Below are 57,671 nucleotides of genomic sequence, written 5' to 3'. Positions count from 1 at the left end.
GACGACCTCCTCGCGGCCGGCGACTCCCTCAAGACCCTCGGGGTGTTCCCCGCGGGCGCCGGCTCGTACGCCGCGCTCGACGGCGCGCTCGACCCGGACCACGTCCCGGTCGGCTCCGTGTCGGCCTCGGCGCCCGACGACGAGCGCGCCCGGGGCCTGCTGTGGTGAGCGTCGCCGGGCCGGCGGAGCGGATCAGCGTCGGCGTCGTCGGTCTCGGCCTGATCGGCGGCTCGGTCGCCCGGTCGCTCGTGGCGCGGGGCGTCGCGGTGGTCGCGACGGACCCGTCGCCCGCGACGCGCGCGGACGCCTCCGCGATCGGCATCGCGGTGGCCGACGACGTCGCCGCGCTGGCGACCCAGCGCCCGGACGTCGTCGTCCTCGCCGCGCCGCTGCGGGCCATGCGGTCCGTCGCAGGCGAGATGGCCGTCGCGCTGGGCGAGGACCCGGGCTGGGACCCGACCGTGACCGACGTCGGCAGCGTCAAGGGTGCGGTGCGGCGCGCCGTCGAGTCCGCAGGCCTCGGCGACCGGTACGTGGGTGCGCACCCCATGGCGGGCACGGAGCGCTCCGGGTTCGAGGCGTCGACCGAGCGGCTCCTGGCGGGCGCCCGCTGGATCGTCACCGTCGAGCCGGGTGCGGCGACCGACGCCACCGACCCCGCCCGCCTCGAGCAGGTGCTGCGCCTGGTCACCGGCCCGCTCGGCGGCACCGCCGTCGTGCTGACCGACGACGTGCACGACGAGGCCGCCGCACTGATCTCCCACGTGCCGCACGTGCTGGCGACCGAGCTGCTGTCCCTCGTCGCGGGCGCGCCCGTGCGGGACGTGGCGCTCGGCCTGGCGGCCGGCTCGTTCCGCGACGGTACGCGGGTAGCCCTGAGCGACCCGCGCCGCACCGAGGCCATGGTCACCGAGAACGCGACCTGGGTGGCGCCCGCGCTACGCCTCGCGGCGCGTGACCTGGAGGCGCTCGCGGACGCGCTCGAGTCGAACGCGCCGGTGCACGACTTCTTCGACCGCCCGGCCGTCGTGCGGGAGACGTGGCGTCCCCCCGCCCCGGCAGGGACCGGGCCGCCTGCGTCGGACGTGCCCTCGTCGGACCGTCCCACGGCGATCGACGTGGGCGGCGGGCCGGTGCAAGCGGGCGCGCGACCGGCGTCGGCCGGGACCGTTCCTCTCGACGGGGACTGGCCGGCCATGCTGCTGGCGCGCTGCGCCAAGGGTGATGTCGTGGTCGCGGTGCGCGACGGCGAGGTCGTGCTGCGCTGATCGGCGGCTCCGGGGCGGATACGCTGCGCCCATGACTGACGCGGGGTTCAACAAGGACGTTGACGTGATCGTGGTGGGGGCCGGGCTCTCCGGCCTCGTGACGGCGACCGAGCTGACCGCTGCCGGGCACCACGTGCTCCTCCTCGACCAGGAGCCGGCCGCCTCGCTCGGCGGGCAGGCCTGGTGGTCGTTCGGCGGGCTGTTCCTGGTGGGCTCGCCGGAGCAGCGGCGTGTCGGCGTCCACGACGACGCCGAGCTCGCCTTCGCCGACTGGCTCGGCTCCGCGCAGTTCACCGAGGGGGCCGAATGGGGCGAAGGGCCGGACCGTCACGGATACGCGTGGGCGAAGGGCTTCGTCGAGTTCGCCGCGGGCGACCTGCGGCCCTGGCTCCACGCCAAGGGGGTGCGCTGGTTCCCCCTGGTGCAGTGGGCGGAGCGGGGCGGCTACCCCGCGGGCGGGCACGGCAACACGGTGCCCCGCTTCCACGTCACGTGGGGCACGGGCCCGGCGGTGCTGGAGCCCTTCGTCCGCGCCGCGCGCGAGGCCGTGAGGTCGGGCCTGCTGGAGCTGCGGTTCCGCCACCGGGTCACGTCGTTCACGGTGACCGACGGCCGCGTGACCGGGGTCCGCGCCGAGGTCCTCGACGCCGACGGCGCTGAGCGCGGCGTCCCCAGCAGCCGCGCCGTGACGAGCGAGGTGGAGATCGCGGCGCAGGCCGTGGTGGTGGCGTCGGGCGGCATCGGCGCCAACCGTGACCTGGCCCGCGCCCGGTGGAACCCCGGGTCGGGCGAGCTCCCGGCCCGCATGCTGTCCGGCGTGCCCGACTCGACCGACGGGCTGCTCCTCGGGATCGCCGCCGAGGCCGGTGCCGCGCTCGTCCACGAGGACCGCATGTGGCACTACCCGGAAGGCATCGCGAACCACTCGCCCGTCTGGACGGACCATGGCATCCGCATCCTGCCCGGCCCGTCGTCCCTGTGGCTCGACGCCGACGGCGGCCGCCTCCCCGCGCCCCTCTACCCGGGCTTCGACGCGCTCGGCGCGCTGCAGCACGTCACCGCGCGGGGCGACGACCACTCCTGGTTCGTCCTGAACAAGACGATCATGGAGAAGGAGTTCGCCCTGTCGGGCTCGGAGCAGAACCCCGACCTCACCGGCAAGAGCGTGCCGAAGCTGATCGAGCGCGTCCGCGGCAAGGCCGTGCCCGTCGCCCTGTTCGCCGAGCGGTCGCCCGAGTTCGTGTGGGGTTCCTCGGCCGGCGAGCTCGCCGCAGGGATGAACGCCCTCACGGACGCGACGCCGGGGTCCCGCGGCCACGTCGACCCGGCGGCCCTCGCCCGGCTGATCGCGCTCCGCGACGCGCAGGTGCTCTCCGGCCTCGGCAAGGACCCGCAGGTGGTGGCGACGGCGGCGGCGCGGAACTTCTGGGTGGACCGCCGCATCCGCGTCGCGCCCCCGCGCGCCCTGACGGACCCGAAGGACGGCCCCATGCTCGCCGTCCGGCTCTCGGTGCTCACGCGCAAGACGCTGGGCGGCCTGTGGTGCGATCCGGCAGGCCGTGTGCTCCGGGCCGACGGCGAGGTGCTCGACGGTCTCTGGGCCGTCGGCGAGGCCGCCGGGTTCGGCGGCGGAGGCGCCCACGGGAACCGCGCCCTGGAGGGCACGTTCCTCGGCGGCTGCCTCTTCACGGGGCGGGTGACGGGGCGCGCGCTCGCCGGTTCCCTCTGACCCGCGAGGCGACCGTCAGGCCGGGGGAGCGAGGAGGACCTGGACGCTCAGCGCCTCCAGCTTCACCGAGCACGCGCCGCCCGGGCCGCCCGGGCCGACCGCACCGCGGTCGCCGTCGTCCCGCGTGGGGTGGTCCCAGGAGGAGTCCCAGACGAGCTCCCAGCGCGCCGAACCGGGTCGCGGCGGCGCGAGCACGACGTCGGCGTCGGACAGGCCGCCGTTGAGGACGAGGAGCACGTCGCAGTCGTGCGCGCGAGGCCCGGGGCGCAGCATCTGCAGCACCCGCGTGCCGGGCACGGTCCACGCGGCGACGTCCATCGGCTCACCGGAGGCCTGGTACCAGAGCAGGTCCGGGTCCGGCTCGCCGGGCCGGGGCGAGCCGAGGAAGAACGAGTCGGCGCGCAGTGCCGGGTGCTGCTGGCGCAGGCGGGCGAGGAACCGGGCCGTGTCCAGCAGGTCCTGCCTGGCCGGGTCCAGGTCCCAGTCCACCCAGGACGTCTCGTTGTCCTGCACGTAGGCGTTGTTGTTGCCGTGCTGGGTGCGCCCCAGCTCGTCGCCCGCCGTCATCATCGGCGTGCCGGCCGCGAGCAGCAGCGTGGCGAGCAGGTTGCGCTGCGACCGCAGGCGCGGCGGCACGATCGCCGTCCAGTGCTCGGACGTCGCGTCGTCGCCGGAGGGCGCGTGGCCCTCCAGGCCGTGGTTCCACGACAGGTTGTTGTCCGTCCCGTCGCGGTTGTCCTCGCCGTTGGCGGCGTTGTGCTTGTGGTCGTACGCGACGAGGTCGGCGAGCGTGAAGCCGTCGTGCGCGGTGACGTAGTTGACGGACGCGACCGGCCCGCGCACGAGCGGCGGGTCGCTCGGCCCGAACATGTCCGCCGAGCCGGCCAGGCGCGTCGCGAGCTCGCGCAGTCCGCGCATCTCCCGCCCGTGCGACCCCTCGCGGGCCGCGGCGAGCCAGAACCCGCGCGCGGCGTCGCGGAACCGGTCGTTCCACTCCGCCATGGGCGGCGGGAACCCACCAGTCTGCCAGCCGCCCGGCCCCACGTCCCACGGCTCGGCGACCAGCTTGAGCCCGGACAGCACCGGGTCCGTCTGCAGCGCGACGAGGAACGGGTGGTCCGGGTCGAAGCCGACCGTGCCGCGGGCGAGCGTGACCGCGAGGTCGAACCGGAAGCCGTCCACGCCCACGACCTGCGCCCAGTAGCGCAGCGAGTCCAGCGCGAGCTGGATGACCCGCGGGCGGCGGAAGTCCAGGGAGTTGCCGGTGCCGGTCACGTCCGCGAGGGCGGCGGGGGAGGCGCCGTCGTGCAGGTAGTACACCGGGTTGTCGAGACCACGGAAGGCGACGTGCAGGCTGTCGTCGCCGCCCTCGAACGTGTGGTTGTAGACGACGTCCAGCAGCACCTCGATGCCCGCCTTGTGCAGCAGGTGCACCATGCCGCGCAGCTCGTCGAGCACCGCCTCCGGGCCTGCGGCCTGCGCCGCCTTCGTCGCGTACGCGGCGTGCGGCGCGAAGAAGCCGAGCGTGTTGTAGCCCCAGTAGTTCTCCTGGCCCTGGGACACGAGCCGTGGCTCCGAGGCGCTCGCGTGGATCGGCAGAAGCTCGAGCGTCGTGACGCCCAGGCTCTTGAGGTGGTCGATGACGACCGGGTGCGCCGCGCCGGCGTACGTGCCGCGCAGCTCCTCGGGCACGTCCGGGTGCTGCATCGTGAGGCCTCGCACGTGCGCCTCGTAGATGACGGTGTCGGCCCACGGCACACGGGGCCGCGTCCCGGGCTCCGGCGGCGGCATGGGCGGCATCACGACGGCGTGCGGGACGGACGCGAGCGAGTCGCGGTCGTCCGCCGGGCCGTACGGGTCGGCGAGCCACCAGCCGGGGCTGTCGGCGCGCTCCTGCGCCACCGCGCCGACCACGGCCGGCCCGTGCGACAGCTCGCCCACCAGGCCGCGCGCGTACGGGTCGACCAGCAGCTTCGCCGGGTTGTGCCGCAGCCCGGCTCGCGGGTCCCACGGTCCGTAGACGCGGAAGCCGTACCGCTGCCCCGGCCCCACGTTCGGCACGTGCGCGTGCCACACCCCGTAGGTGGGGCCGTCGAGCGGGACGCGGCGCTCGCGGTAGCGGGCGAGGTCGGCGGGTGCCAGCGCCGGGTCCACCACGTCGATCAGGCACAGGTCGACGGCTGTTGCGTGGCTCGCGAGGACCGCCACGTCCACGCCGCCGCCGGGTGCGACGTGCACGCCCAGCGGGGGCACATGGCTGCGCCGCACGTTGGGACGGGTCAGCGGCCGCACGATCGGCCGGGGCGCGGGGTCGCCGGGGGCCCGCTGCGCACTCGCCTCACGTCGGGTGTCCTTGACCATGGCTCAATGGTGGCAGGTCCGGCCGGATGCTCCGAGCCCTCCTGAGGGTGGTTCGTGACGAATACGTGACGCCGATCGGGTCCCTTCGTGGAAACGTTGCCACGCCCAGGGACCCGGAATGGACGAAGCGTGCACTCTGGACAGCCGGCCGATGCGGGGGCCATCATGGTCGCGGTTCCGTGAATCCTTTCAAAGCCCGACGAGGGGCCGGGGCCGCGCACCACCACCGCTCAAGGACGAGATCACGAGGTGACCTGTGCAGCATCCCCTCGGGGCTCCCAGCCCCCTGCCCCCCAGACGAGCAAGCGCTTTCCGAGTGGCCGCCGGCAGAGCCGCGCGCGCCGTCGCGGCGGTCCTCGCGGCGGGTTCGCTCGCCGTGCCGGCCGGCGCCGCCGCTGCCGCGACGACACCGACGACATCGGCGCCCACGGCAACCGGCACGACCACGGCAACCGCCACGACCGCGGCCGCCGCCGTGCTCCCGGCCGCCGTCGCGCCGCTGACCTGGAGCTTCGACCTCGGCCCCGGCGCCGTGGCCGACGGGTTCACCGGGGTCCTCGACAGCTTCCGCTACTCCGCCGAGGCCGGTTACGGGATCGTGCCGGTGGACGGGATCTCGCCGATCTCGCGCAACCGCGGCACCACCGACCCGCTCACCGACGACTTCGTCCTGGCGACGGCGTGGGGCTTCGCGCTCGACGTCCCGGCCGGGACGTACGACGTGCGCGTCTGGTCGGGCGACAAGCTGGCCGGCACGAGCACCACGAGCACCACGATCGCCCTCGAGGGCACCACGGCCGGGACCATCCAGTCCCGCCAGGCCGTCACCGACGCGACGTACCGCACCGCGGTGACCGACGGGCAGCTCACCGTCGGCGTCACGGGCGTCGGCGCGGGCGGCTACGTCAACGGCATCGTCGTCACGCAGGTCCTGGAGGAGGAGCCCGAGGAGCCCGTCGGTTCCATGCCGGCGCCGCAGGCCCTGCGGACCGCCCACGTGGCGCCCGGCTCGGTCACGATGCGGTGGAACGAGGTCGCCGGCGCGAGCGGGTACGTCCTGAGCCGCGCCGAGTCCGTGACGGGCCCGTTCACCGAGGTCGCGCGCACGGCCGGCGACGTGTTCGCCACTGACGCGGCGGACACCGCCGTCGTGCACCACTACCGCGTGCAGGCGCTCGGCGCGGACGGCGCGGGCGCGCCGTCGGCGGCCGCCGTGGCCACGCTCGAGGGCGTCGCGGAGCCCACGCTGCCCGACGGCGGCGTGCTCGCCTTCGACCTCGGCTCCGGGGCGGTGGCCGGCGGCACCACCGGGATCGGCGCGACCACCGCGTACTCCGCCGCGAACCGCTACGGCTGGGTGAACACCGCCCAGGTCGCCGCGACGGACCGCGGCGGCGACGACGCGCTGCGCTCCGACTTCGTGACGGTGGGCGACACCGAGCTCGTCGTCGACCTCCCGGACGGCGACTACACGGTGAGCATCGTGGCGGGCGACCTCGCCGGCTCGACCGACATCGCGATCACCGCCGAGCAGATGGCCAAGGTGGCGCAGACCGCGCGGGGTGCGGGCGAGTTCCTCGAGATGTCGTTCGACATCGCGCTCGTGGACGGCCAGCTCAACCTCGACTTCGGCGGCACGGCCGCGAAGCTCGCCGCGCTGACGATCGCCCAGCGCTCCCCGCGCGCCCCGGGCACGCAGCCCACCATGTGGGTCACGGGCGACTCGACGGTCCAGACGTACACCGCGGACTGGGTGCCGCAGGCAGGCTGGGGCCAGATGATCGGCCGGTTCCTGTCCGACGACGTGACGGTCGAGAACAAGGCCATCGGCGGGCGCTCCTCGAAGAACTTCATCAGCCAGGGCCGCCTCGACGAGGTGCTGCGCCAGATCCGGCCGGGTGACTACCTGTTCGTCCAGTTCGGCCACAACGACAACTCGTACGGCGTGGACGACCGCTTCGCGGCTCCCGCCGACTACCGCAACTACCTGCGTACCTACGTGGACGGGGCCGTCCAGCGCGGCGCCACGCCCGTGATCGTCACGCCGGTGTCGCGGCGCAGCTTCAACGCGGAGACCGGGCTCTTCAACGTCTCGTTCCCGCAGTACGTGCAGCAGGCGAGCGAGCTGGCGGCGGAGACGGGGACGCCGCTGGTGGACCTCTCCGCCTCCAGCCGCGCCTACCTGGACGAGATCGGCCCCGAGGCCGCCAAGTCGGTGTTCCTGCACGTCCCGGCGGGCGTCTACCCGGGCCGGCCCAACGGCACCGTCGACGACACCCACTTCCAGGAGTACGGCGCCATCCAGATGGCCCGGCTCGTCGCGCAGGACGTGGCGCAGCTCGACGTCCCGCTCGCCGGGAAGGTCGTGCAGGCACAGCCCCCCGCCCAGGTGCCCGCCAAGCCGGCCGGCGTCGTGGCCGGCAGCATCTCGAGCTCGAGCGTCCAGCTCTCCTGGACCGCGGTCGAGGGCGCGGACATCTACAAGATCTTCCGCAAGGCGTCCGACGCCGGTGACGACGCCTGGCAGCTCGCCACGACGTCGACCCTGCCGCAGGCGGCGGTGAACGGTCTCGACGAGGGGGGCTCGTACGACCTGCGGGTGGTGGCGGTCAACGGCCGGGGCGACTCCGCGCCGTCGGACACCCTCCGCATCACGACGCGGTCCGCGATCTTCAAGTTCGACGTGCAGATCGCGGGCGCACCGGTGCTGCCGGGCTACACGGAGGCCAACGAGCGCTCGGTGTACTCGCCGGAGATCGGCTGGGGCTGGCTCGACCCGACGGGCCTGGGCGGTCGCGACCGGGGGATCGCCTTCGACCCGGCGCCGAACGCGCTCGAGCGGGACTTCCTGCTGCCGAGCCCGAGCCACACCTTCGCGATCGACGTCCCGGACGGCACCTACGCCGTCACGACCTACAACGGCGACTGGATCGGCACCTCGCGCTCGAACGTGCAGATCGAGGGTCGCGACTTCGGCTCCTCCAACGCCGGCCGGGGCTCGGTGAGCAAGAAGGTCAGCCAGCCGGTGGAGGTCACCGACGGTCAGATCAGCCTCGTCATGACCGGCACGTCGTCGCGTCTCAACGGCATCGAGGTCACCGCGCTGCTGCTCGCGCCGTCGGCCCTGAGCCTCGCGGGCCTCGGGATCGACGGCGCGGCGGCCCGGGTGGATCTCGCCTGGACGGGCACCGACGACGCCGTCGGCTACCGCGTCTACCGTCAGGCCGACGGCCAGCCCGTGCCCGTGGCGCTGGGGGACACCGTGGAGCCCTCGTTCACCGACGCCTCGGCGGACGTGGGCCAGGAGTACCGGTACCACGTGGTGGCGCTCGACCCGTCGGGCCTGGAGTCGGTCCCGACCGACGTCCTGACCGTCACCACCATCGACCCGTCCGTCCCCGTCACGACCGCACCGGCCGACCTCGCCGTCGGCGAGGTGGGCAAGAACCTCGTGCCGCTCACCTGGGACGCCGTGGAGGGCGCGCTGTTCTACCAGGTCTACCGGGCGGAGTCGGCCGACGGCCCGTTCCTCTACCTGGGCCGCGCGGCCGAGCCGCGCTACGACGACACCGACGTCCTGACGACGGTGCCGTACTTCTACCAGGTCACCGCGATCAACGCGGGCGGCGCCTCCGCGCGCTCGGCGGTGGCCGAGTCCCCGGCGCCGACCCGGCTGGTCCGCCAGGCCGAGCGGATGGACCGCTCGGCGGTCGCGGTCGCCCTGGACGACGGCGTCTACGTGGGCTGGCGCCTGCTCGGCCTCGACCCGGAGGAGATCGGCTTCCACGTCTACCGCGACGGCACCCGGATCACGGACGAGCCGGTCACCGGCAGCACCGACCTGGTGGACCCGTCCGGCACGACGTCCTCGACGTATCGCGTGAGCACGGTCCTCGACGGCATCGAGCGGTGGGCCACCGCCGACTTCGAGCCGTGGGACTCCCAGACGCTCGACGTGGCGCTGGACAAGCCGGCGGACGCCTACGGGCGCGACGGCCAGCCGTACACGTACCGGGCCAACGACGCGTCGGTGGGCGACCTCGACGGCGACGGCCGGTACGAGATCGTGCTCAAGTGGGACCCGTCCAACTCGAAGGACAACTCGCAGGCCGGCTACACGGGCAACGTGTACGTCGACGCCTACGAGCTGGACGGCACCCGGCTGTGGCGCCTCGACCTGGGCCGCAACATCCGTGCGGGCGCGCACTACACCCAGTTCCAGGTCTACGACCTGGACGGTGACGGCGACGCCGAGGTGACGATGAAGACCGGGGACGGCACCGTGGACGGCGCAGGCACGGTGATCGGGGACGCCCGCGCGGACCACCGGAACTCGTCGGGCTACGTCCTGACGGGGCCGGAGTACCTCACGGTCTTCGACGGGCGGTCGGGCGTCGCGCTCGACACCGTCGACTACATGCCGGTGCGCGGCGACGTCGGCGCCTGGGGCGACACCTACGGCAACCGCGTGGACCGGTTCCTCGCGGGCGTGGCCTACCTCGACGGCGAGCACCCCAGCGTGATCTTCAGCCGTGGCTACTACACGCGCACGGTGATCGCGGCGTACGACTTCGACGGCACGGACCTGACCAGCCGGTGGGTGTTCGACACCGACAAGGCCGGGAGCCAGTACCGCGGCCAGGGCAACCACGGCTTCGAGACGGCCGACGTGGACGGTGACCAGAAGGACGAGATCGTCTTCGGCTCGCTGACGATCGACGACGACGGGACGGTCGCCTACAACACCGGCCTCGGCCACGGCGACGCGCTCCATGTGACCGACCTCGACCCGGCGCGCCCGGGCCTCGAGGTGTTCGCGGCGCACGAGGACATGGGCTCGTCGGGCAATCTGGGCGCCACGTTCCGGGACGCCAGGACCGGTGAGGTCCTGTGGTCGATCCCGGCCACGAAGGACACGGGCCGCGCCGCCGCGGGCGACATCGACGCCCGGTACCCCGGCGCGGAGGGCTGGGCCGTGGGCGGCGACGCCGCCTGGAACTCCCGGGTGGGCGAGATCCACGCGGCGTCGGGCGAGCTGATCGGCTCCGTCATCCCGGCGGCAAACTTCCTCACCTGGTGGGACGGCGACCTCGTGCGGGAGATCGGCGACCACGACTACGACGCGACCACGGGCACGGGCGTGCCCACCATCGCGAAGTGGGACGGGGCGTCGGGCACGGCGACCGAGCTCTACCGGGCCACGGGCACGCTGTCGAACAACAGCACGAAGGGCACGCCGTCGCTCCAGGCCGACCTGTTCGGCGACTGGCGCGAGGAGCTCGTCACCCGTACGGACGACTCGACCGCGCTGCGGATCGCGACCACGGTGATCCCTGCCGAGCACCGCCTGCGCACGCTCATGTCCGACCCGGTGTACCGGCTCGGGGTGGCGTGGCAGAACACCGGCTACAACCAGCCGCCGCACACGTCCTACTTCCTGGGCGACGGCATGGCCACCCCGGTGGCCCCGCGGCTCGCGCTCACCACGCCCGAGACACCGGGCGAGCGGGTGCCCGGGCCGGCCACGGCGGCGCCCGGCCGGATGGTGCTCCGCAGCGACAACTGGGACGGCGACGGCACCTACACGGTCAAGGCCGACCTGTGGTGGGGCCAGAACGGACACACCGTGACGCTGCTGGAGGACGGCGCGCCCGTAGCGACCCGCGACCTGGTCGACGTCACGCCGCGGGCCCAGCACGCGTCCTTCGTGGTCTCCGGCAAGGTGAACGGCACGTACGAGTACACGGTGGTGCTCACCAACCAGCACGGGTCCACCACGAGCAAGGTGCTCACCGTGAAGGTGAAGAGAGCGGTCACGTCACAGCTCGCACCGAGCTGACACTCGTTGAGTGCGGGGTTTCTGTCGGGCCCGGGCGTCCCCGACCCAACAGAAACCCCGCACTCAACGGTGCGCCAGGACCTGACACGACCGAGTGACGGACGTCCCATCAGGCCCCGTCCCCGGGCGCAGGTAGGGTTTTCGCATGCGCATCGTCGTGACCGTGAAGTACGTCCCCGACATCAACACCGAGCGGGGCTTCGAGGATTGTCGCGTCGTGCGCTCTCCCGCCGAGGGCACGCTCAACGAGCTGGACGAGAACGCGCTCGAGGCCGCGCTCCAGCTCGTCGAGGCCGCGGGCCAGGGCGAGGTGGTCGCGCTGACGGTCGCCGCCCCGGACGGGGACGTCGCGCTCCGCAAGGCCTTCCAGATGGGCGTCACCCGCGGCGTGCGGGTGTCCGACGACGCCCTGGCCGGCTCCGACTACTTCGGCACCGCCGCGGCGCTCGCCGCCGCGGTGCGGAAGCTGGAGGAGGAGTCCCCCGTGGACCTCGTGATCACGGGCATGGCCGCGCTGGACGGGCTCGGCTCCGTGGTGCCGGTCCTCCTCGCGGCGGAGCTCGGCCGCCCGGCGCTGCACCTCGCGAAGAAGCTCGCGGTCTCCGGCGGCACGGTCACGGTCGTCCGCGAGGCGGACGACGTGACGGAGGAGCTGTCCGCGCCGCTGCCCGCCGTCGTCTCCGTGACGGACACCGCGAACCGGCCGCGCTTCCCCAACTTCAAGCTCATCATGGCGGCGCGGACGCGCGAGATCGAGGCGTGGACGGCCGCCGACCTCGGCCTCGACCCGGCGACCGTCGGGGCCGCCGGTGCCCGCACGCAGACGGTGTCCGCCGCCCCCCGCCCGCCGCGCCCCGAGACGCAGCTCGTCACCGACAAGGGTGACGGCGGCGTCGCCCTGGCCGAGTTCCTGCTCCGCAACGACCTTGTCTGAAACAACCTCGCCCGAGAGGCCGCGCACCATGACCAACCGCACGATCCTGGTCCTCCTGGACCCCGCGACAGAGGTCCGCACCGGCGTCCTGGAGCTGCTCACCATCGCCCGCGGGCTCGGTCGCGTCGAGGCCGTGTCGCTCGAGTCGCCCACCGTGGAGGCCCTGGCGCAGCTCGGGGCGTACGGCGTCGGGACCGTCCGCCAGGCCGAGCTCCCGCCCGCGCTGCACGGCGACGAGCGGCACCTGCCGGCCGTCGTCGCGGCGGCGCTCGCGGCGGCGGTGCGCCGCGCGGACGCTGACGTGGTGCTCCTGCCGACGTCGTTCGCCAACAAGGAGGCCGCGGCCCTCGCCGCCCACCACCTCGGCGCCGGCCTGATCATCGATGCCGCGGCCGTGAGCGAGGACGACGACCGCCGCGTCGTCGGCTCCAAGCGGGTGTTCGCCGGGTCGTGGGACACGGCCTGCGCGGTGACCACCGACGTCGCCGTGATCACCGTGCGTGCCAACGCCGTCGTCCCCGCCGCCGCCGAGGCGGCCGTGGAGCCGGTGGTCGAGGGGTTTGCGGTCCAGGTCCCCGAGCTGCCGGTCACGCTCGTCTCGCGGACGGTCAAGCCCCGCACCAGCGGGCGGCCGTCGCTGGAGGAGGCCGCGGTCGTCGTGGCCGGCGGCCGGGGGACCGGGGGCGACTTCGGCCCGGTCGAGGACCTCGCCGACGCGCTCGGCGCCGCGGTCGGCGCGTCCCGCGACGCGGTGTTCGAGGGCTGGTGGGACGCGTACATCGGCCAGACGGGCGTCACGATCGCGCCGCGCGTCTACATCGGCGCAGGCATCTCGGGCGCGCCCCACCACCGCGGCGGCATGCAGGCCGCGCAGGTGATCGTCGCCGTCAACAGCGACCCCGAGGCGCCGATCTTCGAGATCTGCGACTTCGCCGTCGTGGGCGACCTCGCCGACGTGCTGCCGCAGGCCGCGGCCGAGATCCGCAAGCACAAGGGCTGAGCCCGTGCTGCGCACCCCCGTTCGGCACCTCGTCATCGGTTCGGCACCTCGTGCTGCCGAACCGATGACGTTGTGCCGCACCCAGGTGCGCGCATGAGCAGCCCGGGACCTCTGGTTCCGGCGCGGGGCCCGCTCTCGCCGGACGAGCGGCGTCGTGCCTCGCGCCACCTCCTGCTCGACGGGTTCGGGCCGGCCGCGCAGGAGCGCCTCGCCGGCGCCCGCGTCCTCGTCGTCGGCGCCGGCGGCCTGGGGTCCGCCGTGCTGCCGTACCTCGCCGCCGCGGGCGTGGGCGTCCTGGGCGTGCTGGACGACGACGTCGTGGACGCCTCGAACCTGCAGCGCCAGGTGCTGCACGGGACGGCCGACGTCGGCCGGGCCAAGACCGCCTCCGCCGCCGACGCGCTGCGGGCGCTGCGCCCCGCGCTCGAGGTCGTCGAGCACCGCGAGCGGCTCGACGCCGGAAACGCGCTCCGCCTGCTCGCCGGGTACGACGTCGTCGTCGACGGCTCCGACACGTTCGCCACCCGCTACGCCGTGTCCGACGCCGCGGCCGCGCTGGGCCTGCCGGTCGTGTGGGGCACGGTGCTGGGCTGGGACGGGCAGGTCGCGGTGTGGTGGTCGGCCGCGCCGGGCGGGCGGGCGATCACCTACCCGGACGTGTTCGGGCCGCAGCCGCCCGAGGGGGAGTCCTGCGACACGGTCGGGGTGCTGGGCCCCGCGTGCGGGGTGGTCGGTGCGACCATGGCCGTCGAGGTCGTCAAGCTGCTGACCGGCACGGGCGACGTCGCCCTGGGGCGGCTCCTCGTCTACGACGCCCGGACGTCGGCCTGGGACACGATCGAGCTCGCCGAGGTAGAACCGCACGAAGAAGAACGTGCCGAGGCCGTGCCTGCCGAGGTAGGACGCCCGGAGGGCGACCTGGTGCACGCGGGCGACCCGTCCGGCGTCGGACAGGAGCTGGTGCTCGACGTCGGGCTGCGCCCCGCGGGCGTGCCCGGAGCCGTCCACGTGCGGCTCGAGGACCTGGCGGCGGGCCTGCTGCCGGCCGAGCTGCTGGCGCACCCGGCGGGCGCGCCCGTGGTCGTGGTCTGCGAGATGGGCCTGCGCTCCCGCGGCGCCGCCGCGCTGCTCGCGGCCGAGGGCTGGAGCCACGTCACCAGCCGCGCGCTCCGCGAGGCGTGACGACCGCTCCGGCGCGCGACCTCGTGTGTGACAGCGATCACGTCCTGGTCATCTGGTGTTCACCTGGACGTACCGGGCCTTTCGTCACGAGGTCATCGCTCGCTCCTAGCGTCGGCAGCGTCCGACCCCCCAGGCAGAACCGGAGTCCTCCGATGACGATCGCCCCAGATCCGCGCCCGCTGCTCGAGCTGGCGCCGTATGCGCGCGGCAAGCGCAGCCCGGTGACGTGCCGCCTCAAGTGTGCCGACGCGTGCTCGCATCCGGCCTCCAACCAGTCCGCCAACGAATACTTCCGTGACGTGGCGAGCGCCGCCCTGTCCCGCCGGGCGATGCTGGGCGGCATCGGCGCCGCCACGGCCGCCGTGGTGATCGGCTCGCAGGTGGCCGGCGCGCCGTCCGCCGCCGCGTCCGCCGCCGCGCCGCTCGGCGCCGCCTGGCCAGGCGAGTCGAAGGGCCTCGCGTTCGGCCCGATCGCGTCGCAGCCGGCCGTGACCGACGCGCTCGTGGTGCCCGAGGGCTACTCCTGGAGCCCGATCATCCGCTGGGGCGACCCGATCCTCCCGGGCGGCCGCGCGTTCGACCCGCGCACCCAGTCGCCGGAGCAGCAGGCGCTCCAGTTCGGCTACAACGTGGACTACCTGGACATCCTCCCGGCCGACCCGGCGCACTGCCAGGCCCGCGGCTGGCAGTCCGGCAGGGGTCCGGGCCGCGGCACGCGGGGCATCCTCGTGAGCAACCACGAGTACACCAACCCGGGCATCATGTTCGACGTGTCCTACGACGCGCCGACGAAGCGCGCGATCGAGCGCGCCGCCCACGGCATGTCCGTGGTCGAGGTCCGCCGCGAGGGCAAGGGCAAGCCGTGGTCGTACTCGCGGATCAGCCCGCTGAACCGCCGCCTGCACCTGGGCACCGAGTTCGTGATCGACGGCCCGGCAGCCGGGTCGTACCTGCTGCAGACCGTCGCGGACCCGACCGGCACGCGCGTCCTCGGCACGCTCAACAACTGCGCCGGCGGCACCACCCCGTGGGGAACCGTGGTCTCCGGCGAGGAGAACTTCAACGGCTACCTGCGCGTGAACGGCAAGGACCCGCGCGACGCCCGCTACGGCCTGCGCAACTCCGCCACGACCTACGGCTGGGAGAACGACGACCCGCGCTTCAACGGCAACAACGCGGGCTACGAGAACGAGTGCCGCCGCTTCGGCTGGATCGTGGAGCTCGACCCCTACGACCCCTCGGCCGCCCCGGTGAAGCACACGGCGATGGGCCGCCTGAAGCACGAGGGCGCGAACGTCATCCTGTCGGCCGGCAGGCGCGCCGTGGCCTACATGGGCGACGACGAGGTCTTCGACTACGTCTACAAGTTCGTCTCGGCCGGCACCATGCGTGAGGGCAGCACCGCCGAGGCGCGCGCCCACAACAAGACGCTCCTGTCGGAGGGCGACCTGTACGTGGCGCGGTTCCACGGGAACTCCGCGGGCGAGATCGACGGCACGGGCGCCGTGCCGTCCGACGGGTCGTTCGACGGCACCGGCGAGTGGGTGGCCCTGGTCAAGGACGGTGTGTCGCAGGTCCAGGGCATGACGCTCGAGGAGGTGCTCGTCTTCACGCGCCTCGCGGGCGACGCGGTGGGCGCCACCAAGATGGACCGCCCGGAGGACGTGGAGCCCAACCCGGTGACGGGCCGCATCTACGTGGCGTGCACCAACAACTCCTCGCGCGGTGGCTCCCGTGGTGCGGCCGACGAGGCCAACCCGCGCAACACCAACCGCGACGGCCACGTGGTCGAGATCATCGAGGACGGCGGCGACCAGCTCGCCACCACGTTCACGTGGAACCTGCTGCTCGTGGCCGGCGACCCGTCGGTGAACGGCTCCACGTATTTCTCCGGGTTCCCGGCGGACAAGGTCTCGCCGATCTCCTGCCCGGACAACCTCGCCTTCGACGCCGAGGGCAACCTCTGGATCTCGACCGACGGCCAGCCGTCCTCGATCCAGAAGTGCGACGGCCTGTTCAAGGTGCCGCTCACCGGCTCCGAGCGCGGCCACGTGCAGCAGTTCCTGTCGGTGCCGGCGAACGCGGAGACCTGCGGCCCGCTCGTCGACTCGCGGGACGAGATGGTCTACGTCAACGTGCAGCACCCGGGTGACGACGGCACCTTCGCGGCGCCGACGTCGTTCTTCCCCGACTACCTCTCCGCGGACGAGACGGTCCCCGCGGGCGCGTTCCGCGGCCCGCGCCCGTCGACGGTCCAGGTCTTCAAGACCTCGAACGCCCCGCAGCCGGGCACCTGGACGGGCCCCGGCCCGTCGCCGTACCCGGGGGGCGCGGGGGGGGGGCCCCGCGGGGCCCCCCCCCCCGCCGCCCCCCACCCCCCGCCCCCGGGATGAACGGGCATCCCCGCGGCGTTCGTAGACTTGATGACCGTGACACCGCCCCTGCCCGGCACCTCGGCCCCCGTGGCCGAGCCCGCCGGCGCCTACCTCGACCACGCGGCGACGACTCCCATGTCGCCCGCGGCGCTCGCCGCGTTCGTGGGGGAGGCGCAGCGCACGGGCAACGCATCGTCGCTGCACTCGGCGGGCCGGGCGGCCCGGCGTGCCGTGGAGGAGTCCCGCGAGACGGTGGCCCGCGCGCTCGGTGCCCGCCCCAGCGAGGTGATCTTCACCGCCGGCGGCACGGAGTCCGACAACCTGGCGATCAAGGGGATGTTCTGGGGCCGTCGCACCCAGGACACGCGCCGCACCCGCATCCTCGTCTCCGCCGTCGAGCACCATGCCGTGCTCGACCCGGCGTTCTGGATGGCGGGTCACGCGGGCGCGGAGATCGTGCTCCTGCCGGTCGACGGCGACGGTCGCGTCGACGTGGACACCCTGCGCGCGGAGCTGGCCGAGCACGCCGACGAGGTCGCGCTGATCTCCGTGATGTGGGCGAACAACGAGGTCGGCACGCTGCAGCCGGTGCGCGAGGTGGTGCGCGCGGCGCGGCCGTACGGCATCCCCGTGCACACGGACGCCGTGCAGGCGGTGGGGCAGGTCGAGGTCGACTTCGCCGCATCGGGAGTCGACGCGATGACGGTGACGGGGCACAAGGTGGGCGGGCCCGTCGGCGTGGGAGCGCTCGTCGCGCGCCGCGACCTCGCGCTCGAGGCCGTGCTGCACGGAGGCGGGCAGGAGCGCGGGGTGCGGTCGGGCACGCTGGACGGCGCCGCCATCGTCGCGTTCGCCGTCGCGCTCGAGGAGACCGTCGCCGCGCTGCCGGAGCGGGCGCCCCGCCTCGCCGCCCTGCGGGACCGGCTCGTCGAGCAGGTCCGCCAGGCCGCGCCGGGCGCGGTCCTGCGCGGCCCTGACCCCGCGTCGGGCGACCGCCTGCCCGGCAACGCGCACTTCACCTTCCCCGGCGCCGAGGGCGACTCGCTGCTCTACCTCCTGGACTCCGCGGGCGTCCAGGCGTCCACCGGGTCGGCCTGCCAGGCGGGTGTCCCGCAGCCGTCGCACGTGCTGCTCGCGATGGGCGTGCCCGAGGCCGAGGCCCGCGGCGCGCTGCGCTTCTCCCTCGGCGCGACCTCCACGCAGGCGGACGTGGACCGGCTCGCGGCCGCGCTGCCGGGGGTCGTCGCCCGCGCCCAGGCCGCTGGACTGGTGTCCGGTCGCACGATGGGTGGTGCCGCGTGAGGGTCCTGGCAGCGATGTCCGGCGGCGTGGACTCGGCGGTCGCGGCGGCGCTCGCCGTGGAGGCCGGTCACGAGGTGGTCGGCGTCCACATGGCGCTGTCCCGGAACCGCGACCAGTTCCGCACCGGTTCGCGCGGCTGCTGCTCCATCGAGGACGCGGGCGACGCACGCCGCGCGGCCGACGTCCTGGGCATCCCGTACTACGTCTGGGACCTGTCCGAGCGCTTCGAGGACACCGTGGTCTCCGACTTCCTCGCCGAGTACGAGGCCGGCCGCACCCCCAACCCGTGCGTGCGCTGCAACGAGCACATCAAGTTCGAGGCGCTGCTCGACAAGGCGACGGCCCTCGGGTTCGACGCCGTCGCGACCGGGCACTACGCGCGGGTCGTCGACGCGCCGCACGGGCCTGAGCTGCACCGGTCGCCCAACGAGGCCAAGGACCAGTCGTACGTGCTGGCCGTCATGGGGCCCGAGCGGCTCGCGCGCGCCGTGTTCCCGCTCGGCGGGTACGCGTCCAAGGACGAGGTGCGGGCCGAGGCCGCCCGCCGCGGCCTGTCCGTCTCCGCCAAGCCCGACTCCTACGACATCTGCTTCGTGGCCGACGGCGACACCCGCGGCTTCCTGCGCTCCCGCCTCGGGTCGCGGCCGGGCGCGGTCGTCGACACGGACGGCAACGTCGTCGGCGAGCACGACGGCGCCTACGCCTACACCGTGGGCCAGCGCAAGGGCCTCGCCCTCGGTCGCCCTGCCGCCGACGGCCGCCCGCGGTACGTCGTGGACGTGCAGCCGACGACGAACACCGTCGTGGTCGGACCCGGCGAGCTCCTGAGCGTGGACAGGATCGCGGGTGACAGGGCCGTCTGGTTCTCGGGCGCGCTGCCCGACGACGGCTGGTTCGACGCCGAGATCCAGGTGCGCGCGCACGGCAGTCCGGTCCCCGCGCGGGTCCGGGCGGTGCCCGACGGGCTGGAGGTCGAGCTGACGGGCGAGCTGCTGCGGGGCGTGGCGGCCGGGCAGTCGGTGGTCGTGTACCGCGGCACACGGGTGCTCGGCCAGGCGACGGTCTCGCGCGCGTGGCGGGGCCGGGTCGCCGGCTGACCGTCGTGCCGGGACTAGCGTGTGCGGCATGACGGTGGAGGGAGAGAGATGACGACGGTCAGCGGGCACGGGCCCTGGCCCGGCGACGAGCGTGACGTCCTCGAGGCGCAGCAGGTGGTGCTCGGTGACCTCTCCGAGGTGCCGACCGGGGTCGACGCGCTGCCGTTCCTGGTGCAGCTCCCGGAGCGCGGCCCGGGTGCGGACGCGATCGGGCGGTCGGCGGCGCTGCTCACCGGGATGCCGGTGGAGCTCGGGCCGCACGGCTGGAAGCTGACGGACCGCGCGGGCATGGACGAGCGGCGGGCCGACACGTTCCGCCGCGAGGACCTCGGTGCCCTCGCGATCGCGGCCTACGGGTACGAGGGTCGGCTGACGGTCGAGGTCACGGGTCCGTGGACGCTCGCGGCCGAGCTGTGGTCCCTGCGCGGCGACCGCGTCCTGGGGGACGCCGGCGCCCGGCACGACCTCGCCCTCGCGCTCGCCGAGGGCGTGCGACGGCTCGTCGCGGAGGTGCGCGAGCAGGTGCCCGGGGCGGAGCTCGTCGTCCAGCTCGCGGAGCCGCTGCTGGGGCAGGTGCACGCCGGGGTGCTGCCGACGTTCTCCGGGTACTCCCGGCTGCGCGCGGTGCGCGGCCCGGAGATCGTCGAGGGTCTGGAGCCGGTGCTCGCCGCCGTCCGCGACGTCGGCGCGCGCTCCGTGGTGCACCTCGGCGCGACGTGGGTGGGCGTCCCGCCCGTCGCCCTCGCCGGGGCCGACGCGCTCGGGCTCGACGTCGCCGCGCTCGGCCCCGGCGGCTGGAACGAGCGCGCGTGGGAGCTCGTGGCCCGCGCCGTCGAGCGTGGCATGGGCCTGTGGGCGGGGCTGCCGCCGGTCAGGGTGTCGCAGTGCGCGGGCCCGGCTCTGGGCGAGCTCGTGTCGCTCGTGGGCGAGCCCTGGCGCCGGGTCGGGCTGCCCGCCGCGGACCTCGACGCCGTGACCCTGCTCGCCGCTCCCCGCCAGCGGCTCGGCTCCGTGGACGATCACCGCGCCGAGATCGGGAACCTGGGCCGCGTGGCGGAGGCGCTCGCTGAACGCGCGACGGCCTGACCGGCCGACACCTCCGCCGAGATGGTCGATCCGTCGGACGAACCGACTACCTCGACCAGATGTCCCCGCACCGATCAGCGACCCAGGCGCTGCCAGAGGAAGGTCCAGTGCGTCGCCGCCATGTGCGCCGCCTGAGCGTTGTTCGCCGCGCCGCCGTGCCCGCCCTCGATGTTCTCGTAGTAGGTCACGTCCTTGCCCGCGTCGAGCATGAGCGCGGCCATCTTGCGGGCGTGGCCGGGGTGCACGCGGTCGTCCTTGGTCGACGTGGTGAACAGGACCGGCGGATACTCCCGCTCGGCGGCGTACAGGTGGTACGGGGAGTAGTCCCGGAGGAACTCCCAGTCGTCGGTGTCCGGGTCGCCGTACTCCGCCATCCAGGACGCGCCGGCGAGCAGGTGCGAGTACCGCTTCATGTCGAGCAGCGGCACGCCCACGATGACGGCCCCGAACAGATCCGCGTACCGGGTCAGCATGTTGCCGGCGAGCAGCCCGCCGTTCGACCGGCCCTCCATCCCCAGCCGTGACGGCGAGGTGATGCCCCGCGCCACGAGGTCGCGCGCGACGGCGGCGAAGTCCTCGTAGGCCTTGTGCCGCTTCTCCCGCAGGGCGGCCTGGTGCCACGCCGGCCCGTACTCACCGCCGCCGCGGATGTTGGCGACGGCGTACACGCCGCCGCGCGCGAGCCACGCGCGCCCGACGGTGCCCGAGTACCCCGGAAGGATCGGGTGCTCGAAGCCGCCGTACCCCCACAGCAGGGTCGGCGCGGGGCCGGCCTCGCCCGACACGAGCTCCGCCCGGCCGACGACGAAGTACGGGACGCGCGTGCCGTCGTCGGACACCGCGAAGTGCTGCCGGGCGACGAGGCCCTCGGCCTCGAAGAAGGCCGGGGCCCGCTTGAGCGCCTCCACCTGCGGGTCGTGTCCGACGCCGGTCGCGAGCCCCAGCGTGGACGGCGTCAGGTAGCCGGTGGTCACGACCCAGACGTCGTCGGTGCCGACCGGGTCGACGGCGCCGACGCCGACGGAGAGGAGGTCGCCGCCGAGCGGTAGCTCGCTGCGGGTCCAGGGGCCTCCGGCGGGCAGCTCGGGCGGGGTGAGCACGTGGAGCCGGTTCTGGACGTCCTCGAGGACGTTGACGACCAGGTGGTGCCGGGTCCACGTGGCGCCGACCAGGGAGGTCGTCGGCGTGGGCGCGAACAGGACGGTGAGGTCTCGCGAGCCGGCGAGGAAGTCGTCGAAGGGCGCCGCGAGGAGGGATCCGGCGCGGTAGGTGCGCCCGGCCACCTCCCAGTCGTCGCGGAGCTCGACGAGCAGCCACTCGCGGTGCAGGCCGACCTCGGCCGACAGCGGCACGTCGATCTTCGTGAGCACCTGCTCCGGCGTGCCCGGGTCCGTCACCAGGTACGTCTCGCTCCGGTAGAACGCGATCGACCGGGTGACGAGGTCGCGCTCGAACCCGGGCGTGCGCGACCGCCGGGCCGCGATGTACATGTCCTCGTCGGTGCCCTCGTACACGGTCGCCGCCTCGGCCAGCGGCGTGCCGCGGTGCCAGAGCTTGACGACCCGCGGGTATCCGGACGGGGTGAGCGTGCCCGGGCCGAAGTCGGTGAAGACGTACACCGAGTCCGCGTCGCGCCAGCCGAGCCCGCCCTTGGCCTGCTCGCGGCGGAAGCCGCCCTCGCTCTCGGGGACGAACCGCTTCTCGACGAGGTCGAGCTCGCGCGTCACGTCGCTGTCCGACCCGCCGGGGCTCAGGCTCACGAGCGCCCGGCGGTACGGCTCGCCCGCGGCGAGCTCCGCCTCGGTCGGGCGCAGGACGCTCGCCCCGTGCCACACCCAGGACTCGCCCTCCTCGGCGGCGAGCGCGTCGAGGTCGAGCACGGTCTCCCACTCCGGGTCGTCGGTGCGGTACGAGCCGAGCGTGGTGCGGCGCCACAACCCGCGCTCGTGCGCGGCGTCCTGCCAGAAGTTGTAGTAGTGGTCGCCCACCTTGGCGACGTGCGGGATCTTCGCCTCCGAGTCGAGGACTTCCCGCACCTCCCGCTCGATCGTCGCGAACTGCTCGCCGCCCAGGGCGGCGGCGGAGCCGGCGTTGCGCTCGCGCACCCACGCGAGCGACTCGCCTCCCTCGACGTCCTCGAGCCAGGCGAAGGGGTCCGGCACGGCGGGGTCGAGGGGTGTGGGCACGACGCCGGAGCTCGCCCCGGGCGTGAGATGGGTGGTGGGCGCACTGGTGGGCTCGGCACTCATGCCCAGCACCCTACGCGCCGGGTGAGCGACGCCCGCTGCGTCGGTCCGCCGGGCCCTCGAGTGACCGGCGCGCCGTCGCCGAATAGCGAATGCCCTCGGATAACCTCGGGTGACCAATTCTTGGGAAATATTCTCCATCTTCGGGGCTGAAGATCCTTCACCTACCACATCGTGAGGGCTTTCGCCCGGAGCGCCGCCTGTGGTAGAAAACCATCCCGAAGGGGTCATTCGCCCTGTTCAGTCGCGTTCGCGGAGAAGTTCGCGCGATCTTCACGGCAATTCCGCACCGTGGACGCGGTTCCGACGACTCACACATGGGGGGACCGGCTCGGTGAGCTCGATGTCTTCTACTCCGCCGAGCGGGTTACGCCAGGTCGCGCCCTGGGTGAGCGTCGTCGGCGTCCTCGCGTACGTCCTGGTGGCGCCCGTGCTGTACAGCAGCACCACCTTCCCCGGCTGGATCGCGTGGGTGGTCGGCATAGCAGCCGTGCTGCTCGCGGTGGCCGCCGCCCTCGTCTCCGCACGCAGCGCCGCTGTGGACCAGCAGGAGCACCGGCAGCTCGCCCGGACGGCGCGTGAGCTCGACGCCCGTTCCGACGCCCGCCGGGTGGCCCTGCGCGCCCTGGTCGAGGAGCAGCTGCCGGCGTTCCTCGACAGCACGCCCGCGCCGCCGCTGCCGCAGGTGGACGACGACGCGGCCCGGACCAGCCTGTCCACCGCAGCCACCGCCCTCGCCCGCGTGCAGGACGAGCGACTCGCCCGCCGGGACGCCGTCCAGGTCGCGGTCGTCGCGCTCGGCCGCAAGGTGCAGGCGTCGGCCCACCGCATCCAGGAAGAGGCGGCCCGCATGGTGCAGCGCCACCCCACCGACCCCGACATCCTGCAGACGTCGATGCGCGTCGACCATGCGGCTGCCCAGCAGGCGCGACAGGCCCAGAGCCTCGCCGCCCTGTGCGGCGAGTGGCCGGGCCAGCAGTGGAACGAGCCGCTGGCGCTGCCCGACGTCGTCAAGGGTGCCGCCGGCCGCATCACCGCCTTCCACCGCGTGGAGGTCTCCGGCGACCCCGGGGTCGCCGTCTCCGCCCGTGTGGTCGAGCCGCTGATCCACCTCGTGTCGGAGCTCCTCGCGAACGCGACCCAGTCCTCGCCGCCCACGACGCAGGTGCTCGTGTCGCTGCGCCAGGTCCAGCGTGGCGCCGTCGTCGAGATCGACGACTGCGGCGTCGGCCTCGACACGAAGCAGCTCGACCAGGCCCGCGACATCGCGTCCGGCAAGAAGGCCGTCAGCATCGTCGACCTGGGCGAGATCCCGCAGACCGGCCTCGCCGTGGTGGGCACGTACGCCCGTCGGCACGGCTTCCGCGTGGACATCACGGAGTCGGTGTACGGCGGCCTGCGTGCCATCGTCATGATCCCGGCCGAGCTCACGGAGGCGCTGGTCCCGGCCGGCATGCTGGCGGGTGCCGTGCCGTCGCCGGCCGCGCGCGCCGCGAGCGTGCCGACGGTGCCCACCGTGCCGGCCGCACCAGAGCCCGCGCCCACCCCGGCCGTCCGCACCGCCGTCTCCGTCGTGGAGCCGCCCGCAGCGACAGACCCTTTGACCGACGATGCCTGGCCGGCGGAGGCGCCCGTCGAGACGCCCGTCGCCGGTGTCGAACGGCCGCCCCTGCGGCCCGGGCGGACCAGCCCGGTCGACGACGAGTTCCCCGAGCCGGCCGCGCTGCCCCAGCGGCGGTCCCGGAGGGGCGAGGCGGAGCAGCCGGCCGACCCGGCTCCTCCCGCCCGGCCCGCGCGGACGCAGAGTGCCGAGGAGGCCGGCCAGTGGATGGGCGCCTTCTTCAGCACCAACAGCGGGCGGCTCGAGGACGCATCACACAGCACGTCGGCGACGGACGCTGACGAGACTTCGGAGGACCGATGACCACCCAGGCTGACACGACGACCCAGGCCGACGAGAACAGCTGGATGCTCGAGCTCATCCGTGGCGTGCGCGGAGTCCGCCACGTCGTGGTGCTCACCTCGGACGGTCTGCTGAAGGTCCGCACGGACAACACCCCGCTCGACGTGGCCGACAAGGTCGCGGCGGCGTGCGCCGGCCTGGTGGCCCTGGGCATCGGCATGAGCCGCGAGTTCGGCACCGGCGACTCGATCCGTCAGGTCATCGTCGAGTACGACGGGGGCTTCCTCTTCGTGCGCGGAGCCGGTGACGGCTCGCGCCTCGCCGTCGTGACCGAGTCGACGATCGATCCGGCGCTCATCGCCCAGCAGATGCAGGCACAGGTCCTGATGATCGGCGAGCGCACCCTCGGGACGGAGCAGCTCGCGCAGTGACATGACGCCGACGACGGCTCAGGGGCGACCTGCCATCCGCAAACGGGGAGAGGAGATGAGGCCATGACCGAGGAGTACCGCGACCACCCGGTCCGCTCGTACGTGCTGACCTCGGGGAGGGCGCACCCCACGCGCAACACCCTGCGCCCCGAGACGCTGCTCGTCGCCGTCGACGGGCGGGCCGTGCCCGCCACGCTGAGCCGGCCGCAGCGGGAGCTGCTCCGGCTGTGCAGGGGCACGCTCGCGCTCGCCGAGGCCGCGGCCTACCTGGCCATGCCGGTCAGCCTCGTCGCCGTCATGGTCTCCGACCTCGTCGACACGGGCCACCTTACGATCCGTTCCAACCATCAGGCGCACGTCCTGCCACCCCGGGACGTCCTGGAGAAGGTGCTCGATGGACTCCGCAACCTCTGACCAGACCTCCAAGCCGGGCCAGCACCTCGCACCGACCATCACGCGCTCGGTCAAGGTCCTCGTCGTGGGCGCCTTCGGCGTGGGCAAGACCACGCTGATCGGCGCCGTCAGCGAGATCGAGCCGCTGCGGACCGAGGAGATGATCACCACCGCGAGCGTGGGCGTCGACCCCGTGGACGGCCTGCAGGGCAAGACCACGACCACGGTCGCGATGGACTTCGGCCGGGTCACCCTGAGCCCGGAGATGGCGCTGTACCTGTTCGGCACGCCGGGCCAGCGCAGGTTCTGGGACCTGTGGTCCGGCCTGGCCGACGGCGCCGTGGGCGCCCTGGTCATGATCGACACGCGCCACCTCGAGGACAGCTTCGAGGTGCTCGACCAGCTCGAGCTGCGCACCAAGACGCCGTTCGCCGTCGTGGTGAACCAGTTCCCGGACGCGCCCAAGTACCCGGCCGAGCGCCTGCGCGCCGCTCTGGACCTGCTGCCCCAGACGCCGATCGTCGTGTGCGACGCGCGCGACCGCACGTCGGCGGTGAACGCCCTGATCACCCTCGTCGAGCATGCGCTGACCTTCCCGATGTTCCAGAAGGTCCTGGCGTGACGCAGGCCGACCTGGGCAGCCCACGCCTGGAGGACCTCTCCGGGCTGGTGCTCCTCGGCGAGGCGACCGCCGCCGCAGACCCGCGCGCGGTGTACCGCCGCCTGGCCCTCGAGTGGGGTCCGGTCGCCCCGGTCGAGCTCGAGCCCGGCGTGCCCGCGTGGCTCGCGATGGGCTATCGGGAGATCGTCGAGGTGCTCCGCAACGAGGCGGTCTTCTCGAAGGACACGCGGAGCTGGCGCTGGTTCGCGGAGGGCAGGATCGCCGCCGCGACGTCGCCGGTGGCGGCGTTCCTCGCCCCGCGCGACAACGCGATGTTCACCGACGGCAAGCACCGCGAGCGGCTGCGCGCGGCGCTCGACGACGGCTTCGCGAACCTGGACGAGCTCGCCGTCGGCCGCGCGCTGCGCGCGCTGTGCGACAGCCTGCTCGACGACCTGGTGAGCCGGGGCGAGGCGGACCTCGTCCGGGAGTACGCCGAGATCGTGCCGGTGCTCGCCGTCGGCGCGATGCTCGGGCTGAGCCCGGACGCCGCGCGGTCGATGCTGCCGCACGTACGGGCCGTGTTCGCCGGTGGTCCGGGCGTCCGGCCCGCGGCGAGCGCGATCCACAGGACGTTCGTCGAGCTGTCCGCACGCGCCCGGACCAACCGTGCCATGGCCATCCTGCTGCGCGACGATCCGGGACCGGTGCGCGACCTCACCGAGGCGCTCGTGGCGCACCCCAACCTGGAGACCGACGTCGAGGTCTCGAGCTCCCTCGCGATGACGCTGATCTCGGGCTGCCAGATGGAGATCGCGTGGATCGCGCAGACCTTCGAGCTGGTGCTCACCGACGCGGAGTTCGCGGGCCGGGTGCGGGGCGGCCGGCTCGGCCTGGACGACGCGCTCGACGAGGTGCTCTGGCGCGAGCCCCCGAGCACCAACCTCGCTCCCCGCTTCGCGACGCACGACGTCGAGCTCGGCGGCCTGCGGGTAGCGCAGGGCGACGCGGTCGTCCTGGGCATCGCCGCCGCGAACGCCGCCCAGGAGCAGGCGGTCGCCGACGACCCGTGGGCGGGCCTGGGGAACCGCGCGCACCTGACCTGGGGGGCGGGACCGCACCGCTGCCCGGCCGAGCGGTCGGCGCGGTTCATCGCGCGGATCGCCGTCGAGCGGGCCCTCGCGCGGTTCGAGGACCTGGAGCTCGCGATCCCCGCGGAGTCCCTGCGCCGGGTCCCGACACCGTGGACGCGGCACTCGGTGAGCCTGCCGGTCCGGTACGCACGGCCGGTGGTGTTCGAGCAGTACTGAGAGGGACGGGACGGAGAGGACGCGCGATGGAGCGAAACGAGCTGCCGACGCGGCACGACCTGGAGGCGGTCGGGTACGAGCTGCCCGTGGACGAGCCTGCGGGCCGCGACGTCGCGCCCCCCGCCGGGCAGCCGGACGACCGGTCCGGCGAGCCGGTCCGCCTCGCCGACCTGACCGGGCTGACCGCCCTGGTCGAGACGACCGACACCCGTGACCCGCAGGGCGCCTACGCCCGGCTGCGCGAGCAGTGGGGCGCCGTCGCGCCCGTCGAGCTGGAGCCCGGCATCAACGCCTGGCTCGTGCTCGGGTACTCCGAGCTGCGGGACGTGTCCCGCAACGACCGCTGGTTCTCCTCGGACCCGTCGAACTGGTCCGTCCACCGCGAGGGGCGCACGGCACAGGACCCGCACCTGCACGCCAGGATGGCGCCGGAGCCGCACAGCGCGAGCCGGAGCGACGGTACCGAGCACAGGCGGCTGCGCGCCCCGCTCGACGAGGGGCTGGCGAAGCTCGACGAGCACTCGACCGCCGACATGATCCAGCAGATGTGCACCTCGCTCATCGAGCGGTTCGCGGACCGAGGGTCGGCGGACCTCGTCGCCGAGTACGCGAACGTCGTGCCGCTGCTGGCCGTCGCCGGCATGGTCGGGCTGGACCGCATGCAGCAGGCGCAGTTCATGGAGCTCACCATGACCATGACCGGCGGCGGCCCGGCCGCGGAGCCGGCGCGCCTGCAGCTCCTGCGGATGATGGCCGACGTGGCGCACTCGCGGCTCGAGACGCCCGAGCGCGACCTGGCCAGCACCCTCGTGCACCACCCGAACCTGCACGGCGACGACGAAGTTGTCGCGTCGATGATGCTCGTCTTCACTGCCGGGCACGACCTCACGATCGCGTGGGTGACCAACACGCTGCGGCTCATGCTGGCGGACGCCCGCTTCGCGGGTCGTGTGCTCGGCGGTCGGCTCGGCGTGGAGGACGCGCTCGAGGAGGTCCTGTGGCGCGACCCGCCCATGGCCAACATGCCGGGCCGGTACGCGCTCACAGACTGCGTGCTCGGCGGCCGGCTGATCAGCAAGGGCGACGCACTCGTGCTGAGCTTCTCGGGTGCGAACAACGACCCGAGCGTGCATACCGGCGACCCGTGGGAGGAGTCGGGCAACCGAGCCCATCTCGGCTGGGGCGTCGGCGCGCACGCCTGCCCGGCGCCTCGGCACGGCCGGCTCATCGCCCGCACGGCCGTCGAGACCGCGCTGCACCGTCTCGAGAATCTCCGTCTCGCCGTGCCGGTCGAGGAGCTCCCGCTCCTGGTCCGGCCCTGGTCGAGGTACCCGAAGAGCCTTCCGGTGACGTTCCGCCCGCAGGGGGTGGGGGCGGTGGCCACCGGGCCGACGTCGGTGGCGCCGCCGCCGACGGACCTGAACCTGACGAAGGAACCCCTGTGACCGCGATCGACGACACGCTCGTCCAGCTCTCCGACATCCCCGAACGCACGCCTCTCGTCGCGCTGACCGGCGCCGCGGACATGCACGCCGCGCTTGCCGAGCTGCATGCCCGCTGGGGCCAGGTCGCACCGGTCGACCTCGAGCCCGGCGTCCCGGGCTGGCTGGTCATGGGCCATCGCGAGCTGTGCGACGTGATGCGCAACGAGGGTCTGTTCTCCCGCGACCCCAGGAACTGGCGCTGGTACTACGACGGCATCCTGCCGCTGGACTCGGGGCTGCGCTCCATCTTGTCCACCGGACGGCGCGCCGCCTACTACTCGGACGGCCCCGAGCACCGGCGGCTGCGGGCCCCGCTCGACGACGCCTTCTCCTCGATCGACGAGCAGCGCACCGCCGCGATGGTCCGTGCGGTCTGCAACGGCCTCATCGAGCAGTTCGGCGAGCGGGGACGGGCGGACCTCATCTCGGAGTACGCCGTCGCCGTGTCCTTCCTGTCGGCGGCCGGGATGTTCGGCTTCCGGGAGCAGGACGGCATGGCGCTGCTGCGCTGCGTCGGCGAGATCTTCGGCCATGGCGGGGACCCCGTCACCGGCCTGGCGGAGATGGACGCGATCGTCCTGGCGCATGTCACGGAGCGGCGCGCCCGCCCCACGGAGGACCTGACGAGCGTGTTCGTGGCGCACCCGAACTTCGAGGACGACGAGGAGATCGTCCACTCGATGGTGGTAGGGATCTGCGCCGCCAACGAGATGCTCGTGTCCTGGATCGCGGCGGCGCTGCGCCTGATGATGACCGACCCGCGCTACACCGGCCGCGTGTCGGGCCCGCGCCGCGGGCTCGACGACGCGCTCGACGAGACCCTGTGGCGTGAGCCCCCGATCGCGAGCCTGCCGGCCCGGTTCGCGCTGACCGACTGCGAGCTGGACGGCAAGCTCATCCGCGAGGGCGACGCCCTCGTGATGGGTGTCGCCGCGGCGAACGCCGACCCGCGCGTCCACTCGGAGGACGAGTGGTTCGAGACGGGCAACCGCTCGCACGTCTCCTTCGGCGTCGGCCCGCACGCCTGCCCGGCTCCGCGGGCCGGCCGCCTCATCGTGAAGATCGCGGTCGAGAGCCTCGTGCAGCGGCTCGACCTGCGGCCGGCCGAGCCGGACGTGGCGTGGGCGCCGTCGCCGTGGTCGCGGTATCCCGCGGTCATGCCGGTGGTCTTCACGCCGACGTCGGGCGCCGTGCGGGTGCGACGTCGGCCGGACGGGGTGTGACGATCCGTCGCTTGTCCAATGATGAATGCGATATGTCCGGGATGTGGCTGACACGTACCGTCCGGACGGTACGGTTCCACCCACCGACGACTATCGACGAGTGACGCCGGTTGCCCGCGCACACGCAGGGCCGGCACGGACAGGGAGTGACGGTGGCGACGACGTTCCGCGAGCGGCTGGAGGACATCCCCGACCGGGTCCTGCTCGCCGAGACCACCGGGGTCGCGGAGCCCCACGCCCTGCTCGAGGAGCTGCGGCAGCAGTGGGGGCCGCTTGCCCCGGTGGACCTCGAGCCGGGCGTGCCCGGGTGGCTCGTCCTGGGCCACCGCGAGGTGGGTGCCGTGCTGCGCAACGAGCTCGTGTACTCACGCAGCTCGCGGGCCTGGCGGTACGTCGCCGAGCGGCGCCTCGCGCCGGACTCCGGCCTGCTGGCGCTGCTCGCGCCCCGGGAGAACGCCTACTACCTGGACGGCAGCCAGCAGCGCCGCCTGCGTGCCGCGCTCGACGACGCGTTCACGGGCCTCGACGAGGCGCGCCTGGCCCGGACGATCGCGGTCACCGCCGACGCCGTCCTGGACAAGCTCGTCGCCCGCGGCGAGGCCGACCTGGTGCGCGAGTACGCCGTCCCCGTGACCGTGCTCGTCCTGGGGGAGATGCTCGGGCTGAGCCTCACGGACTCCCTGCGGATGCACGACCTCGCCGAGGCCAAGCACCGCAGCCTGGCCGACGCGCGCACGGCGTCCGACGAGCAGCTCGTCCTGCTCATGGAGCACGTTGCCGCGCACCGGGCCGAGCCGCGCGACGACCTCACGACGGCCTTCCTGGACCACCCGAACCACGTCGACGACTTCGAGGTCCAGGCCGCCGTCGCCCTCGTCTTCGACATCGCCCACGACGCGGAGATCGCCTGGATCTCGAGCACGCTGCACCTCATCCTCGAGGACCCGCTGTTCGCGGCCCGCGTGCACGGCGGCCGCCTCGGCCTGGAGGAGGCGCTCGAGGAGTCGGCGCGGGTACGGCCCCCGTTCGTCAACGTCCTGCCCCGTTTCGTCCTGCAGGACACCGAGCTCGGCGGCCGGCACGTCGCCCGCGGCGACGCCGTCGTGCCGTCCCTCATGGGGGCCGGCACGGACCAGGCCGCACTCGGGACGGGCGACCTGTGGCTCGAGGCGGGCAACCGCTTCCAGCTCACCTGGGGGGCCGGGGGCCACACCTGCCCGGCACACCGCGCCGGAAGCCTGATCGGCCGCATCGCCGTGGAGGCGGTGCTGCACCGCATGCCCGGCATGGCTCTCGCGGTCCCGGCGCAGGACGTCCGGCTGACGCCGTCGCCCTGGGCCCGGTACCCGACGAGCCTGCCCGTCCGCCTCGCCGTCCCGGACGACTTCTAGCGGCCCGATGGCGGACGGGTCGCCTCAGGAGGCGGCCCGTCCGCCGTCGGGCGACGTTCAGGCCTGCGGGACCGCCGGGACCGCCTCACGGGAGGCGAGCCGCGCCTTGAGGCGGCCGACGATGCCTGCGTAGGCCGACGGGTCGACCGGCAGGAGCCACTGCTTCACGAGCGCGCCCCGGCCGATGTTCAACCCGATCTCGTCGAGCGTCTCGTCGATGTTGTGCATCGAGAACGGGATGAGGTTGGTGCCGCGGGCGTGCCTGCCCTGGGTGCGCTCCTCCATCCAGCGCACGCGCTCGGCGACCTGGGTGCGCCGCTCCTCGAGGGGCGGCAGGTCGACCCCGCCGGCGAGGTACGCGCCGATCCAGACGGCACCCGCCTCGGCGGAGAGCGGGCTGAAGAACGACGAGTTGTAGCCCGAGAAGGTCAGGTTCGGCACGTCGTGCGGCAGGATCTGGCGGTAGAGCTGGAAGTTGCCGTCGGTGTCGAGCAGGCGGCCCGTCACCTCGTCGTCCAGGAACGGGACGCGCTGGTGGAAGCCCGTGCCGCACACGACGAGGTCGGCGCGCACGCGGGTGCCGTCGGTGAGCTCGGCCCAGGGGGCGTCGTCCTCGACGACGAGGCGCGCGATCTCGGCGTCGCGGTGCACCGTGATGGTGCCGTCGGCGACCTGCTCGAAGAACCCGTCGGTGGACAAGGAGGCCGTGCTCTTGGCGATGTCGGCGAACCCGCCGCGGGGTACGAGGCCGAGCTTGCGCAGGCCGAACTGGCTGATCGAGGCGGCGCCCACGCTGTTGAGCATGCCGCGGCGCACGGCGTCGCCCGGGCCGTGCAGGAACCGCTCGGCGCCGCTCGTGAGCTCCTGGTACCGGAACAGCGCCTCGCCGAGCCGGGTCAGCAGCAGGTACTTGTAGTTGAGGACGTTGCCGAGCTTCTTGGGCATCTTCCACAGGAGCTGGCGCGCCACGACGGCGGTGCTCGCAGCCACCGGGCCGAGCTCCGCGGCGACGTCGCAGGCCGACTTGCCGTAACCCACGACGACGACGTGCTTGCCGCGGGCCGTCTCGACATCGCCGAGCTGGCTCGACGCGACGAGGCGTCCACCGGCGCGCAGGAGCTTCGCGTACCCCTCGTACCTGGGCAGCACCGGGTCCGAGAAGATGCCGTTCGCCACCACCAGGTGGTCGAAGCGCTCCGGGGCGGAGACCGCCGAACCCTCGAGGCGCGCCGTGACGAGCCAGGCGTCCTCGCCCTCGGTGGGCTCGGCCCGCACGACCTCGGTGGAGAGCCGGAGCGACGGCCGCAGGCCGAACGTGTCGACGTACTTCTCGAGGTAGCGCTGCACCTGCTCACCCGTGGGCCACTCCGGGAAGTCTCGCGGCATCCGCAGGTCGGAGAAGGCGTACGAGTCCTTGTTGTTCTGCGTGCGCAGGCCCGTGTAGCGGCGCGTCGCGCTCCACACGCCGCCGACGTCGGGCGCCTTCTCGAAGATGGTCACGTCGTGGCCGAGCTCCGTGAGCACCTTCCCTGCTGCCAGCCCTGCGAAGCCGGCGCCGATGACGGCGATCTTCACGATTCCCCTGCTTTCGGTCGAGTTTCAACGTCCCAATTCGGTCGAATGGTAGCGAGATGCCTCCCTTCGGGGTAGATCGCCGACGTGAATTACGCCGCCGGGCACCGTGCGGGGCGCCGTCGGGCGGTGTGTCAGTGGCTCGCGCGATGATGGGGCCGTGAGCGAGACGACCGAGGTGATGACCAGCCGGCCGGCGGACGAGGCCCCCGCGGCCGACGAGGCGGCGGCCCAGCGACGCTGGGCCGAGCTCGTGGCGTTGATCGAGGAGGACCAGCGGGCCTACTACGAGCAGGACGCGCCGCTCGTCTCGGATGCGGAGTACGACGGACGGATGGCCGAGCTCCAGGCGCTCGAGGCCGCGCACCCCGCGCTCGTCACGCCCGAGTCGCCGACCCAGCGGGTGGGCGGGCGGGCCGCCGTGGGGTTCGCCACCGTGGAGCACGTCGAGCGGATGCTGTCCCTGGACAACGCGTTCTCGGAGGAGGACCTGCGCACCTGGTCCACGCGCGTGCACCGGGACCTCGGCGTGGAGCCGGACGCGCCCGTGGGATACCTGTGCGAGGTGAAGATCGACGGCCTCGCGATCGCACTGCTCTACGAGAAGGGCTGGCTCGTGCGGGGCGCGACCCGGGGCGACGGGCGCACGGGCGAGGACGTCACGGCCAACGTGCGCACCATCGCCGGCATCCCGCACGTGCTCGGCGGCGACCCGGCGACGCACCCCGACCGCATCGAGATCCGCGGCGAGGTGTTCATGGGCGTGGAGCGGTTCGCCCGCCTCAACGAAGAGCTGGTCGCGGCGGGCCAGGCGCCCTACGCCAACCCGCGCAACACCGCCGCGGGGTCGCTGCGGCAGAAGGACCACTCCGTGACGGCGAGCCGCGACCTGCGGATGTATGCGCACGGCGTGGGCGCCCTGCAGTGGCGGGAGGGCGAGCGCGCGGAGCTGGCGCGGCAGTCCGAGGCGTACGAGCTGTTCGAGCAGTGGGGCGTGCCGGTCTCGCCGCACAACAAGGTCGTGCCGGGGCTCGACGGCGTCCTCGAGATGATCGCGTGGTTCGGGGAGCACCGCCACGCCATCGAGCACGAGCTCGACGGGATCGTCGTGAAGGTCGACGAGCTCGGGCTCCAGCGCCGGCTGGGTGCGACGAGCCGGGCGCCCCGCTGGGCGATCGCCTACAAGTACCCGCCCGAGGAGGTCAACACCCGGCTCCTCGCCATCAAGGTCGCGGTCGGCCGCACGGGCCGAGCCACCCCGTATGCCGTGATGGAGCCGGTCAAGGTCGCGGGCAGCACCGTGCGCCAGGCGACGCTGCACAACCAGGACGTGGTGCGGTCCAAGGGCGTCCGCATCGGCGACGTGGTTGTGCTGCGCAAGGCGGGTGACGTGATCCCGGAGATCCTCGGCCCGGTGGCCGCACTGGCCGGCGACGGGTACCCCCGCGAGGACTTCGTCATGCCCGCCGGGTGCCCCGCGTGCGGCACGCCCCTGCGGCCGATGAAGGAGGCGGACGTCGACCTGCGCTGCCCCAACGCCGAGTCCTGCCCCGCCCAGGTGCGCGGCCGCGTGGAGCACATCGGCTCCCGCGGCGGCCTGGACATCGAGGCGCTGGGCGAGGTCACGGCCGCCGCGCTCACGCAGCCCGAGATCCCGGCCGAGCCGCCGCTGCGCACCGAGGCCGGGCTCTTCGGGCTCACGCTCGAGGACCTCCTGCCCATCGAGGTCGTGGTCCGTGACGCGGAGACCGGCCTGCCGAAGCTCGACGACGACGGCACGGCCCGCCGCCGCACTCCGTTCCGCAAGCAGCTCAAGCCCACGCGCAAGGCGCTCGCCGAGGCCGCGGAACGGGGCGAGACCCTGCCGACGTGGGAGCCCGCCGCCCAGGCCGGCAAGCTCCTCGAAGAGCTCGAGCGGGCGAAGTCGAAGGACCTGTGGCGCATCCTCGTGTCCCTCAACATCCGCCACGTCGGGCCGGTCGCGGCGCGGGCGCTCGCGGACTGGTTCGGCTCGCTCGACGCGATCCGGGCGGCGACGCGGGACGAGCTGGCGGCCGTCGAGGGCGTGGGCCCGGTGATCGCCGACCAGATCGTGGAGTGGTTCACCGTGGGCTGGCACCTGGAGATCGTCGAGGCGTGGGCCGCGGCCGGGGTGCGGTTCGCCACGCCGGGCCACCCCGGCCCGGAGGCGATGGCGGCGCAGGCCGCCGCCGGCGCCGAGCCGGCCGGGCCGCTCGCCGGGCTGACCGTCGTCGTCACCGGCTCGCTGGAGGGCTTCACCCGCGACGGCGCGAAGGAGGCCGTCATCGCCGCCGGCGGCAAGGCGGCCGGGTCGGTGTCGAAGCGCACGGACTACGTCGTGGTGGGGGAGAACGCCGGGTCCAAGGCGGCCAAGGCCGAGGAGCTCGGTCTTCCCGTCCTGGACGAGGACGGCTTCCGCCGCCTGCTGGAGGGCGGTCCGGCAGCGCTGTAGCGGCCGAGCGGAAAGCTGGCGACGCGCACCGGCCACGAGGAGACCGCCCTCTTCTACGTGGGCGTGCCCGCCGTCATCGCCCTGACGGTGATCCTCACCGCGCGGCCCCGCAGCCCGGTGGGGATGGCTCTCGCCACCACGACGATCGGGCTGGCCCTGGCGGGTCCGCTCCTCGACGAGGGCGTCGTCTGCCTGGTGATCGCCGCGCCGCTGTTCCTCGGCGTCGCGGCGATCGTCGGCGTCGTCGTGGAGCAGCTGCGTGAGAGCCGCACCCGGCGCCGGGCGCTCGCAGTGACGCCCCTGCTGCTCCTCGCCCTCGCGGAGGGCGTCGGCGGGGCCACGGTCGTCCCGCGCGACGACGCGGGCACCGCGACCGCCGTCATCGACGCGGCCCCGGCCGATCTGGCACGGTCCCTGGCCGCTCCGCCCGTGTACGGCGACTTCGAAGCGGTCTTCCTGCGAGCCGTGCCGTTCCCCGAGCCGGTCTCAGCGACGGGCACGGGCCTCGCAGTGGGCGACGAGCGGGTCGTGACCTTCACGCCGCGTCGCTCGCTCGGGCTGGGGGCACAGCCCACGCCGCGCAGCATGACGCTGCGGGTCGTGGAGAGCGAGGTGTCCGACGCCGGAGGCCACGTGGTCCTCGACGTCACCGAGGACACGACGCTGGCCCGGTGGATGGACCTGCGCTCGGCGGAGGTGACGTGGGAGGCGGCCGGCGACGGGACGCGCGTGACGTGGACGCTGCACTTCACGCGGACGTTCGACCCGTCGTGGTACTTCGGGCCGCTCCAGCACCGGACCACCGGTCTGGCCGCTGAGTACCTGATCGACACGTTCGCGGGGCCGGCCGAGGAGCTGGCCGGGACCCGGCCGTGACGACGGCGACGCTCGTGCGGGGGCTCGCGCTCATGGTCCCGCTCCTTGCCGTTGTGCTGTTGTGCGCCCGCCGTCCGCCCACGGACCGTGAGACCGGCGCGGTCATCACGGCGACGGCCTGGGTCGCGCTGGTGCTTCTCCCGGTCAACCTGGTCGCGTCGTCGGCCGGGTGGTGGCGCTTCGCCGCCGAGGGTGCGGTCTGGCACGGAATCCCGATCGACCTCTGGCTCGGCTGGTCCCTTCTCTGGGGCGCGGTCCCGGCGCTGGCACTGCGCGGGCCGGCCGTGCGGCCCGTCGCACGGCTCGCGCTCACGGGCGCCGCGCTCGTCTGGACCGATCTCGCCCTCATGCCCCTCGGCGAGCCCGTCGTCGTGCTCGGCGGGAGCTGGCTCGTGGGCGAGGCGGTCGCGGTCGCGACCGCGCTCGTCCCCGCCCTGTTCCTCGCGGACGCGACGCTCCGGCGCCGGCACCTCGCTGTGCGTGCCTGGGCGCAGGCGCTGTGGGCGGGCGGCCTCGTGCTGGTGGTGCCGGTCGCGGCACTCGCCCCGGAGCCCCGCTGGCCGGCGGTCGTGACGACGACCGGGGTCCAGCTCGTCCTGGTCGCGTGCCTGCCGGGCCTGGCCGCGATGCGCGAGCTCGCCGCGGTGGGCGGTGGGACGCCCCTCCCGTACGATCCGCCCGCGCGCCTCGTCGTCTCCGGGCCCTACGCGTACGTGCGCAACCCGATGCAGGCGTCGGTGGCCGTGGCCTACGCGGGCCTGGCTCTGGTGCTCGGCGACCCGCGCTCCCTGGTCGGCACGCTGGTGGTGGTCGCGTACAGCGCCGGGCTGGCGGCCTGGCACGAGGGCGACCGCCTCCGCCGCGACTTCGGCGACCCCTGGTCCCGCTACCGGCGCGCCGTGCCCGCCTGGCTTCCTGCCTGGCGGCCCCGGTCGGCACTCACGGGGACGTTGTGGGTGGCCGCGGACTGCGACCTGTGCACCGGCGTGGCCCGCTGGTTCGCCGCCCGGGACGCGCGCGGGCTCGCCGTGCGGCCCGCCGCCGAGCACCCCGACGTCCTCTACCGCATCACCTACGAGGCGCCGGGCATCCGGGTGCAGGGGATCTCGGCGGTGGCCCGGGCGCTGGGGCACGTGCACCTCGGCTGGGCGCTCGCGGGCTGGGCCCTCGACGTGCCGGTCGTGCGGCACTTCGCGCAGCTCTGCGCCGACGCGTTCGGCGGGGGCCCGCGCCCCTCACGCGGCTCGTGCGTCACGGACGGCGCGCGACGACCTCCGCGAGCAGCCTGACCGCCGCCCACGCTGAGTTGTGAGTGCGGATGCCCGGTCTAACGTCGACAACAGGTCAGGAAGCGGCCGTCCGTGAGTCGGGCTGGGTGCTTCTCCAGCTCCGTCTCGCCCCCGCAGGCAGTCCGGCCTCGCGCCGGGCGTGTTGGACGACAGGAGACCGAGCATGACTGAGAGCAGGTACCCGCGGGAGACGACCGGCAAGGTCGCCGACGTCGCGTCCCAGGCGGGCGACGCGGCCAAGGGGCTGGCGCAGGAGACCACCCAGAAGGCGGGAGAGGTCGCCCATGAGGCGACGCGACGCGCACGCAACCTCACGGGCCTGGCCCGGGACGAGCTGCGCGGGCAGGCTCAGGTACAGCAGCAGCGCGTGGCCGAGGGCCTGCGCTCGCTCGGTGACGAGCTCACGCAGATGGCCGCGTCGAGCCCGCAGCACGGCTACGCCTCCGACCTCGCGGAGCGCGCCGGCTCCATGAGCCGCCGCGCGGCCTTCTGGTTCGAGGACCGGGACCCGGGCTCGGTGCTCACGGAGGTCCAGGACTTCGCCCGTCGGCGCCCCGGACTGTTCCTGGCGATCGCTGCGGGAGCCGGGGTCGCCGTCGGCCGCCTCGCACGCGGCCTCCAGGGCGCAGGCACCGGCATGACCGGCATCACGCGGCTCGCCGAGCCCTACGGGGCGGAGAAGGTCGGGGCCGGGGCGTACAAGACCGGGTCCTACACGACCGGGCCTTACGAGACCAGCACGTACCCGACCGGAACCCGCGGGGCCCGGAGGTACGAGGAGGGGCCGTACGGAGCCGGGGCCTACGCCGCCGGGGCCTACGGCGCCGGGACCACCGGCGCGGGCACGCGCCCAGCCGACGAGGGCATCGCCGCAGGCGAGTACACCGGTGCCGGAGCAGCGTCCGGCGTCGGAGCGTCCGGTCTCACGTCCGGCGCGTACCCGACGACGGCGGACGAGCTGCCGGCGCAGGACCCGGACGTCCCGACGCGCCCCGCATCGCCGACCGAGGGAGGTAACCCGGATGTCGAGCGCACCTGAGCAGGGCCGGACCTCGATTCCGCCCTCGATGCCGCCGGTGAATCCGGCGCGGTCGCCGATCGCGGACCCGGCCCCGGACCCGGCGTCGTCGAGCCTCGGCGACATCTTCGCCGAGGTGAGCCGCGACCTCTCGACGCTCCTGCGTCAGGAGATCGAGCTCGCCAAGGCGGAGGCGACGACGTCGGTCAAGCGCGCCGGTCTGGGCGCGGGCATGTTCGCCGGTGCCTGGATGGCAGGGAACCTGGCGCTGGTGTTCCTGTCGGTCGCTCTCTGGTGGGGCCTCGGTGCCGTCATGGGTCGCGGGTGGTCGGCGCTGGTCGTCGCCGTCCTGTGGGCCGTGATCGCCGCGGTCCTCGCGATGCGCGGCCGGACCGAGGTCCGCACGGTCGCCGGCATGCCGGAGACGGTCGAGTCGATCAAGAAGATCCCGAACGCACTGCAAGGACACGAGGAGAAGAACTCATGAGCACCGATCCCGAGGTGATCCGGGCGGACATCGAACGCACGCGCACCGAGCTCAGCCGCGACGTCGACGCGCTCGGTGAGAAGGTGAGCCCGACCCACGCCGCACGGCGTCAGGCCGACCGGGTGCGCGGTCGCATGACACGGATCAAGGACCGCGTCATGGGCAGCGCGCACGACGTCATGGACACCGCGGAGGAGGCCAGGCACGATGCCGCCGACTCCGTGCGCGGCGCGGCGTCGTCGGTGGGGGGCTCCGTCTCGTCGGCCCCGCAGGCCGTGCGCGAGCAGACCCAGGGCAACCCCCTCGCGGCAGGTCTCGTCGCCTTCGGCCTTGGTCTGCTCGTGTCGTCGCTCGTCCCGGCGAGCCAGGCAGAGGCGCGCATGGCGACGCGGGTCAAGGAGAAGACCGGGCCGCTGATGGAGGATGTCAAGCAGGCGGCGAAGGAGGTCGCCCAGGACCTCCAGGAACCGGCGAAGGAGCAGCTGCGAGCCGTGCAGGACTCCGCGAAGGAGGCGGCACGGGAGGTCGGGGAGCACGGGCGCGAGGCCGTCCGCGCGGTGGGCGAGCAGGGTAGCGAACCGGCCGAGCAGGTCCGCCCGTCCGAGACCGGAGACATCCGCCGGACCAGCACCACCGAGTACCCCCCGCCCACCACCGGCGAGGTCTGACGGAGGAGGGACTGTGAACGACGCCGACACCGCGTCCGAGCGGGCCGGGGCGCCCGCCCCCGACCACCCCAGCAAGCCGGAGGCACCGACCGACCTGCACCGGCGTTCGTGGGCGTACGTGCTGCGCACCACCGTGCGGCAGTTCTCGCGCGACCACTGCCTCGACCTGGCCGCTGCCCTCACGTACTACGCCGTCCTGGCGGTGGCGCCGGCGCTCCTCGCGCTGGTGTCGCTGCTGGGCCTCGTGGGCAACCCGGAGCGCATGGTCGACCAGGTGGTCGGCACCATGGAGGGCCTCGTTCCTGAGGACGTCCTGTCGGTCGTCACGCCGCTCGTCGAGAATGCCGCAGAGGGCGGGGTCGGGGCCGGCCTGGCCCTCGCCCTCGGCCTCGTGCTCGCCCTGTGGTCCGCGTCGGGATACGTGGGCGCGTTCGGGCGGGCGATGAACCGGGTCTACGAGATCGACGAGGGCCGGCCGGTCTGGATCCTGCGGCCGCTCATGCTGCTCGTGACCGTGGTCACCGTCGTGATCGCTGCGCTCGTCGTGGCGTCCCTGGTACTCACGGGGCCGGTGGCCCGGGCGGTCGGGGAGGCCGTAGGCCTGGGCGACGCCACGGTGGCCGTGTGGGACGTGGCGAAGTGGCCGGTCGTGCTCGCGCTCGTGGCGGTCCTCCTCGCGATCCTGTACCACTGGACGCCGAACGTGCAGCAGCCGCACTTCCGCTGGATCAGTGTGGGTGCGGTCGTCGCGATCCTCGTCTGGATGCTCGCATCGGTCGCCTTCGGGTACTACGTCGCGAACCTCGCGAGCTACGGCGCGACGTACGGCACCCTGGCCGGTTTCATCGTGTTCCTGCTATGGGTGTGGATCACCAACCTCGCCCTCCTGTTCGGCGCGGAGCTCGACTCGGAGCTCGAACGCGGCCGCGAGCTGCAGGCGGGCATCGAGGCGGAGGAGACGGTCCAGCTGCCGCCCCGCGACACGCGCGCGAGCGACAAGCGGCAGAATCGGTGGCGGGACGACGTCGAGAGGGGCCGCGCGCTGCGGGTCGCGTCGTCGCGCGGGCGGGGCGACGACGACCGGCAGCACGCCACGGACGGGCCGCGCGCCCCGGACGAGCCGCGGTCCACGGACACGAGGACGTGACGCCGGCCGCCCGTCACGACGACGTCAGCGGCTCGCCCAGAGCAGCCCGCGCTCGATGATCGTGCGCAGGTCGGGGTTCTCGAGGTCGGCGAGGTGGTGGCCCGGCGTGCAGACGAAGACCCTCCCGGCGCCCCAGTGCCGCGTCCAGATCGCGGGCGAGACGAGCGGCTGCGTCCACGGGTCACCGGGCTCCGGCTCGATCGTCGTGGTCGCGAGCACCTCGGACAGCCCGTCGGTGAGCACCCAGTACTGCTCCGAGTGCAGGGCGATCGAGCCGATGTCCGCGACGACCGGGTGGTCCGCCTTGCCGGGCACGACGTCGATGGTGTGGTCCACGAAGTCGTGCGGGTGGGCGACGAACTGGCCGCCGACCATCTGCTGGTAGTCGGTGGCGATACGGAACGAGTCCACGATGCCGCCGTGCCACCCGGCGAGGCCGGTGCCGGCGGCGACCGCGTTCCGGAGCCCGCGCATCTCGTCGGGCAGGATCTCGCCCATCGTCCAGCACTGGACGATCAGGTCGATGCCGGCCATGAACTCCGCGTCGGCGTAGGTCTCGAGCGACTCCTCGATCGTGACGTCGAAGTCCGCCTCCTGCAGGAAGGGAACGAACAGGTCGGTCGCGTCGACAGGCGTGTGCCCGGGCCATCCGCCCCGCACCACGAGGGCTCGTCGGTTCTCGACGGTCATGGGTCCTCCTAGGTCGTCGCCAACAGTGGCGACACGTGGCGACGGCTGTCAACGGTCAGGTGATGAGAGCGTCGATCGCCGCCGGAGAAAGGACGTGATCGATCGCCATGGCGCTCGCTCCCAGGACGCCTGCCCGGGCCCGGGTGTGCGACGTGACGATCCGCAGGTGCTGGGTCGCCAGGGGCAGGGACCGCTGGTAGACGACCTCGCGGATCCCGGCGATGAGGTGCTCGCCGGCGTCCGCCACGATGCCGCCGACGACGATGATCGACGGGTTGAGCAGGCTGACGCACGCCGCGAGCACCGAGCCGATGTCGCGGCCGGCCTGGCGCACCGCGCGGCTCGCCGCCACGTCGCCCGCGCGGACGAGCGCGACGACGTCGGCGCTCGTCTCCGCCTCGAGCCCCGCGTCGCGGAGCGCGGCCGCGACCGCCTGCCCGCTCGCGACCGCCTCGAGGCAGCCCACGTTGCCGCACCGGCACGGGACGTCGGGGGCGTGCGGCACGGCGATGTGCCCGATGTCGCCGGCGGCGCCCTGCGCGCCGCGGCGCAGCTCCCCGTCGGCGATGATTCCCGAGCCGATGCCCGTCGCGACCTTGACGAAGAGCATGTCCGTGACCTCGGGCCACGCGGTGCGGTGCTCGCCGAGGGCCATGATGTTGACGTCGTTGTCGACCAGGACGGCCGTGCCGAAGTGCCGGCGGAGGATGCCGGGGACGTCGACGTCGTCCCACGCGGGCATGATCGGCGGGTTGATCGGGCGGCCCGTCGAGTGCTCGACGGGGCCCGGGAGCCCCACGCCGACGCTGACGAGCTCGTCCCGCTTGCGGCCGGCGGTCTCGAGGAGCTTGTCGCCTTGCTCGGCGACCCAGGCCAGGACGACGTCGGGACCGTCGGCGATGGCCAGCGGGGCCTCGATCTCGGCGAGGACCGTCGAGGCGAGGTCCGTGACCGCGAGCCGGGCGTGCGTGGCCCCGAGGTCGACGGCCAGGACGACGCGGGCGCCCGGGCGGAAGGCGAACGTCGTCGGCGGCCGCCCGCCCGTCGAGCTGGCCTCGCCGGCGGGGGCGACGAGTCCCGCCGACATGAGCAGGTCGATGCGCGCGGCGATCGTGGAACGGGCCTGGCCCGTGATCGAAGCGAGGTCCGCCCGCGTGCGCGGCTGACCGTCCCGGAGCATCTGGAACATCTCCCCCGCGCCGGTCGGGCGAGGGGCGAACTTGAGCAACTCCTCCATGGGCACAGTGGATCACGGGGCCTCTCGTTAGAAGCCCGGGCAGTGCGGGGCTTTCGGTTGACGCTCGACAGAAGATACCCGGTCGTACACCAGTCTCACTCCCCACTTCCGTACCCGCATCATCGCACCATCGGTCGGTCATCTTCCAACTTATGATTGACCATCGACAAAAGGTCCGCTAGGTTCGGCGACATGGTCAGTGCAGACCCACAGCCGTTCCTCACGATGCAGGGCATCGTCAAGGTGTTCCCCGGTGCGCGTGCGCTCGACGGGGTGGACCTCGAGATCGTGCCCGGCGAGGTCCACTGCCTCCTCGGCCAGAACGGCGCCGGCAAGTCCACGCTCATCAAGGTCCTCGCGGGCGCCCACCAGCCCACCGAGGGGCGCATCCTCCTGGACGGCGAGCCCATCACCATCGCCGACCCGGTGGCCGCCCTCCGGCACGGCGTCGCGACGATGTACCAGGAGCTCGACGTCGTCGACGGCCTCACCGTCGCCGAGAACGTCTTCCTCGGCCACGAGCTGGCGACGCTCGGCTTCTCCCAGCGCCGCGAGGCGGTCCGGCGGACCCGCGAGCTGCTGCGCCGGCTCGGTCACCCCGAGGTCTCCCCGCGGCAGGAGGTCGGGGCGCTCTCCGCCGCGGGCAAGCAGATCGTGTCGATGGCGCGCGCCCTGTCCCACGACGCGCGGGTGATCGTCATGGACGAGCCGTCCGCCGTCCTCGACTCGGAGGAGGTGGCGAACCTGTTCCGCGTCGTGCGCGAGCTCACCTCCGCCGGCGTCGCGGTCGTCTACATCTCCCATCGCCTCGAGGAGATCCGCGAGATCGGCAACCGGATCACGGTCCTCAAGGACGGGCGGACGGTCGCCCACAACCTGCCCGTCTCCGGGACGCCGACCACCGAGCTCATCCGGCTCATGACGGGACGGTCGGTCGAGTACGCCTTCCCGCCGTCGTCGGGCCCCGGCCCGGAGGCACCCGTCGTCCTCGACGTGCAGGGCCTGTCGCTGCGGGGGGTGTTCCGCGACGTCGGCCTCGAGGTACGGGCCGGAGAGATCGTCGGGCTCGCGGGCCTCGTCGGCTCCGGCCGCTCGGAGATCCTCGAGACGGTGTACGGCGCGCGCCGCCCGAGCGCCGGCGTCGTGCGGGTCGACGGGCGGCGCCTGCGCCCGGGATCCGTCGCCGCCGCGGTCGGCGTCGGCATCGGCCTCGCCCCCGAGGAGCGCAAGAGCCAGGGCCTGCTGCTCGACGAGCCCGTCTACCGGAACGTCACGCTGTCGACGTTCGCGCGGTTCGCCCGCGGCGGGCTGCTCGACGAGCGCGCCGAGCGCGCCGCCGCGCAGGAGCAGGCCATCTCGCTCCACCTGCGGCCCCCGGGCGTCGACCGACCGATCCGCACGCTCTCGGGCGGCAACCAGCAGAAGGCGATGCTCGCCCGCTGGCTCGTCCACGGGTGCCGCGTCCTGCTGCTCGACGAGCCGACGCGCGGCGTCGACGTCGGGGCGCGCGCCGAGATCTACGCCCTCGTCCGCCGCCTGGCGGACGCGGGTGCCGCCGTGGTCGTCGTCTCCAGCGAGATCCCGGAAGTCCTGGGCCTTGCCGACCGGGTCCTCGTCGTCTCCGAGGGCCGGGTCGTGCACGAGGGGCCCGCCGAGTCGATCGACGAGCACCAGGTGCTCGACATGGTCATGGAAGGAAGCGTCGCGTGAACGAGCAGAAGCTGTCCGCCGATGCCCGGCAGGCGGGGCCGGGCGCCGCAGGCCCGCCCGGCGGCGAGCACAAGGACACGGCCCGCCGTGTCGGGATCCCGTCGGGGACCGCAGGGCGCAACCTGGGGCTGATCGTCGCCCTGGTGGCGCTCGCCGTCGTCGGCTGTGTGACCGCCGGCTCCCGGTTCGCGAGCCTCGACAACCTCATGGTCATCCTCTCGCTCGCCTCGGTCATCGGCGTGGTCAGCATCGGGATGACCTTCGTGATCACCGGCGGCGGCATCGATCTGTCGGTCGGCTCCGTCCTGGGGCTCGCGTCGGTGTGGGCGACCACGCTCGCCACCCAGACGATGGCCGACCAGTACGGCTGGGTCGTCATGGCGGTCTGCGCGCTCGCGGTCGGGCTGGGGGCGGGGCTCGTCAACGGCGTGCTCGTCGCCTACGGACGGGTCGTGGCCTTCATCGCGACGCTCGCGACGATGGTGGCGGCCCGCGGCCTCGCGGAGCTCATCGCGAACCGCCGGACCCAGATCGTCGACGTGGACTCGTTCACCGACACGTTCCGCGGCGACCTGCTCGGGGTGCCGAAGATCGTCTGGATCTTCGTCGCCGTCGCCGTGGCCGGCTGGTTCCTGCTCAACCGGACGACGTTCGGGCGGCGCACCGTCGCGGTCGGCGGCAACCCCGAGGCCGCCCGCCTCGCGGGCATCAAGGTCCGGCGCCACACGATGTATCTCTACGCGCTGGCCGGCCTCGCCGCCGGGATCGCCGGCGTGATGATGCTCGCGCGCACCACCGCGGGCTCGTCGACCAACGGCACGCTCTACGAGCTCGACGCCATCGCCGCCGTCGTCGTCGGCGGGACCCTGCTCGCCGGCGGCCGCGGCACGATCGTCGGCACGGTGCTCGGCGTCCTCATCTTCGCGACCCTCACGAACCTGTTCATCCAGAACAACCTCGACAGCTCGGTCCAGGCCGTGGCCAAGGGCGCGATCATCATCGTCGCCGTGCTGCTCCAGCAGCGCCTCACCGCGCGGTCCACCACTGGTTGAGCCCCGTCCCACCCCATCACGCAGGACAGCATCGAAGGAGATCCCATGTCCGCACGCACCACCCTGCGCCGACGCGCCGCCGCCGCGACCGTCATCGCCGCGACCGCCGCGCTGCTCGCCACGGCGTGCACCTCCAACACTCCTCCGCCGTCGGACGACGAGGGCGACGGCGGCACCGCCCAGGCGGTGTCCGACAACGACGCCCCGGGCGACACCGTCGTCATCGGGTTCTCCGCCCCCGCGGCGGACCACGGCTGGATGGGCGCGATCACCGCGGCGGCCCGGGCCGAGGCCGAGAACTACGACGACGTCGAGCTCCGCGTCGCCGAGGGCACCAACGACGTCAACCTCCAGATCAGCCAGATCCAGGGGTTCATCAACGACGGGGTGGATGCGATCGTGCTCCTGCCGTTCGACGGCGCCGCCCTCACGGAGATCGCCACCGAGGCGATGGACGCGGGCATCCCCGTGATCAACGTCGACCGCGAGTTCTCGAGCCCGTTCGCCGCCCGCGCGACGGTGCTGGGCGACAACTACGGCATGGGCGTGTCGGCCGGAACCTACGTCTGCGAGCAGGTCGGCGACAACCCGGACGCCGTGGTCGCGGAGATCGCGGGCATCGACTCCTTGCCGCTGACGCAGGACCGCAGCCAGGGATTCGCCGACGCGCTCGACGACTGCGGCCTCGACGTGGATCGCCGGGTGGCGGCCGACTTCACGGTCGCGGGCGGCGAGCAGGCCGCCGCGAACCTCCTGCAGGCCGAGCCCCAGATCGACGCGATCTGGAACCACGACGACGACCAGGGCATCGGCGTGCTGGCCGCGATCGAGAACGCCGGCCGGGACGAGTTCTTCCTCGTGGGCGGCGCCGGCTCGGCCAACATGATGCGCGAGATCGAGGCCGGCGACTCGGTCGTGCGGGCGACGGTCATCTACCCCGCGACCCAGGCGGCGGACGGGATCAAGCTCGCCCGGCTCGTGGTGCAGGAGAAGAACATGAGCGACCTCTCCTCGTCGAGCGTCCCCCGCACCGTCCAGCTGTACGCGCCGGTCGTGACCTCGGACAACGTGGCGCAGTTCCTGCCCAACGCCTTCGAGTCCTGATCGCGCGAGCACGAAAGAGCGTCGGCGGCCCGTTCGGGCCGGTTCCCTGCAACGGGCCCGGACGGGCCGCCGGCGTGCGTACCGGAAGGAATGAGATGGCAGACACCGAACGCCCGGAGCTGGGCGTGGGCATGGTCGGGTACTCGTTCATGGGAGCGGTGCACTCCCAGGCATGGCGCACCGCACCGAGGTTCTTCGACCTCCCCCTCGACCCGCGCATGCGCGTCGTGGCAGGCCGGGACGCCGCGGCCGCGGCCGCGGCGGCCGACAAGCTGGGCTGGGAGCGCTCGGCGTCGGGCTGGGAGGCCGTCGTGGAGCGGGACGACGTCGATCTCGTGGACGTGTGCACCCCGGGTGACACGCACGCCGAGATCGCGATCGCCGCGCTCGAGGCGGGCAAGCACGTGCTGTGCGAGAAGCCGCTCGCGAACAGCATCGCGGAGGCCGAGGACATGGTCGCCGCGGCCGCCACGGCGGCGGAGCGCGGCGTGCTCGCGATGGTGGGCTTCACGTACCGGCGGGTCCCCGCCGTCCGGCTCGCGCGCCTGCTGGTCGAGGAGGGCAGGGTCGGCGAGGTGCGGCACGTCCGCGCGCAGTACCTGCAGGACTGGCTCGCCGATCCTGAGGTGCCGCTGTCGTGGCGCCTGGACAAGGCGAAGGCCGGCTCCGGTGCCCTCGGCGACATCGGGGCGCACGTGATCGACCTCGCGCAGTACGTGACGGGGGAGCGGCTGACCGGCGTGAACGGGCTGCTCGAGACATTCGTGCGCGAGCGGCCCGTCGCGGCCGGCTTCAGCGGGCTCGGCGGGACGGCGGGGGAGGGCACCGGTCCCGTGACGGTCGACGACGCCGCCGTGTTCTTCGGCCGGCTGGCGGGCGGCGGGCTCGCGAGCTTCGAGGCGACGCGGTTCGCGTCCGGCCGCAAGAACGCGATCCGGCTCGAGATCAACGGGTCGAAGGGCTCCCTCGCCTTCGACTTCGAGGACATGAACCTCCTGCACTTCTACGACGCGGAGGAAGACGCCGAGACGGCCGGGTTCCGGCGGATCGTCGTCACGGAGCCGGGCCACCCGTACACGGGGAACTGGTGGCCGCCCGGGCACGGGCTCGGCTACGAGCACGCGTTCACCCACCAGGTCGTCGACCTCGTCGAGGACCTGGCGGCCGGGCGCCAGCCCGTCCCGTCCTTCGCGGACGGGCTGGCCGTGCAGCGGGTGCTCGACGCGGTCGAGCGCCGCGCGGCGGCGGGGAGCGGGTGGGTGCCGCTCCCCTGACACGGACGACCGCGGGCGCGCCCGCGGGGCAAGACCGGTGGTGCCGTGCCAGGGCCGGCCCGGCACCACCCCGGAGCGCACGACCGATCCCATCTCGACGAGGAGCTCCAGGTGAGAAACGTGCCTCGAAGGGTCCCGACCGCAGCGTTGCGGGCGGTGGCGGCGGCAGCCGTCACCGCGGTGACCCTTCCCTTGACCCTCGTGACGGTGCAGGCGGCTCAGGCCGACCCCGCCGCCACGACCGCGACGACGACCACCACCACGACCGGGACGGCCACGGCGCAGGCCGTCGAGCCGTTCGACGCCCTCGTGTTCTCGAGGACCGCCGGCTTCCGGCACGACTCGATCCCCGCCGGCGTCGCCGCGGTCCAGCAGCTCGGCGCGGCCAACGGCTTCACGGTGACGGCCACCGAGGACCCCGGCGTCTTCACCGACGCGGGCCTGGCGGACTACGAGGTCGTGGTCTTCCTGTCCACGACCGGCGACGTGCTCGACGCCGAGCAGCAGGCCGCGTTCGAGCGCTACATCCAGGGCGGCGGCGGATACGCCGGCATCCACGCGGCGTCCGACACCGAGTACGCCTGGTCCTGGTACGGCGGGCTGGTGGGCGCGTACTTCAGCGACCACCCGGCCAACCAGACCGCCACGATCAAGGTGGAGGACCACGCCCACGAGTCGACCGCCCACCTCCCCCAGCGGTGGGAGCGGTACGACGAGTGGTACAACTTCCGCACGAACCCGCGGGACACGGTGCACGTCCTGGCGAGCCTCGACGAGACGACGTACTCGGCCGGCTCGGGCGCCATGGGCGCCGAGCACCCGACGGCGTGGTGCCAGGTGTACGACGGCGGACGCTCCTGGTACACGGGCGGCGGCCACACCCAGGAGGCGTACGCCGAGCCGGAGTTCCTCCAGCACCTGCTCGGCGGCATCCGTACCGCGGCCGGCGTCGTCGACTCCGACTGCAACGCGTCGCAGAGCGCGGGCTACGAGGTGGTGCCGCTCGACGAGGGCACAGCGAACCCCATGATGCTCGACGTCGCCGCGGACGGGACGGTCTTCTACGCCGAGCGCGACGGCCGCGTGCGCCTGATCGACCCCGCGACGCGGCAGACGACGACCGCGGCGACCCTGCCCGTGACGCTCGCCAACGAGGACGGGCTCACGGGCATCGTGCTGGACCCGGGCTTCGCCGAGAACCGGTGGGTCTACCTGTTCTGGTCGCCGTCGGACGTCGGCGCGGACGGTCCGCACAACCGTGTCTCGCGGTTCACGTACGACCCCGCGACCCGGACGCTGCCCGTCGCGAGCGAGGCCGTCGTCCTGAAGATCACGACCCAGCGGGAGACGTGCTGCCACGCGGGCGGCGACATGCAGTTCGACCCCGACGGCAACCTCTACGTCGTGACCGGCGACAACACGAACCCGTTCGAGTCGGCCGGCTACGCGCCGATCGACGAGCGCCCGGGACGCCAGAACTACGACGCGCAGCGCACCTCGGCGAACTCGGCGGACCTGCGCGGCAAGGTGCTGCGCATCCGTCCTGAGCCGGGCGGCGGCTACACGGTCCCCGAGGGCAACATGTTCGCCCCGGGCACCCCGCAGACGAGGCCCGAGATCTTCGCGATGGGCTTCCGCAACCCGTTCCGGATCGGCGTCGACCCGGCCACGGGCAACGTCCTGGTGGGCGACTACGGACCGGACGCCGGGTCCGCCGACCCGCTCCGCGGGCCCGCCGGGACGGTCGAGTGGAACGTGGTGAGCGAGCCGGGCTTCTACGGCTGGCCGTACTGCACCGGCTCGAACAACGCGTACGTCGACCACGACTTCGCGACGGGGCAGTCGGGGGCGTCGTTCGACTGCGCGGGCGGCGTCGTCAACGGCTCGCCGAACAACACGGGCCTGCGGCAGCTCCCGCCCGCGGTCGAGGCGGAGGTCTGGTTCGGCTACTCCACCAACCCGCTCTTCCCGGAGATCGGAGGTGGCGGCGCGCCGATGGGCGGCCCGGTGTACGACTACGACCCCGACCTCGCCTCCGACGTCAAGTGGCCGGCGTACTGGGACGGCAAGGCGTTCTTCGGCGAGTGGAACCAGGGGAGGGTGTACTCCTTCCAGCTCGACGGGCCCGAGCGCGACGACCTCGTCGACATCAACCGGGTGCTCCCGCAGCACCTGGACCCCGCGGCCGGCTTCGACCGGCCCATGGACATGGACTTCGGCCCGGACGGCGCCCTCTACGTCATCGACTGGGGCGAGGGCTTCGGCGGGAACAACGACACGAGCGGCATCTACCGCGTCGACTACGTCCGGGGCGACCCGGCGCCGATCGCGCGGGCAGCCGCCGACGTGACCAGCGGCCCCGCACCCCTCACGGTGCAGTTCTCGTCGGAGGGCACCCGCCACCCGGCGGGCGAGCCGCTCAGCCTCCAGTGGACCTTCGGTGACGGCTCGGCGCCGTCCACCGAGGCGGACCCGGTCCACACGTACACCGCGAACGGCAGCTACACGGCCCAGCTCGTGGCCACCGACCCGTCCGGGCAGACGGGCGTGGCGAACGTGACGGTCGTCGTCGGCAACGTCGCACCGACGGTCACGATCACCTTCCCGGACGACGGCGGCTTCTTCGAGTGGGGCGACCAGGTCCGGTACGAGATCGAGGTGACCGACCCGGACGGCACTGTCGACTGCTCGGCGGTGCACCTGTACACCTCGCTCGGCCACGACTCGCACGCCCACCCGATGGAGGAGCTCACGGGCTGCCAGGGCGTCCTGCAGACGGCGCGCGACGAGGGCCACGGCATCGAGGCCAACATCTTCTGGGTCATCGAGGGCTCCTACGCCGACGACGGCGGTGCGGCCGGCGTGCCGCTCACCGGCAACGACCTGCAGGTCCTGCAGCCGAAGCTGGTCCAGGCCGAGTTCTACACGTCGACCGGGCGCCTCGCCGGGTCGACGAGTGGCGGCGACCCGGGCGTGCGCGTCGAGACCACAGGGGACACCGCGGGGGGCGGGCAGAACATCGGGTTCATCGAGACCGACGACTGGTGGGCCTACGAGCCGGTCTCGCTCGACGGCGTCGACGCGGTGACCCTGCGCGCCGCCTCGCCGTCCGGTGGCGGGCCGATCTCGCTGCGCTGGGGTGCTCCCGACGGCCCCGAGATCGGGAGCGTCACAGTCCCGGCTACGGGCGCGTGGCAGACCTATACCGACGTCACGGCCGCGCTGCACGACGTCCCCGCGGGCAGCGGCACGCTCTACCTCGTCCACACCGCGGGCCAGGTGAACGTGAACTGGCTCGAGTTCGAGGGGCGGGGCGTCACGGAGAACGTCCGGCCCGAGATCACGTCGTTCGAGGTCGACCCGCTCTCCGGCACGGCACCCCTGGTGGTGTCTGCGTCCGCCGCGGCCACCGACGCCGAGGGCGACGCCGTCACCCTCGCCTGGGACGCCGGCCTCGGGGGAGGCTTCCAGGACGGCACGGGCACGTTCACGACCACGTACACGGAGCCGGGCACCTACCGGCTCCAGGTCCGGGCCACGGACGCGCGCGGCGCCTACTCGGTCCGGTACGAGACCGTCACCGTCCGCTCCGGGAGCGGCGGGCCCGCGCTCTGCTTCTCCGGGCGCTCGGACGACTTCACGGGCGCCGACCTCGACCCCGCCAGGTGGGAGGTGCTGGACCGCGACCAGAACCTGCGGGTCGTCGACGGCGAGCTGGTCGTCCCGGCGACCGTGGCGGACATCTACGGCACGAACAACACGGCTGTGCCGAACGTCGTGCTGCAGGACCTCCCCGACGGCCCGTTCACCGCGACCGCACGGCTGACGATCGAGGCCGACGCCCGGTACCAGCAGGCCGGCCTGCTCCTCTACGACGGTCCGGACGACTACGCCAAGATGGTGATCGAGGGCCGCTCGGCCCCGGCCGACCCGGCCACGCGCATCTTCCAGTTCATCCGGGAGACGGGCGGCGCGCCGAACGAGGTCGCGGCGTCCAACACGGCGGCGCTGGGCGCCGGCTACCCGTCGACCGTCTACGTCCGGTTCACCAGCACCGACGGGACGTCCCTGCGGGCGTCCTACTCGGCGGACGGGCTGACGTTCACGGACATGCCGGAGACGAAGTCGCTCGCCGGGCTGACCGACCCGCGGATCGGCCTGGTGGCGCTCGCGGGGACGGGCTCGCAGGCACCGGTGGTGGACGCCCGCTTCGACTGGTTCCACATCACCCCCGACGACACGGCGGCCGCGCCGGGCCCGGACGACGAGTTCGGCGGGACGGAGCTCGACGGGTGCCGGTGGTCCGTCGTCCGGCCCGACCCGGACGGGCTCCGCGTCGCGGACGGCTCCCTGCAGATCGACACGACCCCGACCGACATCTACGGGTCCGGGAACACGGGCGTGCCGAACATCGTGCTGCAGGACCAGCCGGACGGCGGCTGGACGGTGCAGACGCGGGTAGACGGGTCGTCGTTCGACCGTCAGTACCACCAGGGCGGCCTGATCGTGTACGGCGACGACGACAACTACGTGAAGCTCGACCTCGTCACGGACAACCAGGCCGGCCAGGCGCCGACCCGGCGGATCGAGCTGCGCAGCGAGGTCGGCGGGACCGTGCAGAACCCCCAGCCGAACGCCGAAGGGCTGACGTCGGGGGCGTGGTGGCTGCGGCTGTCGCGCTCGGGCACGACGTTCACGGCGTCGTACAGCGCCGACGGCGAGACGTGGACCGACCTGCCCGAGGCGGTGACGAACCAGGCGGTCGCCGGGGCGGGCGTCGGCCTGTACGCGCTGGGCGGCGCGCAGACCGCCGCCGTCACGGCCTCGTTCGACCACTTCCGGGTGGTTGACGGCGGCGCGCCGCTCGCGGTCGCCGGCGCGCTCGCGCCGTCGGAGCCGGACGGCCCCGAAGGGTCGTGGCTGGGGCCGGTCACGGTGACCGTCGCGGCGACCGGTGGTCCCGCGGGCGCGCAGGTGTACCGGGAGGTGAACGTCGACGGCGGAGGCTGGGCCGAGTACACGTCGCCGCTCGTGGTCACCTCCCCGGGCGCGCACGTCGTCGAGCTACGCGCGTCGGCCGGCGGCGTGACCGTCACCGGGGAGACCGTCCGCTTCACGATCGCCGCGCCGGAGCCGCTCCGCGCGACGCCGGCGGTCGACGTCGTCCAGGCGTCGTGCACGGTCGACGAGGCCGGCGCGAACGTCCGCGCCGGCGGCACGCTCGGGCCGGTCGTGACGCAGGGCGTGGCGTCGTACGCGGTCCAGGGCCTGGTCGACGGGGAGCCGGCGGGGGAGCCCGCCGACCTCGGCGACCTCGCGCCGGGCCGGTACGTCGTCGTGGCCACGCCGGAGGAGGGCTGGACGCTCGACCTGCCGGACGGCTGGACGGCAGGCCAGGCGGGCACCGCCGAGCTGGTCGTCACGATCGCGCGCTACGGCTGCGACCGGGCCCCGGCCGTCGAGCTGGCCCCGGCGACGTGCGACGCGGGCGCGGTGCTGACCCTCGTCCGCGTCCCCGGAGTGAAGGGCTACGCGGTGCACGTCTGGGCCGACGGCGCCGCGGTGGGCAAGCCGGGCGACCTCGGCGACCTTGCTCCCGGGCAGTACCTCGTCACGGCGACCCCCGACCGGCGGGTCGACCTCGACCCGGACCCGGGCTGGGTGCTGAGTCCCTCGGGCAAGGCGACGCTCCTGGTCACCGTCGGGGAGGTGAGCTGCGACTGACGGACCGCGGCGCCCGGAGGCGCCGCCAGAACGCCGCGGGCGGGACGCCGGAAGGCGCCCGTACGTGACCAGGCCCCGGTCCGACCGGGGGCGGTGTCCCGCCCGCGGTACCGCCGGCTCCGGCCGGCACCCCTCGGCGCAGGGGCGCGCTCCGGTCCTGCGCCGAGGGACCCACGACGAAGGAGGCACAGCATGTGGAGAGCCGTGATCCGCGGTGCGGTCCTGGCCGCCGCGGCGTTCACGCTGACGGTGGCGCTCGCGGCGGCGGCTTCCGGCCCTGCGGCAGCCCACGGGGGTGACGTCGAGGTGTCGCTCGGCACAGATGGCGCGGGCGGCGTCTCGGCGTCGCTCACCTGGGCCGCCGACCGCCACCCCGTCGAGGAGTCCGCCCAGGTCACCGTCACCGCCGTGGCCGACGACGGCTCGACGGTCGGTCCTGTCGTCCTGTCGTCCGCCGCCGAGGGCGTCGGCTGGTACCGGTCCGCCGAGGGGATCCTCGGCGCGGGCCACTGGACCCTCCGCGCCACGGTCACCGGCCCGGCGGAGGCCGAGGCGTCGACGCAGGCCGACGTCGTCCCGCCGCTTCCCGCGCCGGACCCGGCCACGACGGACCTCGCCCCGGGCTCCGCCACCGCGGCCGGCACCGACCCCGCTGGAGTGGGCCGGGCGGCACAGGACGACCCTGCCGCGGCGGGGTCCGGCGGCCCCCTGCCCGCCGTCCCCGCCCTCGTGGCCGGCGCAGTCCTCCTGACGGCGCTCGCGGCGGCCGTCCTGCTTCGCACCCGACGAGTCCGAGAGGATCACGAACGATGACACGACCGATCACCCTGTTCACCGGCCAGTGGGCAGACCTGCCGCTCGAGGAGGTGGCCCGGCTTGCCTCCGGCTGGGGCTACGACGGGCTCGAGCTCGCCTGCTGGGGCGACCACCTGGACCCGTGGCGCTGGGACGACGACGAGTACGTCCAGGGCCGGCTCGACCTGCTGGAGCGGTACGGGCTCAAGGTCTGGGCGATCTCCAACCACCTCAAGGGCCAGGCGGTCTGCGACGACCCGATCGACCAGCGGCACCGGGACATCCTCCCGGACGTGGTCTGGGGTGACGGCGACCCCGAGGGCGTGCGCCGGCGTGCCGCGGAGGAGATGAAGAACACCGCCCGCCTGGCGGCACGGCTGGGCGTGCGGACCGTCGTCGGGTTCACGGGCTCGTCGATCTGGAAGTACGTGGCGATGTTCCCGCCGGCCTCGCAGGCGATGGTCGACGCGGGCTACCAGGACTTCGCGGACCGCTGGAACCCGATCCTCGACGTCTTCGACGAGGTGGGCGTCCGGTTCGCCCACGAGGTCCACCCGAGCGAGATCGCCTACGACTACTGGACGACGGTCGCCGCGCTCGAGGCGATCGGCCACCGCGAGGCCTTCGGCCTCAACTGGGACCCGAGCCACATGGTGTGGCAGGACCTCGACCCGGTGAGCTTCCTGTGGGACTTCCAGGACCGGATCTACCACGTGGACTGCAAGGACACGAAGAAGCGGATGACGAACGGCCGCAACGGGCGGCTCTCGTCGCACCTCGCCTGGGCGGACCCGCGCCGGGGCTGGGACTTCGTCTCCACCGGCCACGGCGACGTCCCGTGGGAGGACTCGTTCCGGATGCTCAGCACGATCGGCTACGACGGTCCCATCTCGGTCGAGTGGGAGGACGCCGGGATGGAGCGGCTGGACGGAGCACCCGAGGCGCTCGAGTTCGTCCGCAAGCACGCCTTCGACGCCCCCGCGGCGGCGTTCGACGCGGCCTTCTCGACGCGTTCCTGACGGTCGCCCGACCGCACCGCCCGCCTGCCGGGCAACCTGCTGAGGCCGACGGCGCCCGCCGTCGGCACGATCGAAGGAGATCGACCATGAGCAACAGCACCGACGTGAGCCGCAGGTCGTTCCTGCGCCTTGCGAGCTCCACCGTGGCCCTGGGCGCTGCGACGCTCGGCGCCGCGCCTCTGGCGGCGGCCGCCCTCGAGGGGGCGGCCGCTACGGGGACGGCCGGCGCCCCCCTCGCGGCGGGCCAGGGCCGACGGCTCGTCCCGCCGGGCAAGCTCGGCATCCAGCTCTACTCGATCCGCGACAAGGTGCAGGGGCTCGGCTTCCGGACCGTGTTCGAGCGCCTCGCCCAGATGGGTTACGCCGAGGTCGAGTTCGCCGGGTACACGCAGGGCACGGGCCCGATCACGATCGCCGAGATCCGCAAGCTCCTCGAGGACAACGGGCTGCGCGCCGTCGGCTCGCACCGTGGCATCGGGGACTTCGCCACGAACCTCGAGCGTGAGCTCGACATCGCCCAGGAGCTCGGCATGCCGCACGTCGGCACGGCGAACGCGCCCACGGGCACGAGGACGGTGGCGGCGTACCTGGCAGCGGCGGAGCAGTTCAACGGGTTCGGCGAGGCGGCCCGGGCCCGCGGCCTGAAGTTCTACCAGCACAACCACGACGGCGAGTTCGCGTTCGCCACGGACCAGCCCGAGGTGCGCCTGTACGACGTGTTCCTGCAGAACACCGACCCGGACAGCGTCTTCTTCGAGATGGACGTGTACTGGGCGTTCGTCGGCAAGCACCGCTACCCAGGGTTCGAGCCGGTGGACTACGTGCTCGCCAACCGGTCGCGCTACCCGCTCTTCCACCTGAAGGACGGGCGCGCCGCCGACACCGCCGCCGGCTACTCGATCGTCGAGTTCGGCGCCGGCGACATCGACTTCCAGTCGTTCCTCGGGGCGCTCGCGGGCTCCGGGCGTCAGCACGGCATCTGGGAGCAGGACAACGCGGCGAGCGTGGCCGAGCCACCGAACGGGGTCGACTCGTTCGGCAACGCCGAGCGCAGCCACGACGCGATCGCCGTGCTGCGCGGGGTGCCGGGGCAGTAGTCCTCAGCCGCCGCTGGGTAGTCCTCCGGCGGGGCGGCTGAGGTTGGGTCGAGGGGGCCTGAGGGAGACCCGGGGCCATGGGGCCGGGTCTCGGGGGGGGGGGGGGGGGGGCGGGGGGGGGGGGGGGGGGCCGCCCCCCGCCCCGCCCCCGGGGCCCCCCCCCCCCCCCCGACCACGTACGTCCGCTTCCCCGCGACCACGAACCCGTGCTTGCGGTAGAAGGCCTGTGCCCGCTGGTTGACCCCGTTCGTCCCGAGCCAGAGGGGCAGCCCCGGCCCGAGCTCGGCCGCGGCCTCGATCGACGCGGCCATGAGGCCGGCGGCGACGCCCGTGCCGAGCGCCTCCGGGTGTGCGTAGATCTTCGACAGCTCGGTGTAGGGGCCGGGCAGTCCGGTCGCCTCGCGCAGGACGGCGGCCTCGGCCTCGCCGTCGGGCACACCGAGCGCGACGAGGGCGTACCCGAGCAGCCCGGTGCCGGCGTCGGCCACGAGCAGGGCGTGCTCCGGGCTCGACGCCCACGCCCGAAAGTGGGCGGGCGTCAGCTTGCGCGCGATGTGCGCGGCCATGGACTCGCGCGACGTGCCGGGAGGGCACGCGAGGGGGAACGTCAGAGCGGCGAGCCAGGCGGTCTCGCCGGCGTCGTCGGGGGTGGCACGGCGTACGACGGCGGAGCTCGCCTCGGTCTGCGACATCACCTCTCGAACCTATCGCCCTGGCCGGGCGCGTGCGCCTCCGTCGCGCCGTCCCGGGCGTCGTCCCGAGTGGCGTTCCTGGCGTCGCCGTCCTGCGGCCCGGGCCGCGTCCGACCTGGGTCCTGACCTGCGCAGACGAGGTGTGCCGGGCGTCACCCCACCCGAGTTGGCACCGGCCCGGGAACCTGTGTAATGTTCTGGATGTCAGCCCGACGGGCGGACGGACACGAAGACCAGACGGTGGCTAGAGCCGCCGGAGGCGAGTGGCCGGGCCGGGGCTGAATCCCATCTCTGAGGTAGGGCGCTCTCGGCGTCGGTTCCTCACTCTTCGGATGGGGCTGGACAACATTCTGAGCGGCACCACTCACTGATCTTCGGATCGGGGAGTTGCGGCAGGGGATCGACTCTGGTAAGTTGAAGAGGTTGCCCCGGATGGGGTTCTGGGCCTTGAAGGGTTCGGGATCGTGACGGTGTGCGTCGGTTGTTTGAGAACTCAACAGTGTGCTTGATAGTCAATGCCAAATTTTTGTCCTCGTTTGGCTGGTGCGGCTGGGGGCTGGCTTTGTGGCTGGTTTCTGGTTGTGCTGGTTGA

39 protein-coding genes and 1 pseudogene (1 of these 40 running past the window's edge) are annotated in these 57,671 nt (G+C 73.6%); 34 read left to right on the top strand and 6 right to left on the bottom strand.

The features are described from left to right. The 3 genes in view from L1785_RS15160 to L1785_RS15150 are tightly spaced (at most 31 nt apart) and all read left to right on the top strand, a layout consistent with a single transcriptional unit that may run on beyond the window. On the top strand, positions 1 to 168 hold the end of the coding sequence (locus tag L1785_RS15160; protein WP_236090110.1) for a prephenate dehydratase. It extends 828 nt beyond the left edge of the window; 168 of the gene's 996 nt are visible here — the last part of the coding sequence; its start codon lies off the left edge, out of view; the stop codon is at positions 166 to 168. Further along, positions 165 to 1,268 (top strand): prephenate dehydrogenase, encoded by a 1,104-nt coding sequence (locus L1785_RS15155; protein WP_236090109.1) that lies wholly within the window; start codon positions 165 to 167, stop codon positions 1,266 to 1,268. Before L1785_RS15160 ends, L1785_RS15155 begins: the two co-directional genes overlap by 4 nt. 31 nt (positions 1,269 to 1,299) lie before the next feature. Next, positions 1,300 to 2,997, top strand: coding sequence for an FAD-binding dehydrogenase (locus L1785_RS15150; RefSeq protein WP_236090108.1), 1,698 nt, complete (start codon positions 1,300 to 1,302; stop codon positions 2,995 to 2,997). A gap of 15 nt (positions 2,998 to 3,012) precedes the next feature. Here the strand turns inward: L1785_RS15150 and glgX are convergent, their stop codons facing one another. Continuing rightward, on the bottom strand, positions 3,013 to 5,358 hold the full coding sequence (glgX, locus tag L1785_RS15145) for a glycogen debranching protein GlgX (protein ID WP_236090107.1): 2,346 nt from the start codon (positions 5,356 to 5,358) through the stop codon (positions 3,013 to 3,015). Positions 5,359 to 5,674: 316 nt separating this feature from the next. On the opposite strand from glgX, the gene L1785_RS23260 reads away from it, so the two are divergent. The 8 genes from L1785_RS23260 (at position 5,675) to L1785_RS15100 (ending at position 20,173) form a co-directional block, all read left to right on the top strand. After that, positions 5,675 to 11,197: a rhamnogalacturonan lyase family protein gene (locus tag L1785_RS23260; RefSeq protein ID WP_308113343.1), complete on the top strand. Its 5,523-nt coding sequence runs from the start codon at positions 5,675 to 5,677 to the stop codon at positions 11,195 to 11,197. 145 nt (positions 11,198 to 11,342) lie between these two features. Further along, the gene (locus L1785_RS15130) at positions 11,343 to 12,131 is read left to right on the top strand and encodes an electron transfer flavoprotein subunit beta/FixA family protein (RefSeq protein ID WP_236090106.1); all 789 of its coding nucleotides are present in this window, start codon (positions 11,343 to 11,345) and stop codon (positions 12,129 to 12,131) included. Between the two features lie 28 nt (positions 12,132 to 12,159). Continuing rightward, positions 12,160 to 13,131: an electron transfer flavoprotein subunit alpha/FixB family protein gene (locus tag L1785_RS15125; protein WP_236090105.1), complete on the top strand. Its 972-nt coding sequence runs from the start codon at positions 12,160 to 12,162 to the stop codon at positions 13,129 to 13,131. A gap of 93 nt (positions 13,132 to 13,224) precedes the next feature. Then, positions 13,225 to 14,313, top strand: a complete 1,089-nt coding sequence (locus tag L1785_RS15120) for a HesA/MoeB/ThiF family protein (RefSeq protein WP_236090104.1) — start codon at positions 13,225 to 13,227, stop codon at positions 14,311 to 14,313. Between the two features lie 152 nt (positions 14,314 to 14,465). Continuing rightward, on the top strand, positions 14,466 to 16,706 hold the full coding sequence (locus L1785_RS15115; protein WP_236090103.1) for a PhoX family protein: 2,241 nt from the start codon (positions 14,466 to 14,468) through the stop codon (positions 16,704 to 16,706). A 30-nt stretch (positions 16,707 to 16,736) separates the two neighbouring features. Further along, entirely contained in the window at positions 16,737 to 17,990 is a 1,254-nt protein-coding gene (locus L1785_RS15110; protein ID WP_372461873.1) for a cysteine desulfurase family protein, read from the top strand. Then, entirely contained in the window at positions 17,987 to 19,087 is a 1,101-nt protein-coding gene (mnmA, locus tag L1785_RS15105) for a tRNA 2-thiouridine(34) synthase MnmA (RefSeq protein WP_236090102.1), read from the top strand. The genes L1785_RS15110 and mnmA overlap by 4 nt, the downstream gene beginning before the upstream one ends. A gap of 48 nt (positions 19,088 to 19,135) precedes the next feature. Further along, positions 19,136 to 20,173 carry a uroporphyrinogen decarboxylase/cobalamine-independent methonine synthase family protein gene (locus L1785_RS15100; RefSeq protein ID WP_236090101.1) on the top strand — a complete coding sequence of 346 codons (1,038 nt, stop codon included), beginning with the start codon at positions 19,136 to 19,138 and terminating at the stop codon, positions 20,171 to 20,173. 74 nt (positions 20,174 to 20,247) lie between these two features. Here the strand turns inward: L1785_RS15100 and L1785_RS15095 are convergent, their stop codons facing one another. After that, a complete protein-coding gene (locus L1785_RS15095; RefSeq protein WP_236090100.1) occupies positions 20,248 to 22,422 on the bottom strand; it encodes a prolyl oligopeptidase family serine peptidase in 2,175 nt (724 codons plus the stop codon). A 340-nt stretch (positions 22,423 to 22,762) separates the two neighbouring features. On the opposite strand from L1785_RS15095, the gene L1785_RS15090 reads away from it, so the two are divergent. The 8 genes from L1785_RS15090 (at position 22,763) to L1785_RS15055 (ending at position 31,155) form a co-directional block, all read left to right on the top strand. Further along, complete coding sequence (locus L1785_RS15090; protein ID WP_236090099.1) at positions 22,763 to 24,343, top strand: ATP-binding protein; 1,581 nt, start codon at positions 22,763 to 22,765, stop codon at positions 24,341 to 24,343. Next, positions 24,340 to 24,753 (top strand): roadblock/LC7 domain-containing protein, encoded by a 414-nt coding sequence (locus L1785_RS15085; protein ID WP_236090098.1) that lies wholly within the window; start codon positions 24,340 to 24,342, stop codon positions 24,751 to 24,753. Before L1785_RS15090 ends, L1785_RS15085 begins: the two co-directional genes overlap by 4 nt. Positions 24,754 to 24,816: 63 nt before the next feature. Then, the gene (locus tag L1785_RS15080) at positions 24,817 to 25,167 is read left to right on the top strand and encodes a DUF742 domain-containing protein (protein WP_236090097.1); all 351 of its coding nucleotides are present in this window, start codon (positions 24,817 to 24,819) and stop codon (positions 25,165 to 25,167) included. Beyond that, positions 25,148 to 25,768, top strand: coding sequence for a GTP-binding protein (locus tag L1785_RS15075; protein ID WP_236090096.1), 621 nt, complete (start codon positions 25,148 to 25,150; stop codon positions 25,766 to 25,768). Before L1785_RS15080 ends, L1785_RS15075 begins: the two co-directional genes overlap by 20 nt. Then, positions 25,765 to 27,057 (top strand): cytochrome P450 family protein, encoded by a 1,293-nt coding sequence (locus L1785_RS15070; RefSeq protein WP_236090095.1) that lies wholly within the window; start codon positions 25,765 to 25,767, stop codon positions 27,055 to 27,057. Before L1785_RS15075 ends, L1785_RS15070 begins: the two co-directional genes overlap by 4 nt. Positions 27,058 to 27,083: 26 nt before the next feature. Further along, complete coding sequence (locus L1785_RS15065) at positions 27,084 to 28,502, top strand: cytochrome P450 family protein (RefSeq protein WP_236090094.1); 1,419 nt, start codon at positions 27,084 to 27,086, stop codon at positions 28,500 to 28,502. Beyond that, positions 28,499 to 29,764 carry a cytochrome P450 gene (locus L1785_RS15060; RefSeq protein ID WP_236090093.1) on the top strand — a complete coding sequence of 422 codons (1,266 nt, stop codon included), beginning with the start codon at positions 28,499 to 28,501 and terminating at the stop codon, positions 29,762 to 29,764. The genes L1785_RS15065 and L1785_RS15060 overlap by 4 nt, the downstream gene beginning before the upstream one ends. A 152-nt stretch (positions 29,765 to 29,916) precedes the next feature. After that, a complete protein-coding gene (locus L1785_RS15055; protein ID WP_236090092.1) occupies positions 29,917 to 31,155 on the top strand; it encodes a cytochrome P450 family protein in 1,239 nt (412 codons plus the stop codon). Positions 31,156 to 31,212: 57 nt separating this feature from the next. Here L1785_RS15055 and L1785_RS15050 read toward each other — a convergent pair whose 3' ends face one another. Beyond that, positions 31,213 to 32,730: a flavin-containing monooxygenase gene (locus L1785_RS15050; RefSeq protein ID WP_308113341.1), complete on the bottom strand. Its 1,518-nt coding sequence runs from the start codon at positions 32,728 to 32,730 to the stop codon at positions 31,213 to 31,215. A gap of 178 nt (positions 32,731 to 32,908) precedes the next feature. Here L1785_RS15050 and ligA point away from each other — a divergent pair, with 178 nt between their 5' ends. The 7 genes from ligA to L1785_RS15015 all read left to right on the top strand — a co-directional run bounded on the left by ligA (position 32,909) and on the right by L1785_RS15015 (position 40,685). After that, a complete protein-coding gene (gene ligA / locus L1785_RS15045) occupies positions 32,909 to 35,200 on the top strand; it encodes an NAD-dependent DNA ligase LigA (protein ID WP_236090159.1) in 2,292 nt (763 codons plus the stop codon). A 63-nt stretch (positions 35,201 to 35,263) separates the two neighbouring features. Then, positions 35,264 to 36,076: a hypothetical protein gene (locus tag L1785_RS15040; protein WP_236090091.1), complete on the top strand. Its 813-nt coding sequence runs from the start codon at positions 35,264 to 35,266 to the stop codon at positions 36,074 to 36,076. Beyond that, positions 36,073 to 37,365 (top strand): methyltransferase family protein, encoded by a 1,293-nt coding sequence (locus L1785_RS15035; protein WP_236090090.1) that lies wholly within the window; start codon positions 36,073 to 36,075, stop codon positions 37,363 to 37,365. The genes L1785_RS15040 and L1785_RS15035 overlap by 4 nt, the downstream gene beginning before the upstream one ends. Positions 37,366 to 37,528: 163 nt before the next feature. After that, positions 37,529 to 38,404, top strand: a complete 876-nt coding sequence (locus tag L1785_RS15030) for a hypothetical protein (protein ID WP_236090089.1) — start codon at positions 37,529 to 37,531, stop codon at positions 38,402 to 38,404. After that, the gene (locus L1785_RS15025) at positions 38,388 to 38,870 is read left to right on the top strand and encodes a phage holin family protein (protein WP_372461872.1); all 483 of its coding nucleotides are present in this window, start codon (positions 38,388 to 38,390) and stop codon (positions 38,868 to 38,870) included. Before L1785_RS15030 ends, L1785_RS15025 begins: the two co-directional genes overlap by 17 nt. Continuing rightward, the gene (locus L1785_RS15020; protein ID WP_236090088.1) at positions 38,867 to 39,538 is read left to right on the top strand and encodes a DUF3618 domain-containing protein; all 672 of its coding nucleotides are present in this window, start codon (positions 38,867 to 38,869) and stop codon (positions 39,536 to 39,538) included. The genes L1785_RS15025 and L1785_RS15020 overlap by 4 nt, the downstream gene beginning before the upstream one ends. Before the next feature lie 13 nt (positions 39,539 to 39,551). Beyond that, positions 39,552 to 40,685: a YihY/virulence factor BrkB family protein gene (locus tag L1785_RS15015; protein WP_236090087.1), complete on the top strand. Its 1,134-nt coding sequence runs from the start codon at positions 39,552 to 39,554 to the stop codon at positions 40,683 to 40,685. A 24-nt stretch (positions 40,686 to 40,709) separates the two neighbouring features. Here the strand turns inward: L1785_RS15015 and L1785_RS15010 are convergent, their stop codons facing one another. Continuing rightward, on the bottom strand, positions 40,710 to 41,375 hold the full coding sequence (locus tag L1785_RS15010) for a ThuA domain-containing protein (RefSeq protein WP_236090086.1): 666 nt from the start codon (positions 41,373 to 41,375) through the stop codon (positions 40,710 to 40,712). A gap of 55 nt (positions 41,376 to 41,430) precedes the next feature. After that, positions 41,431 to 42,612, bottom strand: coding sequence for an ROK family transcriptional regulator (locus tag L1785_RS15005; protein WP_236090085.1), 1,182 nt, complete (start codon positions 42,610 to 42,612; stop codon positions 41,431 to 41,433). 192 nt (positions 42,613 to 42,804) lie between these two features. On the opposite strand from L1785_RS15005, the gene L1785_RS15000 reads away from it, so the two are divergent. The 8 genes from L1785_RS15000 to L1785_RS14965 all read left to right on the top strand — a co-directional run bounded on the left by L1785_RS15000 (position 42,805) and on the right by L1785_RS14965 (position 56,387). Then, complete coding sequence (locus tag L1785_RS15000) at positions 42,805 to 44,322, top strand: sugar ABC transporter ATP-binding protein (RefSeq protein ID WP_236090084.1); 1,518 nt, start codon at positions 42,805 to 42,807, stop codon at positions 44,320 to 44,322. Next, positions 44,319 to 45,374 carry an ABC transporter permease gene (locus tag L1785_RS14995; RefSeq protein WP_372461871.1) on the top strand — a complete coding sequence of 352 codons (1,056 nt, stop codon included), beginning with the start codon at positions 44,319 to 44,321 and terminating at the stop codon, positions 45,372 to 45,374. The genes L1785_RS15000 and L1785_RS14995 overlap by 4 nt, the downstream gene beginning before the upstream one ends. 45 nt (positions 45,375 to 45,419) lie before the next feature. Next, on the top strand, positions 45,420 to 46,478 hold the full coding sequence (locus tag L1785_RS14990) for a substrate-binding domain-containing protein (protein WP_236090083.1): 1,059 nt from the start codon (positions 45,420 to 45,422) through the stop codon (positions 46,476 to 46,478). 95 nt (positions 46,479 to 46,573) lie between these two features. After that, positions 46,574 to 47,752: a Gfo/Idh/MocA family protein gene (locus L1785_RS14985; protein WP_236090082.1), complete on the top strand. Its 1,179-nt coding sequence runs from the start codon at positions 46,574 to 46,576 to the stop codon at positions 47,750 to 47,752. Between the two features lie 111 nt (positions 47,753 to 47,863). After that, entirely contained in the window at positions 47,864 to 53,476 is a 5,613-nt protein-coding gene (locus L1785_RS14980; protein WP_236090081.1) for a ThuA domain-containing protein, read from the top strand. A 192-nt stretch (positions 53,477 to 53,668) separates the two neighbouring features. After that, complete coding sequence (locus L1785_RS14975; RefSeq protein WP_236090080.1) at positions 53,669 to 54,289, top strand: hypothetical protein; 621 nt, start codon at positions 53,669 to 53,671, stop codon at positions 54,287 to 54,289. Beyond that, positions 54,286 to 55,290 carry a sugar phosphate isomerase/epimerase family protein gene (locus L1785_RS14970; protein WP_236090079.1) on the top strand — a complete coding sequence of 335 codons (1,005 nt, stop codon included), beginning with the start codon at positions 54,286 to 54,288 and terminating at the stop codon, positions 55,288 to 55,290. The genes L1785_RS14975 and L1785_RS14970 overlap by 4 nt, the downstream gene beginning before the upstream one ends. Positions 55,291 to 55,376: 86 nt before the next feature. Continuing rightward, positions 55,377 to 56,387: a sugar phosphate isomerase/epimerase family protein gene (locus L1785_RS14965; protein ID WP_236090078.1), complete on the top strand. Its 1,011-nt coding sequence runs from the start codon at positions 55,377 to 55,379 to the stop codon at positions 56,385 to 56,387. A 209-nt stretch (positions 56,388 to 56,596) separates the two neighbouring features. On the opposite strand, the pseudogene L1785_RS14960 reads toward L1785_RS14965, so the two are convergent. Beyond that, a pseudogene (locus tag L1785_RS14960) lies at positions 56,597 to 56,953 on the bottom strand (GNAT family N-acetyltransferase); the annotation flags it as partial. Positions 56,954 to 57,671 lie beyond the last annotated feature (718 nt).

Source organism: Antribacter soli (genome assembly GCF_021568775.1).
GTDB lineage: Bacteria > Actinomycetota > Actinomycetes > Actinomycetales > Cellulomonadaceae > Antribacter > Antribacter soli.
Note: the sequence above shows the minus strand (reverse complement) of the source record. Positions and strands in the feature narration are given on the sequence as shown.

Excerpts from the sequence above, each read along its gene's own strand:
- L1785_RS15125 (WP_236090105.1), top strand. The coding sequence starts at position 12,160 with ATGACCAACCGCACGATCCTGGTCCTCCTGGACCCCGCGACAGAGGTC.
- L1785_RS14975 (WP_236090080.1), top strand. The coding sequence starts at position 53,669 with ATGTGGAGAGCCGTGATCCGCGGTGCGGTCCTGGCCGCCGCGGCGTTC.
- L1785_RS15080 (WP_236090097.1), top strand. The coding sequence starts at position 24,817 with ATGACCGAGGAGTACCGCGACCACCCGGTCCGCTCGTACGTGCTGACC.
- L1785_RS15005 (WP_236090085.1), bottom strand. The coding sequence starts at position 42,612 with ATGGAGGAGTTGCTCAAGTTCGCCCCTCGCCCGACCGGCGCGGGGGAG.
- L1785_RS14965 (WP_236090078.1), top strand. The coding sequence starts at position 55,377 with ATGAGCAACAGCACCGACGTGAGCCGCAGGTCGTTCCTGCGCCTTGCG.
- ligA (WP_236090159.1), top strand. The coding sequence starts at position 32,909 with ATGACCAGCCGGCCGGCGGACGAGGCCCCCGCGGCCGACGAGGCGGCG.
- L1785_RS15000 (WP_236090084.1), top strand. The coding sequence starts at position 42,805 with ATGGTCAGTGCAGACCCACAGCCGTTCCTCACGATGCAGGGCATCGTC.
- L1785_RS15025 (WP_372461872.1), top strand. The coding sequence starts at position 38,388 with ATGTCGAGCGCACCTGAGCAGGGCCGGACCTCGATTCCGCCCTCGATG.
- L1785_RS15095 (WP_236090100.1), bottom strand. The coding sequence starts at position 22,422 with ATGAGTGCCGAGCCCACCAGTGCGCCCACCACCCATCTCACGCCCGGG.
- L1785_RS15075 (WP_236090096.1), top strand. The coding sequence starts at position 25,148 with ATGGACTCCGCAACCTCTGACCAGACCTCCAAGCCGGGCCAGCACCTC.
- L1785_RS15100 (WP_236090101.1), top strand. The coding sequence starts at position 19,136 with ATGACGACGGTCAGCGGGCACGGGCCCTGGCCCGGCGACGAGCGTGAC.
- L1785_RS15110 (WP_372461873.1), top strand. The coding sequence starts at position 16,737 with ATGACCGTGACACCGCCCCTGCCCGGCACCTCGGCCCCCGTGGCCGAG.
- L1785_RS15115 (WP_236090103.1), top strand. The coding sequence starts at position 14,466 with ATGACGATCGCCCCAGATCCGCGCCCGCTGCTCGAGCTGGCGCCGTAT.
- L1785_RS14970 (WP_236090079.1), top strand. The coding sequence starts at position 54,286 with ATGACACGACCGATCACCCTGTTCACCGGCCAGTGGGCAGACCTGCCG.
- L1785_RS15010 (WP_236090086.1), bottom strand. The coding sequence starts at position 41,375 with ATGACCGTCGAGAACCGACGAGCCCTCGTGGTGCGGGGCGGATGGCCC.
- L1785_RS15020 (WP_236090088.1), top strand. The coding sequence starts at position 38,867 with ATGAGCACCGATCCCGAGGTGATCCGGGCGGACATCGAACGCACGCGC.
- L1785_RS15120 (WP_236090104.1), top strand. The coding sequence starts at position 13,225 with ATGAGCAGCCCGGGACCTCTGGTTCCGGCGCGGGGCCCGCTCTCGCCG.
- L1785_RS15090 (WP_236090099.1), top strand. The coding sequence starts at position 22,763 with ATGTCTTCTACTCCGCCGAGCGGGTTACGCCAGGTCGCGCCCTGGGTG.
- L1785_RS14990 (WP_236090083.1), top strand. The coding sequence starts at position 45,420 with ATGTCCGCACGCACCACCCTGCGCCGACGCGCCGCCGCCGCGACCGTC.
- glgX (WP_236090107.1), bottom strand. The coding sequence starts at position 5,358 with ATGGTCAAGGACACCCGACGTGAGGCGAGTGCGCAGCGGGCCCCCGGC.
- L1785_RS15085 (WP_236090098.1), top strand. The coding sequence starts at position 24,340 with ATGACCACCCAGGCTGACACGACGACCCAGGCCGACGAGAACAGCTGG.
- L1785_RS15130 (WP_236090106.1), top strand. The coding sequence starts at position 11,343 with ATGCGCATCGTCGTGACCGTGAAGTACGTCCCCGACATCAACACCGAG.
- L1785_RS15065 (WP_236090094.1), top strand. The coding sequence starts at position 27,084 with ATGGAGCGAAACGAGCTGCCGACGCGGCACGACCTGGAGGCGGTCGGG.
- L1785_RS14985 (WP_236090082.1), top strand. The coding sequence starts at position 46,574 with ATGGCAGACACCGAACGCCCGGAGCTGGGCGTGGGCATGGTCGGGTAC.
- L1785_RS15030 (WP_236090089.1), top strand. The coding sequence starts at position 37,529 with ATGACTGAGAGCAGGTACCCGCGGGAGACGACCGGCAAGGTCGCCGAC.
- L1785_RS15150 (WP_236090108.1), top strand. The coding sequence starts at position 1,300 with ATGACTGACGCGGGGTTCAACAAGGACGTTGACGTGATCGTGGTGGGG.